47 protein-coding genes (1 of these 47 running past the window's edge) are annotated in these 57,671 nt (G+C 42.3%); 18 read left to right on the top strand and 29 right to left on the bottom strand.

The genetic code is table 11. The features are described 5' to 3' along the window. The 12 genes from DI53_RS16345 to DI53_RS16290 form a co-directional block, all read right to left on the bottom strand. Positions 1 to 612 carry the start of a peptide MFS transporter gene (locus DI53_RS16345; protein ID WP_052072496.1) on the bottom strand. 960 nt of this gene lie to the left of the window's left edge, so only the first 612 of its 1,572 coding nucleotides appear in the window; its start codon is at positions 610 to 612; its stop codon lies off the left edge, out of view. Between the two features lie 185 nt (positions 613 to 797). Beyond that, positions 798 to 1,682, bottom strand: a complete 885-nt coding sequence (locus tag DI53_RS16340) for a sugar phosphate isomerase/epimerase family protein (protein WP_037502217.1) — start codon at positions 1,680 to 1,682, stop codon at positions 798 to 800. A gap of 16 nt (positions 1,683 to 1,698) precedes the next feature. Next, a complete protein-coding gene (locus DI53_RS16335) occupies positions 1,699 to 2,427 on the bottom strand; it encodes a (Fe-S)-binding protein (RefSeq protein WP_037502213.1) in 729 nt (242 codons plus the stop codon). Next, positions 2,424 to 3,731, bottom strand: a complete 1,308-nt coding sequence (locus DI53_RS16330; protein ID WP_037502211.1) for an MFS transporter — start codon at positions 3,729 to 3,731, stop codon at positions 2,424 to 2,426. The genes DI53_RS16335 and DI53_RS16330 overlap by 4 nt, the downstream gene beginning before the upstream one ends. Positions 3,732 to 3,809: 78 nt before the next feature. Continuing rightward, a complete protein-coding gene (locus tag DI53_RS16325) occupies positions 3,810 to 5,117 on the bottom strand; it encodes a D-alanyl-D-alanine carboxypeptidase (protein ID WP_052072495.1) in 1,308 nt (435 codons plus the stop codon). A gap of 210 nt (positions 5,118 to 5,327) precedes the next feature. Then, complete coding sequence (locus tag DI53_RS16320) at positions 5,328 to 7,043, bottom strand: RagB/SusD family nutrient uptake outer membrane protein (protein ID WP_037502208.1); 1,716 nt, start codon at positions 7,041 to 7,043, stop codon at positions 5,328 to 5,330. 18 nt (positions 7,044 to 7,061) lie between these two features. Continuing rightward, the gene (locus DI53_RS16315) at positions 7,062 to 10,334 is read right to left on the bottom strand and encodes a SusC/RagA family TonB-linked outer membrane protein (RefSeq protein ID WP_037502205.1); all 3,273 of its coding nucleotides are present in this window, start codon (positions 10,332 to 10,334) and stop codon (positions 7,062 to 7,064) included. A 511-nt stretch (positions 10,335 to 10,845) separates the two neighbouring features. Then, positions 10,846 to 12,561, bottom strand: coding sequence for a RagB/SusD family nutrient uptake outer membrane protein (locus tag DI53_RS16310; protein ID WP_037502201.1), 1,716 nt, complete (start codon positions 12,559 to 12,561; stop codon positions 10,846 to 10,848). A 20-nt stretch (positions 12,562 to 12,581) separates the two neighbouring features. Beyond that, positions 12,582 to 15,857 carry a SusC/RagA family TonB-linked outer membrane protein gene (locus DI53_RS16305; RefSeq protein ID WP_052072494.1) on the bottom strand — a complete coding sequence of 1,092 codons (3,276 nt, stop codon included), beginning with the start codon at positions 15,855 to 15,857 and terminating at the stop codon, positions 12,582 to 12,584. Between the two features lie 342 nt (positions 15,858 to 16,199). Next, complete coding sequence (locus DI53_RS16300) at positions 16,200 to 16,916, bottom strand: ThuA domain-containing protein (RefSeq protein WP_037502198.1); 717 nt, start codon at positions 16,914 to 16,916, stop codon at positions 16,200 to 16,202. Beyond that, positions 16,913 to 17,983, bottom strand: a complete 1,071-nt coding sequence (gene aroB, locus DI53_RS16295; RefSeq protein ID WP_037502195.1) for a 3-dehydroquinate synthase — start codon at positions 17,981 to 17,983, stop codon at positions 16,913 to 16,915. Before aroB ends, DI53_RS16300 begins: the two co-directional genes overlap by 4 nt. Before the next feature lie 11 nt (positions 17,984 to 17,994). After that, positions 17,995 to 18,201, bottom strand: a complete 207-nt coding sequence (locus DI53_RS16290) for an RNA-binding S4 domain-containing protein (RefSeq protein WP_037502192.1) — start codon at positions 18,199 to 18,201, stop codon at positions 17,995 to 17,997. Between the two features lie 86 nt (positions 18,202 to 18,287). Here DI53_RS16290 and DI53_RS16285 point away from each other — a divergent pair, with 86 nt between their 5' ends. Next, positions 18,288 to 19,481, top strand: coding sequence for a proline dehydrogenase family protein (locus DI53_RS16285; RefSeq protein WP_037502189.1), 1,194 nt, complete (start codon positions 18,288 to 18,290; stop codon positions 19,479 to 19,481). 44 nt (positions 19,482 to 19,525) lie between these two features. After that, positions 19,526 to 20,137, top strand: a complete 612-nt coding sequence (locus DI53_RS16280) for an HAD family hydrolase (protein WP_037502186.1) — start codon at positions 19,526 to 19,528, stop codon at positions 20,135 to 20,137. Positions 20,138 to 20,200: 63 nt separating this feature from the next. Here the strand turns inward: DI53_RS16280 and DI53_RS16275 are convergent, their stop codons facing one another. Continuing rightward, positions 20,201 to 21,550, bottom strand: a complete 1,350-nt coding sequence (locus tag DI53_RS16275; protein ID WP_037502182.1) for an outer membrane beta-barrel protein — start codon at positions 21,548 to 21,550, stop codon at positions 20,201 to 20,203. 13 nt (positions 21,551 to 21,563) lie between these two features. Further along, positions 21,564 to 22,175 (bottom strand): RNA polymerase sigma factor, encoded by a 612-nt coding sequence (locus DI53_RS16270; protein WP_037502180.1) that lies wholly within the window; start codon positions 22,173 to 22,175, stop codon positions 21,564 to 21,566. Positions 22,176 to 22,393: 218 nt separating this feature from the next. On the opposite strand from DI53_RS16270, the gene DI53_RS16265 reads away from it, so the two are divergent. The 5 genes from DI53_RS16265 (at position 22,394) to DI53_RS16245 (ending at position 28,501) form a co-directional block, all read left to right on the top strand. After that, positions 22,394 to 23,251 carry a universal stress protein gene (locus tag DI53_RS16265; protein ID WP_037502177.1) on the top strand — a complete coding sequence of 286 codons (858 nt, stop codon included), beginning with the start codon at positions 22,394 to 22,396 and terminating at the stop codon, positions 23,249 to 23,251. A gap of 1 nt (position 23,252) precedes the next feature. Continuing rightward, entirely contained in the window at positions 23,253 to 23,489 is a 237-nt protein-coding gene (locus DI53_RS16260) for a hypothetical protein (RefSeq protein WP_037502174.1), read from the top strand. A 254-nt stretch (positions 23,490 to 23,743) separates the two neighbouring features. Further along, on the top strand, positions 23,744 to 24,115 hold the full coding sequence (locus DI53_RS16255) for a response regulator (protein ID WP_037502171.1): 372 nt from the start codon (positions 23,744 to 23,746) through the stop codon (positions 24,113 to 24,115). A gap of 218 nt (positions 24,116 to 24,333) precedes the next feature. After that, positions 24,334 to 26,781: an ATP-binding protein gene (locus DI53_RS16250; protein ID WP_037502168.1), complete on the top strand. Its 2,448-nt coding sequence runs from the start codon at positions 24,334 to 24,336 to the stop codon at positions 26,779 to 26,781. Between the two features lie 88 nt (positions 26,782 to 26,869). Continuing rightward, positions 26,870 to 28,501 carry an ABC-F family ATP-binding cassette domain-containing protein gene (locus tag DI53_RS16245; RefSeq protein ID WP_037502165.1) on the top strand — a complete coding sequence of 544 codons (1,632 nt, stop codon included), beginning with the start codon at positions 26,870 to 26,872 and terminating at the stop codon, positions 28,499 to 28,501. Between the two features lie 52 nt (positions 28,502 to 28,553). On the opposite strand, the gene DI53_RS16240 is transcribed toward DI53_RS16245, so the two are convergent. After that, complete coding sequence (locus DI53_RS16240) at positions 28,554 to 29,234, bottom strand: hypothetical protein (protein WP_131555331.1); 681 nt, start codon at positions 29,232 to 29,234, stop codon at positions 28,554 to 28,556. 713 nt (positions 29,235 to 29,947) lie between these two features. Between DI53_RS16240 and DI53_RS16230 the strand changes: the two genes are divergently transcribed. The 5 genes from DI53_RS16230 to DI53_RS16210 all read left to right on the top strand — a co-directional run bounded on the left by DI53_RS16230 (position 29,948) and on the right by DI53_RS16210 (position 35,735). Next, entirely contained in the window at positions 29,948 to 30,949 is a 1,002-nt protein-coding gene (locus DI53_RS16230) for an ABC transporter transmembrane domain-containing protein (RefSeq protein ID WP_037502157.1), read from the top strand. Further along, a complete protein-coding gene (locus DI53_RS16225) occupies positions 30,939 to 32,297 on the top strand; it encodes an HlyD family secretion protein (RefSeq protein ID WP_052072493.1) in 1,359 nt (452 codons plus the stop codon). The genes DI53_RS16230 and DI53_RS16225 overlap by 11 nt, the downstream gene beginning before the upstream one ends. Before the next feature lie 8 nt (positions 32,298 to 32,305). Then, entirely contained in the window at positions 32,306 to 33,739 is a 1,434-nt protein-coding gene (locus DI53_RS16220; protein WP_037502154.1) for a TolC family protein, read from the top strand. A 420-nt stretch (positions 33,740 to 34,159) separates the two neighbouring features. Beyond that, on the top strand, positions 34,160 to 34,810 hold the full coding sequence (locus DI53_RS16215; protein ID WP_037502151.1) for an NAD(P)-dependent oxidoreductase: 651 nt from the start codon (positions 34,160 to 34,162) through the stop codon (positions 34,808 to 34,810). A 22-nt stretch (positions 34,811 to 34,832) separates the two neighbouring features. Next, entirely contained in the window at positions 34,833 to 35,735 is a 903-nt protein-coding gene (locus DI53_RS16210; RefSeq protein ID WP_037502148.1) for a serine hydrolase, read from the top strand. 39 nt (positions 35,736 to 35,774) lie between these two features. On the opposite strand, the gene DI53_RS16205 is transcribed toward DI53_RS16210, so the two are convergent. From DI53_RS16205 to DI53_RS16190, 4 genes are all read right to left on the bottom strand, one after another. Next, positions 35,775 to 37,151: an MBL fold metallo-hydrolase gene (locus DI53_RS16205; RefSeq protein WP_037502143.1), complete on the bottom strand. Its 1,377-nt coding sequence runs from the start codon at positions 37,149 to 37,151 to the stop codon at positions 35,775 to 35,777. Positions 37,152 to 37,182: 31 nt separating this feature from the next. Beyond that, on the bottom strand, positions 37,183 to 38,016 hold the full coding sequence (locus tag DI53_RS16200; protein ID WP_052072492.1) for a sulfite exporter TauE/SafE family protein: 834 nt from the start codon (positions 38,014 to 38,016) through the stop codon (positions 37,183 to 37,185). A gap of 112 nt (positions 38,017 to 38,128) precedes the next feature. Beyond that, on the bottom strand, positions 38,129 to 38,803 hold the full coding sequence (locus tag DI53_RS16195) for a hypothetical protein (RefSeq protein ID WP_052072491.1): 675 nt from the start codon (positions 38,801 to 38,803) through the stop codon (positions 38,129 to 38,131). Between the two features lie 142 nt (positions 38,804 to 38,945). After that, positions 38,946 to 39,155 carry a hypothetical protein gene (locus DI53_RS16190; protein WP_037502138.1) on the bottom strand — a complete coding sequence of 70 codons (210 nt, stop codon included), beginning with the start codon at positions 39,153 to 39,155 and terminating at the stop codon, positions 38,946 to 38,948. Positions 39,156 to 39,308: 153 nt separating this feature from the next. Here DI53_RS16190 and DI53_RS16185 point away from each other — a divergent pair, with 153 nt between their 5' ends. The 3 genes from DI53_RS16185 (at position 39,309) to DI53_RS16175 (ending at position 41,884) form a co-directional block, all read left to right on the top strand. Beyond that, the gene (locus DI53_RS16185; protein WP_052072490.1) at positions 39,309 to 39,941 is read left to right on the top strand and encodes a hypothetical protein; all 633 of its coding nucleotides are present in this window, start codon (positions 39,309 to 39,311) and stop codon (positions 39,939 to 39,941) included. 53 nt (positions 39,942 to 39,994) lie between these two features. Continuing rightward, the gene (locus tag DI53_RS16180; RefSeq protein ID WP_037502132.1) at positions 39,995 to 41,176 is read left to right on the top strand and encodes a metallophosphoesterase; all 1,182 of its coding nucleotides are present in this window, start codon (positions 39,995 to 39,997) and stop codon (positions 41,174 to 41,176) included. Between the two features lie 237 nt (positions 41,177 to 41,413). Further along, positions 41,414 to 41,884, top strand: coding sequence for a response regulator (locus DI53_RS16175; protein WP_037502126.1), 471 nt, complete (start codon positions 41,414 to 41,416; stop codon positions 41,882 to 41,884). A gap of 57 nt (positions 41,885 to 41,941) precedes the next feature. Here DI53_RS16175 and DI53_RS16170 read toward each other — a convergent pair whose 3' ends face one another. The 8 genes from DI53_RS16170 to DI53_RS16135 all read right to left on the bottom strand — a co-directional run bounded on the left by DI53_RS16170 (position 41,942) and on the right by DI53_RS16135 (position 52,303). Beyond that, complete coding sequence (locus DI53_RS16170) at positions 41,942 to 43,027, bottom strand: sensor histidine kinase (protein ID WP_037502123.1); 1,086 nt, start codon at positions 43,025 to 43,027, stop codon at positions 41,942 to 41,944. A gap of 77 nt (positions 43,028 to 43,104) precedes the next feature. Beyond that, the gene (locus tag DI53_RS16165) at positions 43,105 to 45,258 is read right to left on the bottom strand and encodes a sensor histidine kinase (RefSeq protein WP_037502117.1); all 2,154 of its coding nucleotides are present in this window, start codon (positions 45,256 to 45,258) and stop codon (positions 43,105 to 43,107) included. 10 nt (positions 45,259 to 45,268) lie between these two features. Continuing rightward, positions 45,269 to 46,036, bottom strand: a complete 768-nt coding sequence (locus DI53_RS16160) for a methyltransferase domain-containing protein (protein WP_037502112.1) — start codon at positions 46,034 to 46,036, stop codon at positions 45,269 to 45,271. Beyond that, positions 46,033 to 46,842: a hypothetical protein gene (locus tag DI53_RS16155; protein WP_037502105.1), complete on the bottom strand. Its 810-nt coding sequence runs from the start codon at positions 46,840 to 46,842 to the stop codon at positions 46,033 to 46,035. The genes DI53_RS16160 and DI53_RS16155 overlap by 4 nt, the downstream gene beginning before the upstream one ends. A 250-nt stretch (positions 46,843 to 47,092) precedes the next feature. Then, positions 47,093 to 48,067 carry an FAD:protein FMN transferase gene (locus DI53_RS16150; protein WP_052072489.1) on the bottom strand — a complete coding sequence of 325 codons (975 nt, stop codon included), beginning with the start codon at positions 48,065 to 48,067 and terminating at the stop codon, positions 47,093 to 47,095. A gap of 24 nt (positions 48,068 to 48,091) precedes the next feature. Continuing rightward, positions 48,092 to 50,290, bottom strand: coding sequence for a PepSY domain-containing protein (locus tag DI53_RS16145; protein ID WP_037502102.1), 2,199 nt, complete (start codon positions 50,288 to 50,290; stop codon positions 48,092 to 48,094). A 20-nt stretch (positions 50,291 to 50,310) separates the two neighbouring features. Then, positions 50,311 to 50,796: a DUF2271 domain-containing protein gene (locus tag DI53_RS16140; protein ID WP_037502098.1), complete on the bottom strand. Its 486-nt coding sequence runs from the start codon at positions 50,794 to 50,796 to the stop codon at positions 50,311 to 50,313. A 4-nt stretch (positions 50,797 to 50,800) separates the two neighbouring features. Next, entirely contained in the window at positions 50,801 to 52,303 is a 1,503-nt protein-coding gene (locus DI53_RS16135; RefSeq protein ID WP_241462454.1) for an ankyrin repeat domain-containing protein, read from the bottom strand. Between the two features lie 614 nt (positions 52,304 to 52,917). Here DI53_RS16135 and DI53_RS16130 point away from each other — a divergent pair. Beyond that, positions 52,918 to 53,307, top strand: a complete 390-nt coding sequence (locus DI53_RS16130) for a response regulator (RefSeq protein ID WP_052072488.1) — start codon at positions 52,918 to 52,920, stop codon at positions 53,305 to 53,307. 63 nt (positions 53,308 to 53,370) lie between these two features. Further along, a complete protein-coding gene (locus tag DI53_RS16125) occupies positions 53,371 to 54,468 on the top strand; it encodes a sensor histidine kinase (protein WP_037502095.1) in 1,098 nt (365 codons plus the stop codon). Positions 54,469 to 54,476: 8 nt separating this feature from the next. Here the strand turns inward: DI53_RS16125 and DI53_RS16120 are convergent, their stop codons facing one another. Both DI53_RS16120 and DI53_RS16115 read right to left on the bottom strand, forming a co-directional pair. After that, positions 54,477 to 55,406 carry a sensor histidine kinase gene (locus DI53_RS16120; protein ID WP_037502092.1) on the bottom strand — a complete coding sequence of 310 codons (930 nt, stop codon included), beginning with the start codon at positions 55,404 to 55,406 and terminating at the stop codon, positions 54,477 to 54,479. A 184-nt stretch (positions 55,407 to 55,590) separates the two neighbouring features. Further along, on the bottom strand, positions 55,591 to 56,058 hold the full coding sequence (locus tag DI53_RS16115) for a hypothetical protein (protein ID WP_037502089.1): 468 nt from the start codon (positions 56,056 to 56,058) through the stop codon (positions 55,591 to 55,593). Between the two features lie 180 nt (positions 56,059 to 56,238). Here DI53_RS16115 and DI53_RS16110 point away from each other — a divergent pair, with 180 nt between their 5' ends. Next, positions 56,239 to 56,433 carry a cold-shock protein gene (locus DI53_RS16110; RefSeq protein ID WP_037502086.1) on the top strand — a complete coding sequence of 65 codons (195 nt, stop codon included), beginning with the start codon at positions 56,239 to 56,241 and terminating at the stop codon, positions 56,431 to 56,433. The last annotated feature ends 1,238 nt before the right edge of the window (positions 56,434 to 57,671 follow it).

Genomic DNA, 57,671 nt, shown 5'->3' with positions numbered 1-57,671 from the left:
GAAGAACATGAAAACACCGGCCAATCCAAAACCATAGTGCCAGCCAATTTTTTCACCGATATAGCCGCACAACAATGATCCTAAAAATGCGCCCGCATTAATGCCCATATAAAAGATTGTATAACCGGAATCTTTCTTTGCGCTGTTGTCAGGATATAGTTGCCCTACCATAGACGAGATATTTGGTTTAAATAAACCATTACCTAAAATCATTAGGCCTAAACCAATGTAGAAAAATGCTTTAGCTTCGCCCTCTAGCGCCATTGATGCATGACCTAGAGTCATAATCGCGGCACCTAAGATAATTGCTTTTTTGTACCCTGTAAGGCGGTCTGCTATCATGCCGCCAATAAGTGGTGTAGCATAGACGAGGCCGGTATACCAGCCATAAAGTTCCATAGCCTCTGCATTTGTCCAACCCCAGCCCTTGTCTGCAATTTCTGTTATCAAAAAAGTAACTAATAGGGCACGCATGCCGTAATAGCTAAATCGTTCCCACATTTCCGTGAAGAAAAGAACAAATAAACTGGCCGGGTGACCCAATACCATCTTATCATCCAATCCCTTCTTGGCCAAATGGTCAACTAGTATTTCATCTTGCTGTTGATTCATATATACATATTATTTTCTTTTTATTCGCTTCGTTTTAGGACAGTATATTCCACAACCACCTTCACGCTACAAACGCTGTATGGTATGTGCTGCACAAATGCTACCTTATGACGATATTAAAACATCACAGCCCTTATAACCACGCTATTACGATGAATAGAATAAAGAAAAACTTCAATAATTTTTTAGAGTGTTTTAAAACGTTCAAGTAATTTTTTCGTAGCCGCTATACCTTCCATTTCTGGAAGTTTTGAACCTTCATACTCTATACCAACGAACCCTTTAAAACCAGCTTTTTTAACGATTTTCATCATCCGTTCATAATCGATCTGTGTCTCGTTTCCGTTTGCATCAAAATCATGACTTTTAGCACTTACACCTTTTGCAAATGGCATGAGATCTTGCACGCCTTGGTACCGATCGTACTCGTAAAAGTTACCAAAATCAGGAAGACTTCCACAATTATTCTTGTTAACGGTTTTCAAGACGTCTGACAACCAATCGCCGTGTGATGATATGCCGCCATGATTTTCGACAATAACATTAATTTTGGCTTTTTTACCGTAGTCCGCCAACGCAGATAGGCTTTCTACCACATTTCTTTTCACTTCTTCAGGTGTACCTTTTCCGGCAGCATTCACCCGAATGGACTTACAACCTAAAAATGCGGCTGCGTCAATCCATTTGTGATGATTTTCGACAGCGGTTTTCCGCTTGTTTGCATCTTCATCGCCGAGGTTTCCTTCTCCATCGATCATAATCAATACATTCGTTACCCCGTTGTCTTTTGCACGGTTATTAAGATCCTTTAAATAGGTCATATCCGTTGCCTTATCTTTAAAGAATTGATTTACATATTCAACCCCATAAATTCCGAACTTCTTGGCTGCCAGTTCTGGAAAGTCAATATTTTTCAGGTCCCCTTTGAATAAGGTCTTATGCAATGACCATTCGGCGAGCGATATGTCAAACCACGCTTTCTTCGCTGCGAAAACATCCAACGAAGGTGCCAGCGCAAGACCAGCTGCTGCCAATCCTGCATTTTTTAGAAAAGTTCTTCTTGAGTTCATTATGTTAGCTTTTGTGTTATATGTTTGCCCAACCGGATGTCAAGACATCGGCGATGTGCTTTGTTTTAATAGGTAGCTGCTCCTTGTCAATATACGCTTGCAATTGCACGATACATGTGCTATCTGTAGCTATAATAAAATCTGCTTTCGCCTGCATTGCGCTAATTACCCGTTGTTCTGCCATAGCAGCAGAGATTCCTTCGAATTTAACGGCAAATGAGCCGCCGAAACCACAGCAGCCATCCGGCTCTTCCATTTCTATTAATTCCAGTCCGCCCACTTGTCTGAGCAACTGCATCGGCTCTTTGATAGCTTCAGACTGCGGATCGCCAGAACAGGAATGATGATAAACCGCCGTTCCGACCAACTCTGCTCCAAAATAATCTTTTTTAAGCACATTTACCAAAAAGTCGCTAATATCAAAAATATTAGACTGTATATTTCGGCAGCTATTATGCAGGGTCGAGTTAGTGAACAGGTCATCGTAACCGTTCTTCACCATACCAGTGCAGGAAATAGAGGGCGCAACAATATAGCAGTCTTCCGAGAAATCCGCTAGAAATTTAAGCCCTACGCGCTTTGCCTCGTCCCAAAAACCTGCATCGTACGCCAGTTGTCCACAGCAGGTTTGCTCCGGATTATACACGACCTCACAACCAGCTTTTTGAAGCAATTTAATGCTATTGAACGCCGTTTCGGGGTAAAGTTGATCCACTAAACAAGGGATAAAAAGTTGCACTTTCATACAGTCATTGCTTTATTAAATCTTAAAACCCGAAACAAGAGTAGTCCGCCTAGGATAAAAAATACAGATAATGCCAATGCCGAATAGCGAATGTTATGCGTCACTTGCTCAATAAACGCAAAAGACAGCAGCCCCATAACAATAGCAAGTTTTTCCGTAACGTCATAAAAGCTGAAAAAGGACGCTGTATCCTTGGTATCTTCAGGTAAAAACTTAGAATATGTAGATCTTGACAGTGACTGTATTCCGCCCATCACAAGCCCAACAACGCAAGCAAGTATATAAAATTGCATTTCTGTATGCACAAAAAATGCGGCTATGCAAATTCCAAGCCATACCACGACCACGGCTATAAGGACCTTAATATTACCAAATCTCTCGGAGAGCTTGGACATTAAAATAGCCCCCAAGATGGCTACTAGCTGTATAAGCAATATCGTAACAATTAGTTTTGAGCTTTCCATCTTTAACTCTTTTGCACCAAAAGCAGCAGCGACGATCATAACAGTCTGCACACCTGATGCATAGAAAAAGTAAGCGGGTAAAAATCGTTTAATACGAATCATGCGACCTATCTTACGAAGCACAATTCTAAATTCAATAATGACTGTGCGAAACAACTTCTTAGATGCGCGGATAGATGAGCGTTGGTTTCCAGGTAGTGCACGGAAAGGAATAGTTGCAAAACCAGCCCACCAAACTCCAACCAACAGGAACGACAAGCGCGGTCCAAAAGAAGCGTCGGTGATACCGAACCATTGCGGAAACAGGATAAATAGGAGACAAATGATCTGCAAGGTTACACAGCCCACATAGCCATAGGCAAATCCTTGTGCGCTGACACGATCTTGTTGATCTGCCGTGGCAATCTCCGGCAAATAAGAATTATTGAATAATACGCCTCCTATGTATCCCATAGCTGCCAGAGCAAATAGGATGATACTCATTTCGAGCGTCTCAATTTTGAAAAAGAAAAGTCCCATGCAACACAGTGCTCCGAAATAAGTAAAAAACATCATGATCTGCTTTTTCTTCCCGTGAACATCAGCATATGACGAGATAAATGGCAATGTTATCGCCATAATCAAATAGGCGAAGGCTAGACTGAAGTTTGATAAAGCGGTATTAATTATTTTAAAACCGAAAAATGAGACTACATCGCCATGTTCTTCGGTTTGTGTGATTGCGGTATAATATGCCGGAAAAATAGTCGATGTTATAACTAAGTTATAAGCAGAATTCGCCCAGTCGTACATAGACCAAGAGCGAATCAAGCGTTTGTCGTTTTTTTTGATGACGCGCATAAATTACAGCGAATATAACAATGTTCACTAAATATAGGAAAGTGAAACAGTAAAATACGAATTATTCATGCATTCGCTTTAGTAGTTTTGCCTGATAAAGGTCATCACGCGTGCTATTTCTCGACTTACCGAGCCAGCACTGCCGAGGAAGTTCGTATTCAAAAAGGAGAATACCAGGTTTCGCCCAGATCTGGTACGGATAAAGCCGCTTTGGTTGTGTACCGCACTGATCGTACCTGTCTTGGCCCAAACAAATGGTTCGTTATTATCTAAACCATAAGTCCGCTTTAGCGTACCGTCTACACCGCCAGTAGGGAATAACTTATGTAGCGAAGTAGTATCAGGAAGTGAGGACGATATCATTAGCAACACCTCTACCATGCTGCGAGGGGTTACTTTATTATAGCTGGACAATCCACTTGCATCATGAAGGTCTATCCTGTCAGTGAAAAGATTGTAAAAGTCTTTGTCCATATCCTTCCGCAACTGCCCAGTTTGAAAGATACCATATCGTTGCAATACCACCATCATGTGGATCTGTTCGGCCAAGAAGTTGTCGCTAGGCAACATCATTTCGCGCAAAATCGACGCGGTATGTGTAGAATAAATAGCACTTACCTCCCGAGGTCGCTGCGCTTTTATCGTGGTCACGCTGCGCTTCAATGTATCGCTCAGCAATTTAACAAATAATTCGGATGAGTACCTGAAAGGTTTCTCATTCACATATTTATGCGGCGGACGGGTCTGATTTTGTATAAAGATATTGTGATGAAAGTCTCTCCACAGCCTGTAATTCTTGTGTCCATCAGACTTATGCGATAACGCAGGTTGAAAATAGCTAGGGTAGCATTCGAGTCGGCCAGTTCGTTCTCTAAACGTCACCACATTTCCATAAATCGGGAAGCTGCTAATCTCTGGCTGATAGTATTCTTCGTAATCTTCGATAGCCCAACCCCTGCGATAGAAAGACTCCTCAGCTAAATCATCTGTTGCATAAAAAAGTCGTTTCGTGCTATTCTTTAAGAAGTTAAAGACTTTTCCAGAATCATGCTTATTATGTAAGAAAGTGGGATCGCCTGTTCCCCAGAAAATAAGCGAATCACCTCTTTCTATGTAGTGTAGGCCAGCGATAGAATCGCCTAAATATTTTAAAGCGGCAAATAGCGTAAATACTTTTGTATTTGATGCAGGGGTAAAATGCTTGCTCTCGTTGACACCTAGTAAAAACCGATTGCTATCTAAATCATACAGACATACTCCGTAAAAGTGTCCCTTCAAGATTGGCGATTGCTCCAACTCACGCTTGATAGGAGTTACATCGATGGTTTGCGCAATCAGCGGAAAAGTTGCCCAGAGCATGGCCATACTCAGCAAAATGTTTTTCATATCGTAAACATACGAAAAGACGGGAAATAAAGGGCTAGATTCGGTGATATTGTATGCTCATCGTTTCGCTTACCTATTCAACGGATATTAAACAGGATTGGCATAACGATCAAACAGGGCAACAGACGAGTATAGGTAATTAAAGCAGTCCGATTCTTTGCTGGAATAATCCGCACAAAGAATCGGACTTACTATGCAAAAGCATTACCACTAGTTGTAGCCTGCATTTTGTTTCAACGCGCCCCCACTTCGATCGATCTCAATCTGTGGAATTGGGAAATAGGCATTTTGACTATTAAACGTGACGCCAGCAAACGCGGGAAGGTGTCCGCCTTCAAAGGTCGAGTAGCTTTCTAATGTTTGTTTTGCAATGCCCCACCTTACGAGATCGTAAAACCGGTGACCTTCTAAAGCAAGTTCCAATCTACGCTCCATACGAACCGCATTTCGTGCATATTCCGCATTTGGAAATGAGGTATAGGGTTGTACAACATAATTAGCCATATTAGCACCATTGAGCTGCTTCGGAGGTAGTTTTGCTGCTCGCAACCGTATGGCATTCACGTATGCTAAAGCGCCACTCAGGTTTCCAAGTTCAACTTCGCATTCCGCCGCCATCAAAATAACATCTGCCAAACGCATGATATTTACATCCAATGCGGTAATATAGGGTTCTCCAGGCACGGCATGCGAAGCGAATTGGCTTCTGTTGATCATTGTTTTAACGCCAACAAATGGACCAGCATAACTGGCTAACCGAATCCAGGCATCCCCCGGCATCACGCCATAATCAAGGTAAGGAATGCCCCGCCGTCCAACGGTGTAATCCAAGCGCGGATCTACACGCAATGCTCGATTTACCACATATTGCGCTTTCAAGGTATCCGATAACCCGAGGTCAGACAAATAGGGATCCACACGGTATTGTCCATTTAAATACGGAAGTCCATTCGCATCAACCCGATATGCGTTGACCAGATCAATCGATGGTTGATAGAAACCGCAACACCCCACAGGTGACGTACCATATAAACCTGATAACATATCGCCCGTATTCGCATTATCTCCCGTTCCATTCGGATTAATCGCATGTTTGGAAACCATTAAAACTTCGGGGCCGTCTTCTGTCTCTACATTAAAGTTGTTCTGGAAAGGCATTGCCGTAATATCCTTGCTTCCGATAGCTTCTTTAAACAACGGCAAGGCAAGAGCGTGATTTCCCTGATAAAGGTGTAGCTTACCAAGGTAGGCCTTGGCGATCATCTTGTCCATTCTTCCTTTCTCGCCACTTATCTTGCTTTCAGGAAGATTTTCGACGGCAAACTGTACGTCGGCAATAATCTTAGGATAGATGTCTTGGTCATTGGACATAACTTTCGCTGCATCCAGCGATGTGTTTTCATCTACCCAAGGAATATTTTTAAATACTCGCCAAAGGTAAAAATAGTAGTGAGCGCGTAGCATTTTAGCTTCAGCTTCAATTTCTACTGCGCGCGAGGCGGAGACCGTACCACCGCTTTGTTGATCTTTCTTTAGCAGAACGATTGTCCTATTACAGCGCGCAATGCCTTCGTAATACACCTGCCACATTTGCGACAGGTTATCATTTGCGGGATTTGGTCGTAACAACTCAATAAGGTTCATATTTGGTTGATCCGTTTCTTCCGACCCCTTATGTGCGTTATCAGCTGCTACTTCCCCAAAGAGCCACTGACTAGGTGCGGCAGCGTAATTACCCCATGTGCCACTTACGTTACCGTTCAATATACCGTAGGCGCCTAACAAATTGGCCTCGACGCCGTCGCTATTTAGCACCTGATCTTCACTGAGCGCCCCCTGCGGATTCTTATTTAGGAAGTCCTTTCCACAGCTGGACAGTAGTAGTCCGGCACAAAGGATCGAGATATATAATGCGTACTTTTTCATGATAAAACTCTTTAAATATTAAAAACCTAAACTCACACCAAACGTATATTGCCTCGCTTGCGGATAGCTTCCGAAATCGACACCCAAAGCCGGATAATCACTTGGCGTAGCTGTAACTTCTGGATCCAGCCCCTCATATTTGGTAATGGTGAAGACGTTGTTCACCCCCAAGTAGACCCGTAATTTGCTCACCGACGTGTTCTCACCAAATAAATTTTTGACAGGAAGATTGTACCCAAGCTGCATCGTCCTTAGTTTCAAAAAGCTGGCATCCTGCACGTAATAAGATGACGAGGCGTATTCAAAAGTTGAAGCATTTAGGATGGGTGATGGCACTTGGCTGCCCGGATTTTGCGGGCTCCAGGAATCCAAAAGCCGTGCGCTCTTCTGTCCCGAGAAGACACTAAAATCGGTGTAGTAACGCGTCGCGTCAAACACTTCATTGCCCTGCGATCCATAAAAGAACATCGAGAAATCGAAATTTTTGTACGCCGTATTTACCGCCAAGGAGTAGATAAAATCAGGGTGTGGGGATCCGATAACCGTCCTATCAGCATCATTAATTACACCATCATCATTGATATCAGCAAATTTAAGTCCGCCGGCGCGTGCACCAGCGTAGGATGGTGAGCTCGCTACGTCGCTATCGCTTTGATAGATTCCCGCAACCTGATATCCATAGAAAGCGCCAAATTGCTCACCGGCGCGAAGAATGGTGGTTTCCATACTCCGAAAGTTTCCGTAAATCTGCGATGTTATTGATGGCGCCAACGATTCCACTCTATTTACGTTTCTGGAAATCGTTCCCGCTAAGTCTAGTTTAAAGTCGCTTTCCTGACGGTAGCCATAGTGATAGCCCAACGCAAATTCTACCCCTTTGTTACTCATATTACCAACGTTAACATAAGGCGCTCTAGCTCTCCCGACCGCAGCAGCTGGAAGCGGCACGCGGAAAAGCATATCTTTTGTACGCTTGTCGTAGTAGTCAAATGCACCATCAAAATCGCCATCGAAAAGTGTAAAGTCAATACCTAAGTTTAGGGCATTCACTTGTTCCCATTTCACATCCGGATTAGCATAGTCACTTTGCCAGATACCTGTTGCTACAGTGCCGTTGATCGGGTAAGAAGACTCATTAATAATGGATGTGTAGCGGTTCATAAACTGGAGCGGAGGAATGCGTTGGTTACCCGTGATACCATAACCGGCCCGTAGCTTTAAATCCCGGATCCAGGTAACTGGCTTCAAAAACTCTTCACTAGACAATCGCCAAGCTCCACTGATACCGGGAAAAACGCCATACTGATTTGCTTCACCAAAATTCGATGAGCCATCGCGACGTACCGTAGCGCTTAAAATATAACGATCATCAAAACTGTAGTCTACCTTTCCAAATATGGAAAATAATGCGCCCAATGACCCCGTGCCTGTATTCCCGAAGTTCGACGTACCAGCGTTGAGGTAAAAGTAATCTAGGCTATTTAATAAAAAGAAACCATTTCTATTCGCAGATAGATCCCTAGCGCGATTGTCAATCGCTTCTGTACCAGCGAGAACGTTGATATTGTGCTTATCAATAACTTTCCGCCAGTTTAATGTATTTGTCCATGTCCATTCTGTATTGTAGCCCGCGTATTCACTGAGACCATTATTGAACGATCCCTCCGAAAACTCTGGATTTGGATAGGTAATATCCATGCCCGTATAGTTTTCATATTTCACGCCAAAGCTCGAACGAAACATCAAGCCGTCCAGGATATCGTATTCTGCAAAGGCGTTCCCGAAGAACATGTTTGTTTTATTTACATCGTCCTTTCCTCGAAAAGCCATAGCAACTGGGTTTTGTCCATTTCCCCAGCCACCTTTCGAGCCTGCAAAATTACCACCTTCATCATATACGGGGATAATATTCTGGATGCGAAAGGCAAAGCCTAAGATGCTTCCCTCCTCCATATAACCACCAGCGACGTTTGGATTCACCCCAACGCCAAAACCTCGGGTATGGCTGTATTGCATATTTTCACCGAGACGTAGTTTGCCATTAAACGCTTTAAAAATAGTGTTCGACCGAACATTAAACCGCTCAAATCCACTATGAATAATAGCACCTTTTTGCTTCAAATGCCCCAAAGACACAGCGTATGTGGCATTTTCTCCACCACCCGTGGAGCTAAGCTGGTAACTTTGTGTGGGTGCATTTTGCGAAAGCTCGCGAAACCAATTCGTACCTTCCTTGTTAGCCTTCGTAATTTGGTAGAATGTACTTGGATTGCGAGAGTAATTGTATCGAGACATATCGTAATCCGCCGGTGTCATGGCATCGACGTTCTCTCTTCCTAGTTCCCCTACTAATAAATAATCAGGCAGGCTGAGATTTGTACCGCCCAATCTATTATTTAGGTCGTACACCTGCTGCGGGCTCATCATTTTTGGAAAGGTACTGTAGCGCGGGGTCTGTAAACCGACATACGAGTCAAAGGCTATCTGAGGCTTTCCCTCCTTACCCGTTTTCGTGGTGATAATTACCACCCCGTTGTTAGCTCGAGAACCGTAGATTGAGGCTGCAGAAGCATCTTTCAAGACCTGCATAGTCTCGATATCATTTTGATTAAGCCAGCTTAACTTACCTTCAAAAGGTACACCATCTATAATATACAGTGGCTCATTGTTATTGATGGTACTGTACCCCCGGATTTTAATTTGCGGTGTCGAGCCGGGCGCACCATCGTTCACAATTTGTACGCCCGTTGCCCGCCCTTGCAACGCTTCGACTGCCGTAGCGGCCGGCTGGGTTTTGAGCTGTTCAACATTTACAACGGCAACAGCGCCTGTCAAATCCTTCTTCCGCTGGGTGCCATAGCCAGTCACTAATACCTCTTCCAGGTTACTATTGTCTGCCTGCAGTTCGATGGTAAGATTTGTTGTCGTTGAAAGCACAGTTATCCGAGCTACTTGATAACCGATGTAATTGACTTCAACAAGATCATCTACAGCAGCGGCCAGCTCAAAGACGCCGTTTTGGTCAGTTGAGGTCGCTGCCGCTTTTCCAACTACCTTCAGCGTTACGCCGGCCAAAGGGGTTTTCGTAGCGGCATCCACGACGCTTCCTCGAACAGTTGTTTGTTGAACGCGTTCAGCGCGCATTTCTACAGCAACGGGATGTTTCGAGTATACGGTAGCTTGCGTATAATTTCCAATTAACATCAACGCACCTGATATCCATAGTGCTCGTGTTATCGGTTTTTTGGGGTAAAAGGGTTCCCCCCAAGAAAAAGTAGTCATTTTTTTCATGGTGTTAACAAAAAAGGTTTACAAATAAAGTTTATTGATTAGCCGGCGCTCATAGCGCGAATATTCGTATATATTTCTACATAGGCTCCGTTATTTATGCGTCAAAATCGGGAACAAAAAGTTGAATTACCGAATCTTAAAGAGACGACAAAAAGGCTTTTCTTTAGCGACGATGACTAGGTGACAAATGAGTTTTAAGTTTTATTGTGTTAGCAACGATGTTGTCACAACTAACTTACGCAAACGTTTCCGATAAAACAAAATAATTAATTCCCTTTTTTTGAAATAAATAAGCTAAATCGTTTGGATTCGGTTGCGTAGTAGATTATTTTTTCAACGTCTTAGTGTACATGTAACACCCTACACATGACGCGTGGGCAGCGTGGATCTTTTTCAAAATTGCCTAGCTATCCTTACTAACGCGATCTAGGGATAAAAAAAAGTGTGGTTTCAAGCAGCAAGAGCTGCTCGAAACCACACTTTTTAGCATAGAAGCAAGACTGGCTATTCCCTATCTGTAACCATCGTTTTGTATTAGGGTTCCTGCGCTTCTATCAATCTCTATTTGTGGAATAGGGAAATAGGCACTATGTGGCAGAAAAACAACGCCTCCGTAAACAGGCAGATATTGGCTCTCGAATGCGGAGTAGCTCTCTATCGTTTCTTTGACAATGCCCCATCGTACGAGATCGTAAAAACGGTGCCCTTCCATGGCAAGCTCTAAGCGACGCTCCATACGTACTGCATTTCTCGCATAAGTAGCATCTGGAAAAGAAGCATATGGCTGCACTACATAAGTTGCCATTGTAACGCCATTTACTTGTTTTGGGGGCAGAGTAGCTGCCCGCAGGCGTATCGCATTCACATAAGCCATAGCGCCGTTTAAGTTTCCAAGTTCTACCTCACATTCGGCGGCCATTAAGATCACATCTGCCAACCGGATAATGTTGACATCAAGCCCCGTGACGTAAGGCAAGCCCGGCACAGCATTGGAAGCAAACTGACTTTGATTAATCATGGCTTTTATACCGATAAAAGGACCACCCCAGTTCACCATCCTAATCCAAGCATCTCCTGGCATAACGCCATAATCCAAATAGGGAATGCCTCGTCTACCCACAGTGTAATCTAGGCGTGGATCGAACCGTATGGCCGTATCAACTACGTAGGCTGCTTTTTCATCATCTGTCTGACCAAAATCTGATAGATAAGGATCTACGCGATACTCGCGATTTAAATATGGCAGTCCACTTGCATCAACTTTGTAGGCATTCACCAGATCAAAAGATGGTTGATGGAAACCGCAACAACCCACCGGCGATGTGCCATGTACACCCGCTAGCATATCACCCACATTGGCATTATCGCCGCTCCCATCGGGATTGATCGCATGCTTCGATGCCATGACCACCTCCGGGCCGTCCTCGGTATCCACGTTGAAATTATTTTGAAAAGGCATGCCTGTGATATCTTTCCCCCCAATAACTTCCTTAAATAAAGGCAAAGCAAGACCATAATTAGCTTGATACAGGTAAAGTTTGCCTAAATAGGCTTTAGCAGTCGTTCTATCCATCCTTCCCATCTCACCATTTATTTTAGCATCTGGAAGATTTTCTACTGCGAATTGTGCATCAGCGATGATATTCGGATACACGTCAGCATCGTTAGGAATGATCCGTGCCTCGTCGGGCGAAGTATTTTCATCCACCCAAGGTATGTTTCTAAATACACGCCAAAGGTAAAAATAGTAATGTGCCCGCAGCATTCGGGATTCAGCTTCAATTTCCACGGCACGGGCTGCTGAAATGGTATTCTCTTCCCCCTGATCTCTCCTTAACAGTGCGATAGTTCTGTTACAGCGTGCAATACCTTCGTAATAAGCTTGCCACATCTGAGAGAGATGAACGTTTGCCGGATTGGGAATGAGCATTTCTATACGATTCATACTTGGGTCATCAGCGAGTTCAGAACCTTTGTGCGCGTTATCTGAAGCAACTTCGCCAAATAACCACTGACTGGGTGCTGATGACGAGTTTCCCCAGGTACCGCTAACATTGCCGTTCAACAAACCATAGGCGCCCAGCAAATTTGCTTCCACGCCTTCACTATTAATGACCTGCTCTTCGCTTAGCGCACCTTGCGGATTTTTATTTAAAAAATCCTTCCCACATCCGCTGAGCGAGAGTCCAAAGCAAAGCGTAGCTATGTATAATGCATATTTTTTCATAATCAAATTCTATATAAAATTTACAAACCTAAACTTATACCAAAGGTGTACTGCCTCGCTTGCGGGTAGCTTCCGAAATCTACCCCCAAAGCCGGATAATCACTCGCTGTAGCCGTAACTTCAGGATCTAACCCCTCATATTTGGTGATCGTAAAAACGTTATTGACGCCCAAGTATACGCGTAACCTGCTAACCGCTGTATTTTCACCAAATAGGTTTTTGACAGGCAGATTATAGCCCAACTGCATATTCCGTAACTTTAAAAAGCTAGCATCTTGCACATAGTACGAGGATGATGAGAATTCAAATGCCGATGCATTTAACACCGGCGATGGGATACTACTGCCAGGATTTTCCGGACTCCAAGCGTCTAACAGTCGTGTGCTTTTCGGCCCATCATACACACTGAAATCGGTGTAATAGCGTGTGGCATCGTAAACTTGATTTCCCTGTGATCCGTAAAAGAACATCGATAAATCGAAATTTTTATAGGAAGTATTAATAGCAAGAGAGTAAATAAAATCTGGATGTGGTGAGCCTATAATAGTTCGGTCGGCATCATTGATAACCCCATCCCCGTTCATATCAGCAAACTTTAGTCCTCCAGTACGCGCATCAGCATAAGACGGCGAATTCGCTACATCAGCATCATTTTGGTATATGCCAGCAACCTGATATCCGTAGAATGCACCGAATTCTTCCCCTGGCTGCAAGATGGTCGTCTGTAGCTCTCTAAAATTTCCATAGATCTGGGAAGTTATCGATGGCGCCAATGACTCTACTTTGTTTACATTTCTGGAAATCGTGCCCGATAAATCCAACTTAAGTTCACTATCTTGCCGATAGCCATAATGGTAACCCAGCGCTAGCTCAAATCCCTTATTGCTCATGCTTCCTACATTCACATAGGGCGCTCTCGCTTCGCCTACGGCGGTTGCCGGCAATGGTACGCGAAACAGCATATCTTTCGTACGCTTATCATAATAATCCACAGCGCCATCAATGTCTCCATTGAAAAGCGTGAAGTCAACACCCAAGTTCAGGGCATTTACCTGTTCCCATTTCACATCTGGATTGGCATAATCACTTTGCCAGATACCCGTCGCCACTGTACCATTTATCGGATAAGAAGACTCATTAATAACTGAGCTATAGCGATTCATAAACTGCAAGACAGGAATGCGTTGATTTCCCGTGACACCGTAACCAGCACGAAGTTTTAAATCACGGATCCATGTGACGGATTCTAAAAATTCTTCGTTCGATAAACGCCAAGCACCGCTCACGCCAGGGAATACCCCAAATTGATTTTCCTCACCGAAGTTGGAAGATCCATCACGACGAACGGTCGCACTGAAGATATAGCGATCATCAAAACTATAATCGACCTTTCCGAAAATAGAAAAAAGGGCGCCCAAAGATCCAATGCCTGTGTTGCCAAAATTAGTCGTACCCGCATTGAGGTAAAAATAGTCCAGACTGTTTAATAGGAAAAAGCCGTTTCGACTAGCTGAAAGGTCCCTTGCTTGGTTATCAATAGCTTCTGTCCCCGCCAAAACATTGATATTATGCTTATCGATGATCTTACGCCAATTCAATGTATTGGTCCATGTCCATTCCATATTATAGCCGGCATACTCATTTAGGCCGTTATTAAACGATCCTTCAGAAAATTCCGGATTCGGATAGGTAATATTCATCCCGTTGTAGTTCTCGTACTTGACACCAAAATTTGAACGAAACATCAGTCCATCCAGCATATCATATTCTACAAAAGCGTTACCGAAGAACATATTCGCTTTATTAACATTGTCTTTGCCTCTATACGCCATCGCTACGGGGTTTTCCGCATTTCCCCATCCCCCGCTTGAGCCTGCAAAGTTCCCACCTTCGTCATATACAGGAATAATATTCTGTATGCGGAATGCGAAGCCCAAAATGCTTCCATCCCCCATATAGCTTCCTGGAATGTTGGGATTGACCCCTATACCAAACCCTCGGGTATGGCTGTATTGCATATTTTCGCCCAAACGAAGTTTGCCATTCAATGCTTTAAATATGGTGTTTGATCGTACGTTAAAGCGTTCAAAACCGCTATGGATAAGGGCTCCGTCTTGTTTTAAATGCCCCAAAGAAACAGCATAGGTAGCATTTTCTCCGCCACCGGTAGCACTCAGCTGATAACTTTGTGTGGGAGCGTTTTGTGAAAGCTCCCGAAACCAATTCGTACCCTCTTGATTCGCCTTCGTAATTTGATAGAAGGTGCTCGGATCTCTAGAATAGTTGTATCGAGACATATCGTAATCTGCCGGGGTCATGGAAGCCACACCCGCCCTCCCTAACCCGCCGGCAAGCAGATATTCAGGTAAAGCCAAATTAGTGCCCGCTAATCTATTACTTAAATCATATGCCTGCTGGGGGCTCATCATTTCGGGAAAGGTATTTGTGCGGGGGGTTTGTAGCCCGACGTAAGCGTCGAATGAAATTTCTGGCTTACCTTCCTTACCCATTTTTGTTGTGATAATGACAACGCCATTGTTAGCGCGAGAACCGTAAATCGAGGCTGCGGATGCATCTTTCAAAACTTGCATGGTCTCGATATCGTTTTGATTTAGCCAGCTTAATTTCCCTTCAAACGGAACACCATCTATGATATAAAGAGGCTCATTGTTATTGATGGTACTGTAGCCACGGATTTTAATTTGCGGTGTTGATCCTGGCGCTCCATCGTTGACTATCTGAACCCCCGTGGCCCGCCCTTGTAAGGCTTCAACAGCGGTGGCAGCGGGCTGGGTTTTTAACTGCGCCACATTAACAACTGCAACGGCACCGGTCAGGTCCTTTTTTCGTTGTGATCCGTAGCCGGTCACTAGTACCTCTTCCAAATTGCTATTATCGGGTTGCATTTCAATAGTCAGTTTAGTCGTTAACGAGCTAACCGTTATCTGCGTTAACTGGTAGCCAATGTAGTTGACTTCAATAACATCCCCAACCGCGGCCGATATGTCAAAGAGACCATTTTCGTCGCTCGAAGTGGAAGCAGATTTACTAACTACTTTTAAAGTTACACCCGCTAAGGGTAATTTTGTTGACGCGTCAACAACGGAACCCCGAACAGTTTCCTGCTCAACCACTTCCGTCAAGACGAGCGCCTTCTGTGTTACCGGTTGCAAAATGCTGCGCGCTGGAACGTCATTCCATATACATAGCATGGTACCAGAGATCCAAAAAGCTTGCTTAAATGGATTTTTGAGGCAAAAAGATCCCCCTCCAAAAAAATTGGCTGTTTTTTTCATTATTAAAATAAGTGATGGTTTATAATTAAACTTTGCGGATTAAAATAATGCACAATAAGCACATCGTTCAAATAGGTTTTTCTACATAGGCATGCTAGTTTAGTATGTTACAGATGGTCGTTTAAACACATTGTATATTAAATCAATAAACAAATCTTATTTCATCAGGAATAATTTTAATAATTTAAATATTTATGAATTATATTCTAAATATAATATATTTCAATAAACTAATCTATAAAAATACCTATATTAAAACAAGTCATGATATATGATTTTTTGAAAATAAAAAAGCTAAACCGTTTGGGTTTAGCTTAATTTGATGAATATATGAGTTAATCCTTAGTGTAATTGTAACACATATTTAACCCCTCCCAATAAGTGTTTACGAAATTCTTTACTATCAAAAGATTCATTGGTGTGCCCTAAAGCAGTGTAAAAAGTCCGCCCCCCGTCAAACTCGCGAAACCAGGCAACAGGGTGAAATTGCCCCATTTTACCACCTTTATAGCTGCTTTCATCAACAGTCATCAAAATATTCAGACCAGGCTGCACCTCTTTAAAATCATACCACTCATCTTTATGCCACCACACACTTTGTAACCCCTCTGTAGAAGGATGATCCTTTTTTAACACATCAATTTTAGCCTTTTGCACTGCAGGATGACTGGCAAAATATCCGCCAACAAGTTGTCCATACCACGGCCAATGATGCTCCGTATCTGAGGCAGCGTGAATCCCAACAAAACCTTTTCCAGAATTAATAAACTGTTGAATCGCTTTTTTTTGTTCTGTGTCAAAAAGATCGCCCGTCGTGCTTAGAAAGATTAAAGCGTCGAAATTGGCCAAGCTGTCCTTGCAAAAATACAACACATCTTCTGTGTGTTGAACACCTATCCCTTCTGCTTTTAAGATTTCTGACACGGTAGCCACTCCCTTAGGGATACTCTCATGTCGAAATTCTGTTGTTTTAGAGAAAATCAACACATTTTGCTGTGCACGGCTAAGTAGCGTACCGCAAAATATAAAAAGCAAGATAGATAGGTTTGTTCTCATCATATCGGTAAATTTTTATAAAAATTTAGACTTTCCAGTATATCGGCCTCCTCGACAAATAGGTTGTAGTCGCATTTTCCAATATCAGCCAACAATGCAAAGCCGAGTTGTTTCGCTTCGTTCTTCTTATCGTTCTGCATTAGCATCAAAAGCTCGTCATACATTTCAGTCTTCAGCGTGTAGCGGTCAAAGACGGCATCAAAGCGTTGCACGACGCGCTGCAAATCCTCTTCTTTCAATCCATTGAGCTTATGCGACAAATAAGATTCGCAGATCATGCCCAAGGCAATGGCCTCGCCGTGTAATAGTGGATTCTCGTCATGGAGTAGCGAATACCCTTCCACTGCATGACCTATCGTATGACCAAAATTGAGTATTTTGCGAAGACCTTTCTCTGTCGGATCTTGGGTAATTACTTCATTCTTGATAGCTACGGACCTATAAATTATATCATCCAAATCATCGGATTCTAAATTGACATATTGCGTTTGCTCAAATAGCGCTCTGTCAAAAATCAACCCGTGCTTGATGACCTCCGCGAAACCCGATCGCGTCTGCCTTTCATCCAGGGATTTCAAAAATAGCGAACTAATGAAGACTGCCTGTGGCTGCGTAAATGTGCCGATGATATTCTTTACATTGTCTAAATCTATACCTGTTTTGCCACCGACGGAAGCGTCTACTTGTGACAGTAATGTTGTAGGCACTTGGATGAAATCGATCCCCCTTTTATAGGTCGCTGCCGCAAATCCACCTAAATCGGTAACTACACCGCCACCTAAATTGATCATCAACGCTTTCCTGTCAGCTCCGAAATCAAGCATTGTCTTCCAAACGCCTATACAAAAGTCAATGTTTTTATTTTCCTCTCCCGGGTCCACCTCGATGATATCATAGTCTGAAATCTGCGGTATCACTTGCTGCAACAACGGAAGGCAATGGTCATTCGTATTACGATCTACAAGTATTAAAATCTGTGAATATTCTCGAGTGGAAATAAATGAGGCAAGAGAATCAAGGTTTTTCTCAAAATATACGGTATAGCCTAAGCTAGCTATTTCTTTAGTCATGTACTAAGATATTAAATAATTTTGACTTGCTGTCCATCGAACTCCACGACGTCATCTTTCTTAACCTTCAACCGTTTCCGGTAATCTACTTCGCCATTGTATTTGACAAGCCCTTCCTCCACAACAAACTGTGCCATAGCACCATGTTCCACCCAATTCATCACCTTTAAAAGCTGAATCATTTGGATGTATTCTCCTTTCAATGAAAATGTTTGCATAAATTAAAATAAATCCGTTTTTAGCATCCCGTAAATATAAGGCTATTCAAAATAAATATTTAATTTTGGCCATTAATTTTACACATATGATAGCTGCCCATAGCGAGATAAAAATCGATTTCGATAATACGGAAATTGCTTTTCGTAACAAGAGTGATAAGGAATTGGATAGAGCGTATTGGCTTTTCAAGATGGTTGCGAGTAACGGATTGATCAAAGTGGGGACACCGATTACGACTTTTGCGCTGAATATAGGGCTGCCTATCCAGGGAATCATCCGAAACACCATTTACAAACAGTTTTGCGGGGGTGAATCCATCGAAGGCTGTGCACCCGCTATAGCAGAACTTGGCAGAGGCAATGTCACAACCATCTTAGATTATTCGGTAGAGGGTGAAGAATCAGAACAAAGCTTCGACAACACCTGCGCTGAAATATTACGCACCGTAGACTATGCAAAAACTAACCAGCATATTTCTTTTTGCGTATTCAAGCCTACAGGCTTGGGTCGCTTCGACCTGTTTGCGAAATTGGATGCGAAACAAAAATTAAATGATAAGGAGCGCGCGGAATTCGACAAAGTATATGCCCGGATTGACAAAATTTGTAAAGCATGCTACGAAGCGGATATCAACGTATTGATAGACGCTGAGCATTCATGGATACAGGATACGATTGATGACTTCGCGCGTGAGATGATGGAGAAGTACAACAAGGAAAAAGCCATCGTGTACAATACCTATCAATTATATAGACACGATAAACTTGCGTCATTAAAAGCAGATTTCGCGTATGCCCAAACCCAAAATTTCTATCTAGGTGCGAAGATTGTACGCGGCGCCTATATGGAGATTGAGCGCGCACGCGCAGCGGAAAAAAGGTATGAATCACCCATTCAACCAAATAAGACTGCAAGCGATGTAGACTATAACGAGGCTATCGTTTTTTGTCTTGACCATATCAACAGAATTGGAATGATGGCGGGAACGCATAACGAGGAAAGTTCCAGAATATTAGCGGAAGAAGTTTTGAAAAGGGGAATATCACCTAAAAACGACCATGTGTACTTTGCGCAGCTGTTAGGCATGTCTGATAACCTATCCTTCAATCTAGCGGCTGCTGGTTTCAATATTGCAAAGTATATGCCGTATGGCCCTGTTAAAGCGGTGATGCCTTACTTATTTCGTCGGGCGCAGGAAAATACGTCAGTAGGCGGACAAACTGGGCGGGAGTTAAATCTAATTATCAAAGAAAAGGCAAGGCGAAAGCAACAAAAATAGCCTGTCTGCCGGTACTATCGGTCAAGATTTTTTATGTTTGCGCTATGAATGCAGAATCTCAACGAAAATTTGAACTTTTACAGCAGATAGCAGCGCCGTATAGCGCGCTACTTTATGATGTGGATGGCACGTTGGCCGATAACATGCCGGCCCACAAGGCTTCATATGTTGCCACGGCCGCCGAATACCTTATTGATCTGGATGGAGACATCGTTGAAGAACTTGCTGGGTGGCCTACAGTAGCTGTGGCCGAAGAAATAGGTCTACGTTACGGAAAGGAAATAAACATTTTGGAGTTTGCAAAGCGTAAATCTACCGTCTTTATAGAACAATTCATTCAACATACACTTCCTGTAGACTACGTCTTGCAACATCTTTTAGCAAATGTAGGTCATAAAAAGATCGGACTCGTCTCCGGTGGCTCGCGGTCAACGTTGAACATTACGCTAAATGTCATCGGTTTAATCGGGAAATACGAGACGTTGGTTTGCGCCGGCGATACGCCTGAAGGCAAACCATCTCCTCAACCCTTTTTACTGGCAGCTGAACAGCTAAACGTAGCTCCACACGAATGCTTGGTCTTTGAAGATGGCAATCCCGGCGTTCAAGGCGCGATTGCAGCAGGAATGGGTTGGGTAAGAATAGACGAACTTTAGTTAGTCAGTTTCATACCCAACGAATGGTCGACAAGTATCTGCGCTTTTGCGAATGTATTTGTTTTAAAAAGTGGTAATTACACGAAGCCCACCGTTGGTGTAATCCATATCAGCGCTTTTAAACTGTCCTATAGGAATCTTCACAAAGGGTTCTATAGATAGTTTAAAAGATTTGCTCAATTTGGTTTTTCTACCGATGGAGAAATTCACAAACCCACCAAATCCATTCGTGTTGACATTATTTGCTTCGGCCTGCAAGGTACGCTCGACCGCCATCGGTTGATTGGTAGGCTCGCCAGAGTCTGAGGCGCTGGAATATGTCGGAACGCCGCTATACTCCGTAATATGGTTAAACCGCTCTTGGGAAAGCACGACGGCGTACGAGACACCGCCAGTGGCATAGAATTGCCGACCAACGTTATATTTCACTTCGAGCGGGATGTCCAGCGTTTGCACTTTGCCTGAGACGGAATTTAAATCAGGTAATAGAAGGTTGCTTGTGCGGTAAGGTACATCGTTTGACACCAGAGATGCGCCGCCGCCTGTTGACGAGGGCGAATCGAAACGCGTATCACCACCGTTAACCGATCCGAGGTCTGCCCCCAGTATACCTACTTCATATTGATTAAATGAAGCACCAGTGCGTAGTGCCAACTTATCCGATAACTGGTAAGCAAGCACAAGCCCCCCTCCCACATCAAAAGTTTGATTTGTTGTAGACGGACTGACAAATGCGCCTAATTCAAATTTATTATTAAAACTAAACCGCTTCGGTTTTAGATCCAAGGAAGTTTTTTCACGAGTAGACTGTTGCGTATTCTCTTGCTGTGCTAAAACAAACGCATCACTCAGGTTTGATTCATATCGCGCCTGTTGGCCGTCATCATCCTTGAAATGCGAAAATTTAGGCAGCAGATTTAATTCAAAATTTATGGTTGACCGCTCCCCTGCCCAAGGCCGCATAGCCAGTGTTAGTGAACTAGCGTCCAATGCCAACAAATTTGCAGAAGATCGTGCGTCGTTCTGCAATATACTTTCTACATCTTCTTTATAGATCCCGCTTGGGGTTATAGCCGATGGCGGGAATGCGGCCTCTCCCAACATCTGCTTCTGCTCTCCGGATGGTGTTAACGAATCAGCGTTCTTCGTAGATACTTCTTTTGTTTTTGAGGAAGACTCCTGCTGTACAACAACATGACTTGCTTCGTCTTTGTTAAAAAGCAAAAATGTGAAACTACCTACAACTAATGCAGCTGCGGCAGCCCAATACACCGGCAATAACCGAGCAGTCTTCTTAGGCTGATATTTAGCCTTATAATCCTCCCATGCTCCCGTGCGATAAGGAATCTCATCAGCAGTCTTAAGCCGCTCTTTGATAACCTCAATCAGTTCTTTGTTGTTGCTTTCTTCCATCTTTCCCCCGCAATTACATATGTATATTTTGCGAAACAGTAAATTCTTCTATGTATAACTTTCTCAACCGTTGCTTAGCTCTCGTCAAATACGTCCTTGACGTGCTCTCCGGAATACTCAGCATTTCACCAATCTCTTCGTGTGAATACCCCTCTATCTCAAATAAATTAAAGATAGACCGTTGTATATCGGGTATTTTATCCAGCAATTTCAGAATATCTTCTACACCCAACTTATCACTTATAACGGTACTGTGCATTTTTATATCTTCAGCGGAAGTATCGTCAAAATATTCCATCGGCTTCTTGCTTCGAAGCATATCGATCGATGTATTAACAGCTATACGTGCCAACCAAGAGCGAAACGTTTTTTCTAATACTTCATCATCGGCATGTTTTTCAAAACTTTCGCTTTTTCGAAATACCTTTACAAACGACTCATTGACTACTTCCTCCGCATCCATCTCGGCGTTAACATAACGAAGAACGACAGCCATTACATATCCGTAGTATTTCTTGTAAATGAAAGATTTTCCTCGTTCGGATTTTTCCAAAACACAGTCGTCCAATGCCTCCCGAAGGGACAAAAGAGTTTCTCTTTTCCAGTATTGCCGAATGCTCTTCATTTAATCGTCTGCTCCGATAAGCCAATTTAGCGAAATAATCTTTTACTAGCCGAACAGCGAACTAAAATTTCATCATACCCTCGATCTTATAAATTGCTTAGATAACGCAATCTTTGATACCGATGCTACAGCTGAAAAAAAAATAAATCCCCGACGCTGATTGTTTTAGAACGTTAAATAGTGTAAATTGCTTTCAACAGAAATAATACGTTGAGCTCATGAGAATTTTGTTTCCTACTGATTTTTCCGATGCGGCCAATAATGCCTTTGTATATGCCTTGCACTTAGCGAAGGATCTTAAAGCCACAATCTATGTTTTGCATACGTATATGCAACCTGTTTTGACGGCTACGCATGGTGGTCAGCCCGAAATTGTTCCGGAAGTTTACGAAAACTACGAATTTCATCAATTTGAGAGCTACAAAAGGCATACGGAATTGCTGCGAAGCATAGCTTTGGAGAAAGACCTAGCGCAGATCCCACTTACATTTTTATTCGAAGAAGGTACAGTGGTCGCCAATGCAGAAGAAATAATAGAACGGGAAAAAATAAACTTTGTGCTGATGGGCACCAACCGCGCGCAGGGTTTGATAGACAAGATATTTGGTTCAAATACATTGGGCGTAATACGTGGCGTAAGAGTACCTGTACTGTCGGTTCCTAAGGAATCAAATTATAAACGCATCGAGGAAGTCATCTTTACGACCTTATTCCGTGATAATGACGAGGCGGCGCTTCAAGAAATATTCGACATTATCCGCCCTTTTGGTGTCCGAGTGAAATGCGTATACGTGCATAAAGAATACAACGCAGAGGTGATCGGTATTTCGGAGCGTTGGCGAAAGAAATTTCAAGAAGAAAAGCTTGAATTTGTCTTTCTGGAATACAAGGAGTCTATAGAACACACGGTGAATGTGTACATCAATCAGTATGGCGCCGATCTCCTATGTGTTGTAAAGCGAAATAGAAATTTTTTAGAACGGATTTTCACATCGAGCATTAGCAATCGTCTTCGCGTACATGCAAATATGGCGACACTTGTTCTGCAAGAAGGTGATGACCCCGGAAACTTTTAAGATGGAACAACTACTTACACTTTTTAGCAAACATCAGCTTCTGAAGCAGCCAGCTGAAAAATATACCTTATTGGTCGATGAAGGCCAAATCACTAACGGCGCATTGTTTTTTCTTTCCGTAAACGGTAAAACGTATAAGGTAATTATTAAAGCACCCTATCATGAAACGTTATTAGCGAAAGGTACGCCAACGATAAAAGAGGTGTTGGAGCACCGCGAAGCCATGTATTTGAAATAAGCAACAAAGCAGTTGAAAACCAATAGATAGTCTTTGAAACGACGCTGTGTTTGACACATTCCCTGCCATAACCTACTAAAAATTTCGTTCCAACCGGTTTAATAGGCCAAGCTTGCCCTATCAATAAATTCAAAAAACATTTTCACATTTCATTAGTACCTATTATTTTTGCTCTTCAACCTTTTAAAATGTATTACTGCACAATGCAATTCAGTAATACGCGCAAGTTCGACTGTATACGCTATCTAAACTAAATGACGAAGAAAAAAATCTTGATTTGCGATGACGATTTCGGCATCGTCAATATGCTTGAATTAATGTTGGAAGATGTGGATGCAGAAGTCATATGCGAGACGAATAGCAGTGCGATTTTTGATCGGCTTAGCCAAGAACGTCCCGACATATTTATTGTAGACCTTTGGATGCCTGTTGTAACAGGTGATGAAAGTATCAAGTTTGTTCGGGGGGAAGAAATGCTGAAAGAAACGTTTATAATCTGCATTTCTGCCAGCCGAAACGGCTATGAGGTGGCTTTAGAAGCTGGCGCTAATGTGTTTCTCGCTAAACCCTTCGATATGGATGAATTGTTAGACACCGTGAATGAAGCATTAAAGGCCGCTCAGTAAATCCTGTTCGAGGGACAAAGACAATATGAGGTCGGAAAACAGTAAGGATGCTTTTGCCTCATTGTTGAAGGTTCAGCAGCGCAATATGAATCATCTTTTATTAAATAATATTAGATTAAAAAAAAGGCCTCTCACCCCTATTGAGACTGATTTTATATCCACTTTTTTTTTCGTTAAGAAGATTTATTTTATCTATATTTAGCTAAAATTCTTAATCTATGCTTACTTCGGATCAGGTATTATATGATGTGCTCCGTTATGCCCCGGATGCAATAGCTGTTTTCGATAGTAGAGAATTAAGAATTGCGTTTGCCAACGAGTCCATGCTCCAGATTTGGAATAAAAAAGATGACATCATTGGAAAATCTTTTGTAGATGCCTTTTCTGATTCGAAAACACAATCTTTCATAGAAATTCTTCAAAAAGTATGGGACAGCTCTGAAAGTAGCGCGTTGGAACTCGTCGCCTTCCCGATTGTAGATGCTGGACAGCTACAAACCCGCCATTTTAACTTTGAATTTAAGGCATTGCCAGATAAGAATGGCCAAACATATTCCATTATACAATCCGTTAAAGCAGCGTTTCCTGAAAAAAATGTATCCAAAGCCCCGCTTTTCAGCGGTGAGATAGATGAGCTAATTGTCCAGGCGGAATTAGCGAAAAGATCGCAAATTGGTCTATTCGATCTAGATATCAAACAGAACGTACTCCTATGGGATCAACGCTGCAGGGATTTGTTTTTTGTCTCAGCTGCTAAAAAAGGTGGATCTCCTTTAGATTTTCTTAATGGTGTTTATCAAGCTGACAAGTTACGCGTCATAAAAGCCATGTCCGAAGCGTATGAAGAGCAAACTAAGCAGGGAGAGTTCAATGTCACCTTTCGTACCGGAACGGATAGTCAGGGCCTACTCAAACGCGTCCATGCGCTAGGCATGGTGTACTTCGACGAGAAACATAACCCCGTCCGTCTGGTAGGCTCTGTACGGGATATCAGCGACACAACAAGCGCTATGGACGCACTTCGAAAACGAGATGTAGAATTCCAGCAGGTAAATAAAGAACTCGGCAGTCTCAATGAGGAGTTGATGGCTCTAAACAAGGAATTGGAAGCCTCTAACCTGAACCTGATACAAGCAGAGGAAGTATCACGCTCGCTGAACAATGAGTTGCAATTCGCATTCGACAAGCTTAAATTGAACGAAGATCGTATGAATTTAGCAATACAATCGGCAGAGCTTGGTACATGGACATTGGATATCGCCGAGGGAAATGTTTTTTTTGATGATCGAACGAAAGAGATGTTTGGCTACCTACCTGGAAACTCGATTGCCTATGACAAAGTGCTTCGCTATATACACGACGATGATCGCACGTTTGTTGACCAGGCGGTGCAAATGGCCATCAACCCTAAATCTGACGGGCTTTATGAAGTTCAATTTCGCACTGTTGGGGCGACAGACGGCCGATTGAGGTGGCTGCACTGCAAAGGTAGGGCTTATTTTGACGAGCTGAATCAACCGATGCTTTTTTCGGGCACGGCCCGAGATATAACCGACGTTACTCTCGCTCAGGAAAAGATTGACCACTTCAACAACCTTATTGCTGAAAAAGAGAAGATTCAACAACTTATTGTCGATTCGGCACAAATCGGAACCTTCACCTTCAATTTAAACACAAAGGAAATACAACTCAACGCACACGCCCGCGCCATGTTTGCTTTTGATGCTGAAGAGGAAATTATTACAAATGAAATATTGGAAGCCTATATGTTGGTAGCTGAAAGCGCCATGCACGATGCTTACTTACATAAAAAGCCTTGTGATTACAGCTACCAGCTCATAGACAAAAGATCTGGTAAAACAAAATGGCTGCGATCTTTCGGTAGTGGAACAGCAGATAATGACGGCCTAGGCCATACGTTTTACGGAGTCATTATTGATATTACGGCACAAAAAGAAGAAGAGCAAAGGAAAATTGACTTTCTAAGCATCGCAAGTCACGAACTTCGTTCCCCACTGACCTCACTTTCGGGGTATCTCCAAATTTTGATGCTCAAAAGAAACCAAATGGACGATGAGCGGGTTCATTCCATGGTCGTCAGTGCGACTAGACAGGCTGAGCGTATGCGCTTGCTGATTGATAGCTTTCTCGATATTGCACGCGTAAACGAAGGTAAACTACAGCTTCGAAGAAATACTTTTGACGCCAATGGACTTTTTAGCGATATTAAAAAGACCCTTTCGGAAACGGTTTCTTCTCATATCTTCATTTTTGAGGATTACACGGATAAACTTTCCCTCTATGCTGATCGCGACAAATTGGAACAGGTGATCATTAACTTTGTCAATAACGCCATCAAGTATGCACCTTCAAAGACATCCATTCATATACATGCGGAGCAAATGGGTGCTAATTTGATCACGCGGGTTATAGATCATGGAAGTGGCATATCAATAACCGAACAGGCCAAAATATTTGATAGATTTTATCGGGTAGAAAACACCCAGAACATACATGTTAATGGTTTCGGGATAGGGTTATTCATCTCCAAAGAAATTATACGTCTTCATGACGGCGAAATAGGCTTGATTAGCGAAGAGGGTAATGGCACTACATTTTGGTTTTCCATTCCTATTATAAACGCAGAAAACCTACAGCCCGAATAAAATAGCATCCCACCTTCAAAAAATTAGTTTTTCGCTAAGAAACACGGTTATTAGCTTATCTTTGGCCAAGATTTAATATAAGCACATCGTGATCAACGTAAATAATATTTCAGTATCGTTCGGAGGAACTACGCTATTCAGTGATGTATCATTCTCTATTAATGAAAATGATAAAATAGCATTAATGGGAAAAAATGGTGCCGGTAAGTCTACCTTATTGAAGATCATTGCAGGCGTTGGTAAACCGACTACCGGCAATATTTCCGGCCCCAAGGAAGCTATAATTGCTTACTTACCCCAACACTTGTTAACGCGGGATAATGTTACTGTTTTTGAAGAGACATCCAAAGCCTTCGAAGAGGTTTACCTCATGCGGGATGAGCTCGAGTCTTTGAACGAACAGCTCAATACACGCACAGACTATGAAACGGATGAGTACATGCAACTGATCGAACGTGTATCCGAATTAAGCGAAAAGTTTTATTCTATCGAGGAAACCAATTACGATGCCGAAGTGGAAAAGGTGTTGAAAGGGCTCGGCTTTGAACGATCTGATTTTGGCAGGCAAACGTCTGAATTTTCAGGAGGCTGGCGAATGCGCATTGAGCTGGCCAAAATATTGCTAAAAAAACCCGACCTGATTTTACTCGATGAGCCAACAAACCACATGGATATCGAAAGTATTCAGTGGCTGGAAGATTTTTTAGTGCACTCGGCGAAAGCTGTTATTGTGATCTCGCATGATCGGGCCTTTGTAGACAACATCACGAATCGTACAATTGAAGTCACAATGGGCCGCATTTATGATTACAAAGCAAAATACAGCCACTATTTGGAACTACGTAAAGAAAGACGCCAACACCAGCTAAAAGCATACGAGGAACAACAGCGATTTATCGCCGATAATCAGGAGTTTATAGATCGTTTTCGAGGAACGTATTCTAAAACCTTACAGGTGCAGTCGCGGGTTAAAATGTTGGAAAAGCTGGAAATCATTGAAATTGACGAGGTTGACACCTCTGCCCTACGCTTAAAGTTTCCGCCATCGCCCCGCTCGGGGCAATACCCGGTTATTGTCGAAGAATTATCAAAGGCCTATGGAGATCACGTCGTTTTTAAAGATGCTTCCATGGTTATTGAACGTGGAGAGAAGGTTGCTTTCGTTGGCAAAAATGGAGAAGGAAAATCTACGATGATTAAGGCCATCATGGGCGAGATAGCGTATGATGGATCGCTAAAGGTCGGCCATAATGCAAAGATTGGTTATTTCGCGCAAAATCAAGCGGCGCTGTTGGACGAGGAACTTACTGTATTTGAAACGATAGATCAAATTGCCGTAGGTGACGTTCGGGTGCGTATCAAAGACCTTTTGGGTGCATTCATGTTCAGTGGTGACGACACAACAAAGAAAGTGAAGGTGTTGTCTGGCGGTGAAAAGACGCGGTTGGCCATGATCAAATTACTGCTGGAACCGGTGAATGTCTTGATATTGGATGAGCCGACGAACCATTTGGACATGAAAACCAAAGACATTATAAAAGATGCACTGCAAGATTTTGATGGCACGCTAATTTTGGTTTCACATGATCGTGATTTTTTGGATGGCTTAGCAAAGAAAGTATTTGAGTTTGGCAACAAGCGCGTTCGCGAACATTTTGAAGACATCAAAGGCTTCTTAGAATATAAAAAGATGAGTAGTTTAAAAGATATTGAGCGTTAAGAATGGAGCAACTACGCATCGCTCAGGCTATAAAGAAGTCGTTTGTCATCAGCTAATAAACGACTTCTTTGTCGCTATCCCAAGCCTCAAGCATTGTTTGTAGAAAATGGTACTCCTGAGAAAATGCACCATCGAGTATCCCAAATCGCTCTCGAAATTGCATAAAATATTTCCTGGCCTTCTCATTTCCAGAAATTGTAGCGATAAGTAACCGCCCTGCAAGCGTCATGTTGTATTCATTAGGAATAGAATCTGCCTTTTCATATTGCACCAGCACATCGTTGATTTCGCTTGGTTCGTATTTTCGCACTTCTCTGTTTAATTGTAGCGTTCGGTGTAGTTCACCTTCATTCATCGTTATTTTCTCTATTAACCAAGCCACATCCTGCTGTGCAAAATCTACACCGATCGGTAAACTTGCTATCTGCTCAATAAATAGGGTATCCTCAACGCTACGAACCTCACACAATAAACTAGCATCCCAAAAATCTATTAGCGTGCCCGACCCGCAAACGGTAAGTACAAATTCTGAGAAAAGCTTGCGATTATCATCGTCTACTTTATAGCCACATAACGCAATAGATTCCCCCGATGAAAATTGAAAGACCGCTTGCGGCTCAGTCGGCGCGAATTTGTTCGCTGGACATTCGCAATTTTTGCTATTATTTTGTGCAAAAAGAAACGCTCCCGTACATAGCAGCATAGACAATATTAGAAGAGGTTTAGTTATCATACTTAATTAGATAGACATTCGTCGTTTCAACAATTTGAAATGAAGATTGTTTTTCAAATGTTATTAGCATGCGCCAAGATTAAGTTTTAGTCCAGATCTATTTGGACATAAACGTTAATATGGTTCGTGTGCTATCAGACAATCCGTTCTTTGTTAACTTGCTCGGTAAAAATCTACAAATTATTGTACGTGCGGGCATTTTTATAAGAAATTCGTCACAAAACTGTGAGCACCATACTTTCCTTATTTTCGATGTAATTTTTTTTTGAATATTTTGTATAATTGCATCGACAAATACCAAAGAATGCTCCAGTATTTACGTAATACATTTTTTGTACAGCTGTTAAGCACTTTCCTTCTTGCGCTATTGGCATTGAAGACTAGTGGCTTATTATTTAGCGTATTTCCCGACAAAAATTGTATTATTTCGAGCATGCCAATCGATGCAGATGCATCCGAGACGGATGAAAGTCACGAGATTAAAAAAACGTCAGGCAAATTGGTTTGTTTGCTGTCAGATTATTTTCAAAATGTTCCTGTTAAGGAACGAAGCATATCATCTCTCAGAAAAAAGCCTAATATTCTATTTACGACAGATCATTTCGATAGTATTCCCTCCCCGCCTCCCGACAACTATGCCGTGTAATCATTTTTTACTTAAGTAACTGTAAGAGATGAAATTGACAAGATTTCTAAAAATTTAAATTTTATTTATGGCGAGTAAACACGGTAGTCATACGCCTTTGCAACGATTGCTTAGACTTCTTCATCCTGAACGCAAAACGATCAATTACATATTTCTATATGCCATTGTAATCGGTGCTTTTAGTTTAACTATTCCGGTAGGTATAACGGCTATTTTCAATTTATTAAATAACGGGGCAATGTATAGCTCTACCTATATCCTTATTGCCTTTGTAATCGTCGGAGTAGCCATTGCAGGGATACTACTTATCGGGCAAATGAGTTTGGTTGAATACTTGGAACAAAAGATTTTCTTAAAATCTGCGATCGAATTTGCTTATCGGTTACCGCGAATCAAGGCCTCAGAGTTGGTAGATGAAAATCTCGTTGAGTTGGTTAATCGCTTTTTTGACGTTATAATTATCCAAAAAGGTATCATAAAGCTTCTGATAGATATTATGGCTGCCATAGTGACGATATCTTTCAGCGTAATTTTATTATCCTTTTATCACCCCGTATTCTTAACCTTTGGATTGGTCGTAATCATTGCTATTGCAGTTGTGCTCATCGTTTACTACCGACACGGTTTGACCACCAGTATTCAGGAATCCGAGTATAAATATGAAACCGTAGCTTACCTTGAAAATGTGGCCGCCAATATTGAGAATTACCGCGGCAACCCCGCAAAAATGCAAGAGGTGGTTTCGCAGACAGATTTTATTAGTAGCAAATACTTACATTCCCGCAATGACCACTTTAAAGTGCTGAAACGCTTCTTTGCAAGTTCGGCAATTATACGAACCCTCCTCTTTGGCGCTATGCTTCTGTTGGGTTCTTACTTTGTGGTTGAACGCCAGATGACCTTCGGTCAATTTGTGGCTGCTGAAGTCGTTATCGTGCAAATTGGCTACGCTATCGAAAAACTGTTCATGAATTTGAACACTATTTTTGATATGTTAACCGGTAGCGTCAAGCTTGGCGCGGTTACCGATTTAGCGTTGGAGGAGGACGCAGATCCATATGGCAGATAGAAAATACAGTATCGATAAGTTTGTTGAATGGCAAGAACTTTCCCAGCACGGTAAAGATCAACTGCTAAAAGAGAAAGGTTCTATATTTCTGGGACGCTTGATGCTCATTGCTTCTATTATCTTTGTTATCGTTTTGTTTTTGCCTTGGCGACAAACGATTCCCGGCAAGGGCTCCGTTACGGCTTTAAGGCCTGAAGATCGGCCTCAAACTGTTCAAAATCAGATTGGCGGTAGAATAGAACATTGGGCTGTGCGAGAAGGGCAAGAAGTAAAAAAGGGTGATACGATTTTAGTAATTTCAGAAACAAGCCAATCGTACTTCGACCCGGAGCTTCCGGAACGTCTGCAAGAGCAACTACTGGCGAAGCGAAGCGGCGAAGATGCCGCGGCGCAGAAGATGAGAGCAACAGAGGCGCAGATTGATGCCTTGGGGGCAGGATTGCGTTATCAACTTGAGGCCGCGCAAAACAAGGTGATCCAAGCACGTAATGTTGTTAAAATTGACAGCGCAGATCTCGTGGCGACGGAAACTATGTATGCGACGAGTGTGTCCCGTCTAGAGCGCTACGAACGCGGTTACCAAGACGGCCTATTCTCGCTTACCGATATCGAAACACGACGCCTTAATCTGCAAAATGACCGAGCCAAAGTTGTTAGCGCTGAAAACAAACTGACCAACTCCAGGCAATCATTAACGAATGCCAGCATTGAGCTTGATAATATACGGGCTAAATACAATGAATCTTTGGCCAAAGCACAATCCGACCTTAGCTCCGCCCTCTCGTCGAGAGCAAGCGTGCAGGGAGACATTGCAAAATTGCGGAATGAAATCACGAATATCGATATTCGACGAGGACTATATATTGTAAGAGCACCGCAAAACGGTTTTATTGTAAAAACGTTGAAAGCTGGTATTGGCGAGAATATAAAAGAAGGTGAATCCGTCGCCACACTACAGCCGCGAGAGCCACAACTAGCCGCTGAGATTTATGTTAACGCGATGGATGTTCCTCTGATCTTGAAGGAGAGTAACACGCGGTTGCAATTCGAAGGATGGCCTTCGGTGCAATTTTCAGGATGGCCATCCGTAGCGGTAGGAACCTTTGCCGGCAAGGTGACTGTCATCGATAAAGTCAGCAGTTCAAATGGGCAATACAGGCTACTAATCCGACCGGCAAATCCCGTTCCGGAAGGTGACGAAGAGTGGCCACAGCAGCTGCGCTTAGGGTCAGGTGTATATGGCCGGGTAATCCTTAACGCTGTCCCGCTCTGGTATGAGATATGGCGCCAATTAAATGGCTTCCCGCCAAGTTTGGAGCGTGAACCGAAAGAAGAGGTATTAAAATAATAATCCGCATGATCAAGTTTTGGAGATTACTCCTGCTATGCTTATCGCTATTTGGATCACAGGCAATTGCCCAGGAGTCTGAAACGACTAATACAAATCCGGTGTTCACGTTAGTGGATCTGGAAGAGCTCTTGATGGCGCATCACCCGGTAGTCAAGCAAACGCGTTTGCTCAGTGAGACGGCCCGCGCGCAGGTTTTTCAAGCCCTCGGAAAGTTTGATCCGGCCCTATATACCTCATTCAATAACAAACATTTCGGTAATACAGCTTACTACAACCACTGGTCCAGTGAACTAAAGGTGCCGTTATGGCTGGCCGGCGCAGATTTAAAGGTCGGTTATGACCGAAATGTAGGCGCGTATACCAATCCGCAAACGCGAACCAATAATGCAGGACTATCTGCAGTTGGTATTAGCATCCCACTTGGGCAAGGCCTCTTTATAGATGGCAGACGGAATACGCTTTGGCAGGCTGAGGCGATGGTTGACTATGCGGAAGCTCAAAAAATTAAAGAGATCAATAGCATTTGGTTCGAAGCCGTTTCAGATTATTGGGATTGGTACTACGCATATCGGCAATACACGCTTATTGCTGAAGGCGTCCGCCTCGCGGAGACCCGCTTTCGTGCGATCAGTGAGCAAACTATATTAGGGGATAAACCGCCTATAGATTCCATTGAGGCAGCGATTACAGTACAAGAGCGTCAAATGGAACTTGCAAAATATGAAATTGAACTAAAAAACACACGTCTGATATTGTCCAACCACCTATGGAACCCAGAGCAGAGACCCGTGGAATTACCTGAAAGTGCAATGCCAGACACGATCGCCCATAATAGCCTTACCCCTAATGCAACAATACTCGTGGACTTACTAGCGCAGGCTGAAACCCTTCACCCGGAAATTCTGCAGCTGGAAAGCAAAGAGCTTCAATTATCTATTGAGGAACGCTATCGTCGGGAAATGTTGAAGCCGACACTAAACGTATCCGGAACATTCCTATCAAGCCGGAGGAGCTTCAATGAAACGCTGCCCCCACACTATGATTTTAACTGGGGTAATTACAAACTGGGGGTAGACTTTGCGTTTCCCATCTTTTTGCGCGCAGAACGCGGTAAGCTGCGGGAGGTACGGATTAAGCAAAACGAGCTCCGTTATGACCAAGTTATTCTAGGTCGTAATATAAAAAACGATGTAACCCTAAAGTATAATGATCTGACGGCCTATAGTCAGCAAATTCGACTCCAAATTGAGAATATAGCCAATCAGCAAATTTTATTGCAGGGAGAACTCCAAAAGTTCGATTTAGGTGAAACAACCCTATTCATCATCAATAGCAGGGAAAGCAAACTAATTGATATGCAAATCAAACAGGAGAGTCTGATTATGAGTTATCAAAAAACGTTGGCGGAACTCTACTACAAAGCCGGGACGAGGCTTTAAATTTCATCAAGCAAAACATTCAACTCAAGAAAGACTTTGTTGCAAGGAAGCTTCCTGACCGGGCGGTCAGGAAGCTTTAATGGTGTTAACAACCATCAAGTGTAGTTAATAGTGTGTGTGATTACATAAAATTAAAACAAATAAAATTCAAAAAAAATTTTAATAGTATTTTTTTTATAGAAATATTGAAAAGAATGTTAAATAGTTCGTTTTGAAAATATATTAACCCCAAAACAGCTATTAGCGGCAATCTTTCCCTTAATACTATAGTGGTATATAGTTGGCCGACAAATGTAGAAAAACGCCATCCAATACTTTCCCAAGATAGCCTCGCCCCCTATGAAGATTAAAATAATGAAAACATTATGTAGCTAAAGCCATTCTTATGGTAGAAATGGTATAACATATTAAAAACAGGATATGAAAAAGGTAGCATTAATTGGCGCGACAGGCTTTGTCGGATCAGCAATTTTACGGGAACTTACTACACGCAACTATACGGTAACGGCAATTGCGAGAGATGTACAAAAAATCAAATCAGCTTCCAACGTTATCGCTGTTCAAGCTGATGTTATTGAAGATACAGCCCTTACTGCAGCCTTAAAAGGGAATGATATTGTTGTGTCTGCATTTAATTCAGGTTGGTCGAATCCATCAATCTATGATGATTATCTAGCCGGTGGGCGCGCTATTATTCACGCTATTAAGGAAGCCGGAATAGCGCGAGCTTTATTTATTGGTGGCGCCGGTAGTTTGGAGATTGATGGCAACAAGTTAATCGATGCCGACGATTTCCCTGAAGATATAAAACAGGGTGCAAAAGCGGCTTCGGATTACCTTGAAATTGTAAAGCGGGAATATGACCTGGACTGGACCTTCTTTAGCCCAGCCATTGAAATGAATGCTAAAAGCTCCGGGACGCGAACCGGCAAATATAGAACAAATTTGGACAGTCCCGTCTTCGATAAAGATGGGCATTCTCGATTGTCTGTTGAAGACCTTGCAGTAGCTATTGCAGATGAACTGGAAGACGCAAAATTCATTAAAAAGAGATTTACGGCCGGATACTAAGGATTTTTGTCTATTTTACATCATGGTAAATTATATCCTTGCACTCTTTCTCTGCGTCTGTATGTACTTCACTGGTTACGCACAAAAAACCGATAGAAAATTAACACATAACCTCAAAGACTTAGTGGCAGGTTTTGAAGGAGAGATTGGCATTTATGTGCACCATTTAAAATCCAACAGGACCGTTGAAATTTCCGCTGACAGTATTTTCCCCACCGCCAGCATTGTGAAAGTTCCGCTTCTTGTCGGTGTTTTTAATAAGATAGATTCCGGCGCTTTAAAATTAAATGCGAACTACCGCTACACGCTAGAGCGCGAATATGGTGGGTCTGGCCTTATGCAATTATTTAAAGATAGCGCGGAGATTGATCTTAGCACGATGATATCGCTAATGCTAACCTATAGCGATAACGTAGCCTCGATATGGTGTCAAGAACTCGCCGGCGGCGGTCAGGCTATCAATCCGCTTATGGAGAAACTTGGACTTAACGAAACGAAGGTTAACTCTAGAACCACGGGTAGGGAAAAGTTATGGAAACAATACGGTTGGGGACAAACAACGCCGCGGGAAATTGTAAAATTGATGACTATGATCAGGCAGGGAGAAATTTTCTCACCCCGCCTTTCCAACAAAATGTATCGGTATTTAAAAAATCAGTTCTACAACGAGCGTTCGTTATCACAGTTTCCTGCCTATGTCGCTACAGCCTCTAAAACTGGCTCTGTAGACGCTGCGCGCGGCGAGGTGGTATTCGTACATGGCCCGTCAGGTGATTTTGTGTTTGCCGTATTGACTAAAGACAACAAGGATCAACGCTGGACCCGAGATAATACCGCCGAAGAGTTGACGCGTAAAATTGCGAACACCATTTGGAATCATTTTGAACCCAAGCATGAATTCGCACCCTTTGACCTTATTGACTAAAGTCAGCTCTAATACATAAGATTGGAGTTCCGCAGCGGGTTAGGCGGTAACCAACTTTCCCAGTTGCTGCCACTCCTGGAAGCTTCCTGGATATACAGAAAGTGGCTGAACGCCTCGACTAGCCAAATACGAGTATGCCACAGAAGCGCGATCTCCAGCTTGGCAATATAGGATGATGTGCCTACCAGCAAATTTTTGCAAATCTTCTTTATATAAGTGGCCAACAAAGCTATGTATTGCGCCCGGAATGTGGGCTCTATCATATTCTTGCCTGCTTCGAACGTCCACTAGCAGATAATCGTCGCTAGTCATCATTTCCTCCACTTCTCCTGATGTTAAAAGCTGTACCGATTCCTGAGCATCGGCATCGCTAACAGTTGATATAAAGCCTACTATACGATCGAAACCAATGCGCATGAGCTTACGTGTAATTGCTTCGTGCTCCTCTTCTTCCGCAATAATTGCCAAGGAATTTGTAGCGTCAAGCAGAGATCCTATCCAAGTGGCCATAGAATTGTTATGCTGAATATTCAGTGATCCCTTGATATGTGCGGCTGCAAATTTAGTTTTGTGGCGGGCGTCGATAATAAGGTCTTCTTCAGATAGATCCGCACGATTCAAAAGCGGATGAACAGGCACCTTCGTAAGCAAAGGACGTGGCATACGATTTAACTTTTTCATCGTAGCAAAGTAGCGTGGTACTTCTGGTTGATCCTGCAATAGATAGGCTTCAAACTTGCGATAATCATGCGCATATTGCAAAGCCCAATTTCTGATTTTTTCGTATCCGACGGTGCTACAGGGAACTGCACCAAGCGCTTTGCCGCAGGCAGATCCCGCTCCGTGCCCTGGCCATACCTGAACATAATCCGGCAAGTCGATAAATTTTTGTAGCGAGTTAAATAGGGCTCTTGCTCCTTGTTCTCTTGAGCCCACGACGCCAGCGACCTCCTCCAATAAATCCGGACGCCCGACGTCACCTACGAAAACGAAGTCGCCGGTAAAAATCATAACTGGCTCGTCTGATGCAGAATGATCACGAAGTAATAAACTGATACTTTCCGGCGTATGGCCGGGCGTGTGCATAATTTCCAACGATAAATTTCCGACCTTGATAATACTCCCGTCAGATAATCCTACGTGCGGAAACTGATATTGCCATTCTGCATCTCCCTCATCTGATAGATAGATAGAAGCAGCTGTTAGCGTGGCCAGCTCGCGTGTGCCCGATAGAAAATCAGCATGAATATGCGTTTCAACAACATGGGTAATTTGCATATGCTGTTGCTTAGCGATTTCCAAATAGGTGTCAACATCTCTTTTAGCATCGATAACAATAGCCTCTTTTGTCGCCTGACAACCTACAAAATAGCTTGCTTGGGATAAAGTCTTATCATAAATTTGTTGAAAAAACATACCTTTCTATTTTTTATCTATTTTTTATTAATTAAAGCTGGGGCATCACCCCGTCCCCAACGGGGACTAAGAAGATTAAATACAATTCGCTTAAAAGAATATAGACGGATAAGCATAGGATCAAATAACCAAATACACTTTTTAAAACCGATCCATCAATCTTGTTTGAAAGCAAAAATCCACCAAATATTCCCATTATTGCAAAAAAAGTGTATCCGCAAAGAACGAACCAATCGAAATCTTTCGCCTTCTCTACATCGCCAAGCATTCCGAATAGTGAATTAACACTAATGATCAATAAGGATGTCGAGACGGCTTTCCGCAACGGAAGTTTTAGTAAACTCAATAAAGCCGGCACAATTAAAAATCCTCCACCTGCACCCACTACGCCGGTAACAAGTCCTACCACCACGCCTAATACCGTGGTTTTTGTGCTATTGGTTTCTTTCTCCGTCATGGTGTATTGCGCTAGTGACTTGTCGCTCACAATCATAGAAATGGCGGCAGTGAGCATAATCAAAGCAAAGATAATCATCAGAAGTACGGACTGATGAATCTCAAATGCACCGAAATGAATTGTCTCTGGTACGAGGGGCAACAAATAACTTCGCGTAAGAAACACGGTAAGTAAGGAAGGAATCCCAAAGCGACAAGCTTGCTTTATGTCTATCTCGCTATTCATAAACCCACGGACGGCACCAACTACTGACGTGGCTCCCACCGCGAAGAGCGCGTAGGTCGTCGCCATTACAGGGTCAACGCCCATCACATACACGAAAACAGGAACAGTCAATATCGTACCACCGCTGCCTATTAAGCCTAATGTCAATCCTATAAAAATCGCGAGCAAAAATCCGGCTATCATACTTGCGCCATGTTTGAGCGAAGCTCACCTGCAAGTAATTGCTTCCAAAAATCCATAGTCTCTAATTATGAAACAAAGTTCTCATAATTATGGAAATTTTTGAAAGTTTTTATCAAAAAAATTTATCCTTGTAATACTTATGGTGATCGTCGAGCACTTTTTTGCTCCGATTCTTTACATCTTGGGGCATTTCTTTCCAATGGACGTCAAACACCGTCCTATAAACATCTTCTTCATTACCAGCTGGGTAGTGAGCTGTTGCTTTAGCCTTGATTAATATACCGTTCTGAACTGCTCGCGGAAAGTAATAGACTATTTGTTTATATGGTTTTGCATCAAGTCCATCACTTTCTCCCATGTAACTCAAATAAAACTCGGGAAGTCCATCTTTATCAGCATCCTCGACGAAACAATTTTGGTAGTCGAATTCCGGCCAATATAGCGGATTCCCGAAATCTTGAAAACGTACTTTTTCCAAAAGCCCCCCGTGGTCTTCCGCAAACACAAAAGCACGTAAATCACGGTTAGCAGGATCGTCATTGTCTTTCGTTTTCTTTTTGAAAACAAAGTAAAACATCCCGAAGCTGCTTTTAGTAGCAACTATCATCGTCGTATTACCAAATTTCTCGTGCATGTATCCACCAACATCCTCATAGCGATAAGACGTTTTGCTTTCAAAATCCTTAGCATCTTTGGGATAGTAATACGTTGTCTCTAAAGCTTTGTGCTGGCAAAAAAGAAGCACGCTTGGAAACGATAATAATAACAATAAATAAAACCTTGTCATGATATGCTGTTAATGGTAGCATTTAGCGAATGTTTGCGAGTCATGCATTATGTGTTTGCACGGTTGGGTATACGAAATGAACCGAATAACCGTTTTGGAGCGGATCAGTTCATTTCGCATTTTAACTCATCACGTCAACGACTTAATCTGCATTGCCTGCCGCATTTCCGGCTAGGTCGCCTCCTGAGCTTTCTGCATCTTTCTTCTTATCCGTTTCTTTAATATCCGTTTTATCTTCCGAAGGCTGTTTTTCGTCCTTATCAGGCGAAACAGATGTGTAATTTTCTTTTTCATTTTCCGCAATTCCACGTTCCTGTGGAGTTTGTGGCTTATTATTTCCGTTGTTTTCCATATCGATATTTTTTTAGAGAACGCCCGTTTAGTAACAATGGTTTGGTGTAGTTGCATCAAAACATATCTAAGGGGGCCGAAATCACCGATTCACAAATAATATCAACTATTTAATCGTGGGCATTGTTCTATGACCGGACTTAAGGGAAGATGAATGGGAAATAATACGAAAACTATACATGGCTTATCCGACAACAAGCAGATACCAAAGGTGATGGAACCGCAAATATTGGCGGCACTATCCCATTATCCAGAATTGAAAGACACTTGCGTGCGCTTTATTTTCACGCAAAAATTGAAAGGATCTATTATGGCGGCAAGACCCGTCGTTGGTTCACTGCTAGGGCCAAAGAGCAAAAGACAATATGATGTTTTGATAAGCCCCGTTTTTAAACTGCAACACAGCATTGAGCCTATACACCAAATTGAAGACGATGTGTTGATCGGTTGGATAGGACATGAGCTGGGACATGTGATGGACTACGAACGACGAAGTACGCTTAGCATTGCCAAGTTCGGATTGTTGTACTGGCTCTCAAGACGCTTTATACGAAAAGCGGAGCGAGTTGCAGACACTTTTGCCGTTAACCGCGGCATGGGGTCATACATTATTAAGACCAAGGCATTTATTCTTGGACACAGCGGTCTTTCAACTCGTTACAAAAACAAAATAGCGCAACTGTACCTTTCACCGGATGATATTGTGGCACTTATCAATGACCTTGAAACTGAAACATCTGTACGAAAAGAAGAAATTTTGGAGGATGAGATAAAGAGCGAACAATAAGCTTATTTAAGGTAATTTAAGCCGACGTACGTCTACCGCTATAAAACTACTATATGGCAAAGCGAATTGCACTTATTTTCATCCTTCTCCTCATCGGGGATATTTATTTCTATCAAGCTTTCTCTACGTTAATTTCGAATACTGCGTTTCACTATATTTATTGGGGATTAGACGCAGCCATAATCTTATGTTTGTCATTACTGCTATCCTTTCCAAAACTACGGAAGAACAGCACGAAGTATATCCCTACGATCATGTCAGCGATGCTGATACTTTTCATTCCAAAATTGGTATCCATTCCTTTCTTGGTATTAGAAGACATTGGGCGGGCTTTAAACGGGTTTCCTTCACGAAATGCATACGTAAGCGAGGTGGTGGTAGCTTTGGCAGCAATCCTTTTTGCCTTGATTTTATTTGGTTTAACACGTGGAAAACATCACTATAAAGTGCGCAAAACCACGATCTATTTCCCGGATTTACCAAAATCATTCGACGGATTTAGCATCACCCAATTATCCGACATACACGCCGGCAGTTTAAAAAGCCAGCGTGGCGTCCAAAGAGGCGTTAACCTTGCCAACGCTCAGGGTAGTGATCTGCTTCTCTTTACCGGCGATCTTGTCAATAATGCTGCTGAAGAAATAAGGGGTTGGAAAAATACCTTCTCCCAGCTTGATGCTCCATACGGGAAATTCGCCATCCTCGGAAACCACGATTATGGCGACTATATGGCCTGGGAAAACAGCACAGCCAAACGCCAAAACCTGGATCAACTTAAACAGAATCACAGCGATATGGGCTTTCGTTTATTACTAAACGAATCAATAACATTGACAAAAGATCAGGACAGCATACAGTTGATCGGTGTGGAAAATTGGGGTAAAGGTGGATTTCAACGTTATGGCGACTTATCGAAAGCTACCGCAAATTTGCCGAAAAACTCCTTTAATATTCTAATGTCACATGATCCCTCCCATTGGGACGAAGTCGTGTTACAGCACCAAGATCCCATACAGCTCACATTATCTGGACATACCCACGGCATGCAATTTGGTTTCGAAATCAACAGATTCAAATGGAGCCCTATTCAATATTTCTACAAACAATGGGCGGGTCTTTATCAAAAAGGTCAGCAATATCTCTACGTTAACAGAGGATTTGGTTTCCACGGGCTAAAAGGGCGAATTGGAATGTGGCCGGAAATAACCGTCTTGGTATTAAGACGATCCGCATAAATTTACTCATACGGCTTTTTGCTTCATTGATATTTAAGCGTTATTGATAAAAACATCGATGAAGACTTAAAATAGATAAAATAAAATTGATTAATCTATCTAAGTAGCCATATCTGATCTACCCCTACTTAATGAGGATTTGATAAGCTATTTTTGTTAAAACACTTTGTTACTTTTTTCCGTTTATGTTGATAGATTAGGTTACTTTTGCCTAACTTTAATAAAAGAAGAAATCCTATGGAAGACAAAAGCAAGAAAGTCACGGTTCTTTACGTTGACGATGAGGAGAATAACCTGATTTCTTTTAAGGCGACCTTCCGTCTTAAGTACGATGTTTTCACTGCTATCAGTGGTGCGAAGGCTATAGAAATTGTTCGGGACAATACAATCGATGTCATCATTACAGACCAGCGAATGCCGGAAATGACGGGTGTCGAGTTTTTAGAGGAAATTATAAAGATTGATCCCGATCCGATGCGTATTTTACTAACGGGCTATACGGATATGGCTGCTGTTGTCGATGCTGTCAATAAGGGAAAAATCTTCCATTATCTAAATAAGCCTTGGAGTGAAGAAGAACTGGATCAAACTATCCAACGTGCTTATGAATTGTATGCAGAGCGGAAGCAGATTTTAGAGACGTATTCGAAGCTGGAAGTTTCAAATGAACAACTGGAATTTTTGCTCCGTCAAAAATTACTTTCGTAAATTTAGGCAAGGACGCATCAACACATCAAAATCGGTTTATTTGACTACTCCTTAGCTTTATTTTGATGGAATAACGACTTTGAATGTGGTGCCCGATCCCAGCTTAGATTCAACTTCAATGCTCCCTTTCAATTTCAGTAGCGCACTTTGAACATTGTACAATCCAAACCCCATTCCCTGGGCCTGATCACTAGCTCTAAAAAATAGCGTAAATATATCATCTAGATGCTCCTCAGGAATCCCTATCCCCGTATCACGAACAGTAATTACCGCTTCGCTGTGTGCTACTTTCACGGCAAGTTCAATTGCCTTGCCATCAAAATTCTGCCGTTGGTATTTGAAAGCATTAGAAAGTAAATTATGCAGAATTAGCTCCAGAACGACCTTATCACTTCGAAAAACACTATTTTGATCTACATGCGTTGTCAAGATGACCTCGTTACTCCTTGTTGATACTTTATAGAATTCCCCTATATCCTCAAAGAGTTGCGTAAAGTTTATGTCAGAGAGCGTAAGCCCTCCTCTACGCAGCAGATAATAATCGCGCAGGCTATCGATATACGCGTCCAGCTTGGTCAGTGAATCGACCATTAATCCTAATAATTCATGGATGTGCTCCACTTGATCAAACTGTAGCGCCAGCTTTACGGCCGAAAGCACGCCTGATAGCGGATCGCGAAGATCGTGGCTCACGCTATAAGCAAATTTATCCAGCTCATCGTAGGCTTTTCGCAATTGCTCATTTTGAATATCCAAAAGAGAATTTGCTACGTAAAACCTGTCTGCTTCTTCGATCGAAGAGATAATTTCTTCTTCGACCCAAGGCTTCCGAACAAATCGAAATATATGCCCTTTGTTAACAGCATCAACAACGGTCTCCATATCTGCATAAGCAGTTAGCAAGATGCGTATGGGTCTGGGGTATTCACGTTTAATGCGCTGTAAGAAGTTTACGCCAAGTTCGTCTGGCATGCGTTGGTCGCAAAAGATAATTCTAATATCTGGGTTTTCGGCCAAAATGTCCTCCGCTTCGCGCGTGCTGGATGCAATGTAAATATCATATTGATATCTAAAGTTGGCTTTAAAACCTACCAAATTATTTATTTCATCATCAATATATAATACCTGTATTTTCTTTTGCATAGTCCAACAACTCTAAAATGCTAACTTGTGAGCGTGTAAACGAAGTTAATCATATTTGCGCGGTTTTGGCAGTCCTTTTACAAATTATTCTGTTCAATAGGAATCAGTAAAGTAAAGGTTGTTCCCCGCCCCACCACTGAATCGACAAGAATCTTGCCATGGTGCTTAGCTACGGTGTTGTAGGCGATTGACATACCCAAACCAGTACCTTCTCCCACGTCCTTGGTGGTAAAAAATGGTTCAAAAATTTTCTCACGGACGTCGTCGGGTATTCCAATACCGTTGTCGGTAATACGTATATAAATATAGTTGCTATCTGCATGAATACCAGTCTCTATTTGCAGCTTGCCCCCAGGTTTGCTGTCAAATTTTTTGTTGATCGCGTATACGGCATTTGTCAAAATATTTAAAAAGACTTGATTTAGCTTGCCCGCGTGGCATTCTACCTTTGGCAGGTCACCATATTTTTTATCGACTTCGATCCCCTCACGCATCAGGCTACTTAAAATAACCATGGTCGATTCTAAACCTTCATTCAGATCTGCAAACTTGACGGTGTCCTCATCTACCCGGGAAAAGATTCGTAAACTCTTCACAATTTCTGCCGTTCGATATGCCCCATCATGCATTCCTTTTAACAGAAACTCTACCTCAGTCTTCAAATAGTCTATATCCAATTCATCTTTGAAAGATTTGATGCGCGCGCGCTTTTCTGCTAAAGACAGTGTTTCTTCAACGGCTATCTCTTCCACATAATCCAGAGTTTCCCAAACCATTTTGATATCACGCTTCAAAGGAGCAACATTGGATGTGACAAAATTTATCGGATTGTTTATTTCATGTGCGACCCCCGCCGTGAGCTGACCCAACGACGCCATCTTCTCCGCCTCCACTAGCTGAGATTGCGTTTCCTTTAGATGCTGCAAAGTGCTTTGCAACGATTCATTGGAGCTTCTCAATTCTGACGTACGCTCTTCGACTTTGGATTCTAAAAGTGCATTTTGCTCACGAATCAATCGCTCGTTTTCCAAGGAGATCGCCAGCTCCCGTGCCTGCGACATCTCCTTTTCCTGTTTTAACATATTGATGCTATAAGCCAAACCGAAAGATAGTAAAGCCATTTCTATCACGGAAGCAATTTGTACCGCATTGCTTGTGAAATCATTGTAATTTAAAATTCCGTAGTCCTTCAACAGGAATATTACGGATCCTATCAATAGGATCGTCCAACCAAAAACAAAGTATTTTGCAGGCCGGTAACCGCGTATCATTACTCTGTAAGATACGTATAACACAAAAATCGAAGCAAGACCTGTCGTCAGTTGCATAGCTAAAAACGCCTTCTGCTTTAGCCCGATGACAGCCAGTAGTGCGCTCAGAATGAATAGGACGATAAATACGCTAAACACACGACGTGCGGAATTGGCATTTCGCTTTAACTGTAAAAAAGCGTCGGCAAATAGCAGTGCGCTCAATCCGGATAAGCAGCCGAACAGCACAGGCCCTACCGAAGCGAAGCCCGGCCAATGCGGCCACAAATACTGAAAGCTATAACCTTTAATAGCCATTTGCGTAATCCCCGCGCAAACGACATAAATAACGTAATAAAGATATCCCCTATCGCGGACGGAGAAGAACAGAAAGAGGTTGTAGATGGCCATGATAAACACGATCCCTATATAGATCCCGCTAACTAAATTATCTTTATTTGTATGGAAGACTTGGGAAAGCCTCCCCCGGACGTACATGGGGAGGATAATTTGTTCAGTACTTCTAACTTTTAAATAAAATACTCGAGTGTCATTCTTGCGAATAAACACGTCGAATATGTAGCTTGGCATTTTGTACTTTCGATGGGCAAAAACTTCGTGTTCGCCAAGTTTGACATGCTCAAAATTCCCGTTTTCCAGCGGTGAATAGAGTTCCACCTCGTCCAATAACGGATAGGCTATTTCGAGAAGAAGTCTTTCAAGCTCACCGCCGTTTTTGACAGTCAAACGTAGCCACTTAGCGGTGTTAGAAATTCCCAAATTCGGAACCTCCGTGTCCACCCGTCTAAACGTATTCTCATGGAGAACTTCCGAAAGCGTTTCTCCGCTACCTGTATATAGACTTATTTCCTTTGTTACGTAGGGATCGTCATGCACACCATCAAACTGCAGTGATGAGTGTGTAGCACACGACGTTGCAAGGCATACTAGCAAAAAAAGTATCCAGTGTAAGAATTTCATGCTCCTGCGCTTATCTCGTTGCTTTTGCGATGACGATGTTCATAGAAGTTATAAAGAAACCCTCCTTGTCGGCAGCTAATAAGCCGGCAGAAAACTCCGCAACTTCCTGTTCTGTCAGAACATCCTGTTCGACCATCTCCGACAGGATCCTTTCCAAAAATAGATAGCGATTAGCTTCGTCCAGTGAACGAACCACCATACAATAGGTATCTATACGAATGTTTTTGAATGCATGCCGGGCAAGATCCGCTGTAAGTTTATTTCCTGCAAAGCCGTTGTTTACTTTGGTATCAACCAAATAATTGCGTATTTTTTGCTCCGTTTCTACCATGCCTGTATAAAGATTCAAGCTATTCCAAATCGTTTCAACAACCACAAATGGTGCTTCCGCATGCAAAACTCGATACACTTCCGCGAATGTGAGGTCTGGCTCTTGCAGATGTTGAACAACACGCTCCATCCGAATACCTGCGGCAGATTGATCCTCTAGCGGCAACTGATGCGTTTCGCCTTTTTCGAAACGAATATTATCGCGATCGGCAGCGTCGGCTTTCGCTTTATCAATAAGAACGGAGTCATGATCCACACCGATCACAGAGCACTTACCTTTCAACATGTCCGCTAGATTGATCGCATCCATACCGGTACCACAACCTAGATCAAGAATAACGCCCCCTTGTACATGCGCAAAAGGTTCATAAGATTGCATTTTAATATTCTTTAAAAAATCTCCGGTATCGCTGAGGTAGGCGGCACCATAGTGTTTTGCATCCGTCATAATATATTTAAGTTGGTATCGTCTGATTCGAGATCTTTTGGTGTGGACTTCAGGTTTTCAATAATCTGGTTTAAATCCCACTGACTCAGATTAGGTATATCGATTTGATAATGGATTTCAATCTCCTTGTTCCGTAAGGTTTCAATCCGCACAACATTTGAGTTGTTTCGTAAAGATGAGATAGCGTCTTTATTTTCTTGATCGGCCTCGCTTAGTGTATCCAGATTATGCATAATCATGACTGTTGCGATAAGATCCAATTTCGGATAGTAGAACGTGCCATTATTACCCACACTTGTATCGATTCGATATCCCACGCTTTCCGCCAATTTAACAGTATAAGGGGCACAAAGAGCAAACAGCGAGGTGATCCCGATTTGCGTGGCAATGGCTGCCCCCGCGCGCGTCAGGAAGATACTACCTATGCCGTACCCGGCTATCTCACGGGAGTTCCACAAACCACACCCCTCACCCGTGCCCTGTAAAGCATGGCGATACACTAACTCGTAAATATCCGAATCCATATTGCCCGTTGCCTGCTCAATCGGCAGCGGCTCACTTCCTCCGGATACATGTATCCGGACACCGCCAAATACGTTTTCCCCGTCCAATGATTCAACAATAAGTACGAAGGCCGCTGGATTATACATCCAGTCGTTCTTCGATGAGGTAACTTTTTGCACGCCTATAGCAGTTAAAACCCGCGCATGCCCCTCGATAAAGCGTTCACAGGTTTCTGGATCATCGATTGCGCGAAATGCGCGCAACCTCACTACCGGACGGCCATCTTTAAATATTAGTGCCACAAAGAAGGGTATTTAGTGTTCCAATGAAAAGCAAAGCTAATCATTAAAAACTAAACTCACTTCATCCTATACCGCAGAAAATGCTCCATGAACATTTTTTTAATAGTGTGTGAAAAAGCCTGTCATAGCTTGCTGTTGTGAGAAATTGAACAGCGCGTTGACATGGAAGACCCATAGATTATGTAAAAGATGATGGGAGGCTCTTGGCTGGAAATTAATCATGTTATTGTGACTTAGGACTTCAAGAGACTTATCGCCGTACAACTTTTCCTCGATCTGTAACAAAGATGCCTTTATAAGCTGGATATTTATGCAGAAGTTTAATGCCTGCTTTTAATCCCATCACCATAATGGAGGTGCTTAATCCATTTGCAAACTCGGCCGACGGCCCATAGATCGTAACACTGACCAGCCCGGTGCTCGGATATCCCGTTTTTGGATTGATGATATGCGCATACCTCTTCCCTTCAAATTCCACATACTTCTCATAGCTCCCTGACGTCGCTACAGCACTTTCCCGCAGTTTTAATAGCCTGATCATTTTATGCTGATTAAATGGGTTTCTCAAGCCAATCAACCAAGGATCCCCACCAAGTTGGTTTCCCCAGGTAGCGATATCGCCTGATGCATTTATCAAGCCACTGGTCACGCCACTTTTTATCAGGATACTGCGGCATCTGTCGGCAGCATAGCCTTTCCCGATGGAGCCAAATCCGATCTTCATACCTTCACGCGCCAAAAAAATTGTGCACGCATTGCTGTCTAAAATAATATCCTGAAAGCCTACCTTTTCAACCGACTTCTGAATTGCTTCTTGTGTCGGCAATCTTTCCATACTATCATCAAATCGCCATATCTTATCTAGTGCAGCAATACTAATATCGAAGGCGCCATCGGTTATTCTCGAAAAATAGAGGGCACGGACTGTTAAGTCAAAAACTTCTCGATCCACCTTTACAGGCTGCACGCCAGCATACCGGTTTACTTCCGAAATCTGCGTATGTGGTTGCCATTCAGAGATCAAATTTTCAATACGCTGCACCTCGTTGATAACTTCATCCAATCGTTTATTTGCAAGCGTGCTATCTTTTTCTACCAGCGCAAATTCAAACTTCGACCCCATAAGCGTCGCCTTCCGCGTTAACGTTACCTGCGCAAATGCATCTACCGATAGACAGAAATGTACAATAAAAACAGCGAGAATAACGTTAATCGGTTTGCTCATGATATTTCGTAAAACATTACAGCCTTAATAGCAATCTGCCAACAACTGGCCGCGCTGTTTATAGGTAGATAAGGACTGGCATTGATTTGCAATAAGAAGCTGCTCCAGCAGCGTTTCCACATCCTTTTGCATTGCTAACGAACCGCAGATCATTATAACACCGCCGCTTGCTAACAGATCCATAACGAAATGTGCATCCCGATGGATGAGATCCATTACATATTGCGACTCTTTTTCTCTGGAAAATGCCACCGCATAGCTACTCAGCTTTCTTTGCTTGATGGATTCATTGGCAAATACATTGTAATTTTCAGCCATCGCATTATTATGCCTGAAGCCCACATACAGATGCGCCGCAACGAACCGTGTATTGCTCATGATCATGCCAAGAAAAGGTGCTACCCCAGTTCCGTTAGCGATCATCAGTACATGATGTGCGTGTGCTGGAAAATGAAAATGTGCATTCATCAGAATTCGGGCGTTAATAGTCTTGCCCGGTTGCAGTCCATATAGAAAATTAGATCCCAACCCCTGGGGATGGAGTTTGACCAGCAAGTGCACAAGCCCCTCATGTGCACCAATAGAATAAAATCGCTCGTCGTTAGTGGCTGTTGGATAAACTCCTAAAAGATCGCCGGATAAAAAGCGTGTCTTTGAAACTGGCTTTAAAACTACTTTGAATGTTTGATTATCGTCTGTGACATTTGTCTTTTCGATAACCTTCATTTTTCTTAATCCCACTGTCTGCGATTGGTAAACGGCGGGGGTAGTATGCAGGACTATACCCGTTTTCTCAGACCAATTCGTCGCCCAAACGACGAATTCTTCCGCCGCTCTATTATTGACCGTGTTAACCGGCAACAAACGCTTAGCCCAGGATTGCTTCTCCAGCATAGCGTCTACCGCAATGGCGTATCCGCAGTAGTCCTCATACGATCGCGAACCAAACCCCACAACGGAAAAGTAAATTGCTCGCTGCTGGTCGCAAGAGCTCAGAAGCGATAGAAATTGGTTCGCATTCGTAGGTGCGTCTCCTAAACCAAAGGTTGAGGTCAAAAAAATAAAATGCTCGGCTTTAGGTAAAACCCGGTAATTATTCATCTCTAAGATGACAGATCGTTTACCCGCTTGGAGCAATTGATCGTGTATCTGATTTGCGAAAAAGACAGTGCTTCCGTTTTCAGATCCGACGAAGATCACAATTGAGCACTCTTCTGCCTTGTAGCGATTTTTGATTTTATTCCGTGTTCGTCTATAGGTAATGACAAAACCCGAATAGATAAACAATATAATATTTAAAGAGGCCACACCGAGCACTATTGCCAATAACATATGTGTTCTTCCGGTGTGCAGGTCCAAACTCCATTTTTCCAAAAGCACAGCGAAAGAAAATTTGGTCTCTTCCACCACATCGCCAGTAACCTGATTCACGGTGAAGTTTCCTTCTTTCGTCGACAATAAGAAAAATTCTTCCGGATCGTCTTCTATAAATGGAAACTCGACTTTCACCGTTTCGGCTAGTTTCGTCGTTTTAAATATTGTAAAATCTGCTAAAGCTTGCTGATCAGTGCTCCCTGCCTTCAGTTCTTTTTTTATCGTTAGCGGAGGCTGCTTAAACAAATCCATCCTAGCAAGAAATAAATAGGTGCCTGTCAGTGCGATCAGCAAGATGGGAAGCAGGCTCCAGCGCCCTGCGACAACGTGCAGGTATTGCGCCAAAAAATCACGATTTATCTTTGCAAAAAAATACCGCAGCCCCTTTTGTCGCTTCACAATCAATACAAACCCACTTACCGTAATCAGTAGCAGAAGAAAGGAGGCCGTGCCGACAATAATCCGCCCGGTTTCATGCAAGAATAGTGATCGATGCAGCGCTGTTACACCCTGGATAAAATTATTTTTCAACGTAACATCACCCAACTGCTTCCCTGTGTTAGGATCTACATAGGCCTTCACGGCATTTCCCTCCACGTCGAATGCATCGATCTGCACGAATCCATTATGATCGACTGACAAATCGATTATTTCCGTATAATGCTGGCGCATTACCGGTATAACATCTGCAAGGGCCAATTCTTCAAAATTCTGAACCTTATGGCCAGCTGTTTTTTCCAGAACAGCATCAAGCGCCAAAATGGCGCCTGTGATAGCAAGAATAAATAGAAATAGTGAAGATAGCACGGCGAGCGCCAAATGAGCATACCTCCATATAGATAAGGTCATTATTTATTAGGCTGATCGCGTTAAGGTGTCTTATTCAGCTTCACGAAACGAATATATCCCTTCCCTGTCGCGCGCGCTGTAATGGCCTCTGTCGTTAACGGGATTTCAACGTCCTGTACATGGTACTTTTGTTCTTCTACTGCCGACTCGAAACGCAGTTTATATCCCTTATTCAACTTCGCATCATCAATAACCAACGTACGCACCGCTCGATCACCTCCGCCAACGGAAGCACCTGTTACGGCACTCAACTTCTCTTTTGATTTTGTTTGAAATTTATACCATTCTTTCAACGTGTTGTACCATTGCTTATCTGTCCCCAACACAGAAAGAGTTTTTTCATAAGCACCACTGGGACTTATGAGAGATATGATAACATAGGCCGCTTCGCCCTCATAACTATTCATTTGCACCATGCACTTGTATCGGCTTGATTGCGCTATCGAATAATTGCCATACAATAAGGAGATCATCAACAATATTCCAATTTTCACTAACTTCATCATATCATTATTTTAGAAAATCCAATGAAACATTATTACTACTTAAAAATTCGTTTTCTTTGGCCAGGTCAAACGCAGTTTCCTCAAATTCCGTTTTGAGCTCTTTCTTCGCACCCAAGGCGATAAGCGATTTTAATACGGTGTCATCTTTCGCAACAAGCGCAGCCTTATGCAACGGCGTTGTGCCTTCACTGTCTTGCGCGTTTACATCCGCACCGAGTTCAGCAGCTTTCTTTACTAAAGAAGGGCTTTCTTTTGCCACTGCAATATGGAACAATGAACTTCCGTCTTTTTGGTTTTGAACAACAGAGAAGTTTCTTCCTTTAAAAAGCATAAGCTTTTCTTCAAAATCGTTGCCTGCTACGCCTCTACCGGCATTTGAAGGGTTTTGACTCATCTCTCTAAACGAATTAAACCAGTGATAAGCCAAATTTTTTCCATCTTTATCTAACACGTTGATATCTGCACCATTTTCAAGTAAAATGGAGGCAATCTCTGCCGAGCCGTTCGCAATAGAGCGAGTCAGGGCAGATTCCCCTTTGTCATTTTGTGCATTAACATGTTGCGCTTTTGAAAGAAGAAGTTTAACAAGCTCGGCGTCTCTTCCTGCTGCCGCGTTCATTAATACGGTGTTGCCCTCGTTATCAGCTTTCTCAAGGTCGACGCCTTTGTCGATCAAATAGTTTATAAGTTCCATATCTGGTCGTCTCACAAGCATATGGAGAATGGTAGCGCCATCCTTATTTATTGCTTTAGGATCTAACTTTAGCTCTTCAATCAAGTGCTTATAAACGGGTAACCCGTTGCTGGCTTGTCTAGAGCCTTGCGCAGCAAAGAACAGTGCGTTACCGGTCGGGCGCACACCTTTACTAATAAGTTTTTGTACCAGCTCCATATTGCCCAGCTTTGCAGCGTAGTCTGCAGCATTACGGCCATATTCGTCGGTAGCTTCAATGGAAAGTCCTTTCCCTATAAAATATTCTGTTATTGATAAGTCATTGTCGGAAGCAATAGCTAACAGTAACAAATTTGCTCCTCCATCATAGCGATGTTTTGGATCAACTCCGGCCGCAAATAACGCATCAAACACGGCGGTGTTTTTATTTCCGGTTGAAGCTGCGTAGGCCGCTATTGCATCACCATGACTATCTTGGTACTGCACATCGGAACCTTTGCTGATAAGGTATTCTACTAATTCTAGATTTCCACTGGACGCTGCCCAGTGTAAATAACTGCGGCTGTGGTGCGTTTTCTTGTTAACGCCATTACCTTCTTGCTCGATCAAAAACTGTATCACGTCGTTAGATGCTCTGTTCATGATAGCCAGTGACACCGGATCCCATGACGCCGCGTTCGGCTGAGAAGGGCTACTCCCGTTTTCAATCTCGGCTTTCACTTGAACCAAGGACGGTTTGGATTTCCAAAAGTCTGCAGTTAATAATGTAGTTTGCTGTGCTTTACCACACAGAGCGCTAAGCAATAGCGCCGACAAAATATATCTCCTTATCATACGAGCAAGTTAACTATTTAAACTAAATCTAAATTAAGGGCAAATATAGTAAAATCTCCTGCTTAAGATTATTTTTGGGGCTTTTATTCCCTATTGTTGACAAATATTTCTGAATATATCAGCACATGTTAGCGCAGATTTTCTCGAACCAACTGTTGTTGGCTTGAATCGTCAGCAAGGGAATAACAAAATTAAGGTCTTACTAGATTAAGTTTACGGTTTTGAACGTCTAGATCTGGGCGTGCGAGGAATATAGGCGTTTCAAAATAGATTAAAAAGAAATGGAATCGCTATTGGAACGACTGTATAAATGTCAAGCAAGTTTAAATAAAACGTAGATAAATGTTCACATCAACGTTCGTGTAAACTTTTCTTTACATATTTTTAAAAAATTCAATTTAGTAAAGCCTCATTAGCCTATGCTAAAAACAATCATCATCGAAGTTCGTTATAAAATTTAACGCGAATCTATTTTGACCGTAATTGGTGGCGCTGGGGTTCTTATTATTATTGTTACTTGGACGCATTTTAAACATCTTTTTCGTAATATTGGTGCACTAATTTGATTACGAGCTGGTTTTACGATTTTAACTAAACAAATATATTATTTACATATGTTAATAAGTATTGTGGATGATGATCCTGTCTTTCAGTTTTTATGCAGAACATACTTCAGCAATTGTTCGAGTGATGTGGAAATGCTATTTTTTAATAATGGTATGGAAGCTATGGAATATTTTTTGGACTCGAACAATGGCAGCCATCGTCTTCCTAAATTGATTTTAGTTGACATCAATATGCCAATTATGGACGGATGGGCGCTGCTAGAAAGCATGGAGGCCATGCCTATTTTTAGCGAGAGCCATGTGTATATGGTGAGTTCATCGATTGCGGCAGGTGATCGAGAACGAAGTCTTTCTAAATCATTGATAAAAGATTATCTGAAAAAACCGATCGATCCGACCGTTTTCGATAGCATATATAAAGCTGCATTGGAAATTTAGTACCGTGTCGATCATTCAAGACATAACTGCCAATATGCATGTTAGTAAAAAGACGGAAGCATTATGCCATTAAGAGAGATAAGACGGTTAAGAGCGTTAGATCGTTTCTTGACCATCCAGTTTGAAAATGAAAAAGAAGTTCGCGACTTAGTGCGGCTAGCTGCTGAAATATGTGAAGCTAAAATAGCATCTATCACCATCCTGGATACGGTATCACATCATTTTCGCTACAACTGGGGGCTCGAAATAGACGATGCAAAATGGAACGATTCGTTTTGTAACCTAACTATTGGTGGATATCAGCCTGTAATTGTACCCGATGTTCGTGTACGTCCCGATCTTGCGGAACACCCCTATGTGAAAGGCCATCCATACATTCGTTTTTATGCCGGCGTTCCTTTGTTAACACATGATGGACATCACGTAGGGAGTTTGTGTGTTTTAAATGATGATTGCCTTACCCTTTCAGAAACGCAACTGTCTATGCTGGGCATATTAGCAAAACAGATCGTTCAGCTTTTTGAACTGGAAGCGAGTATCATGTTGTTAAAAGAACAGCTGAAAGATGTACGCCTCTCGCAGATACAACTGAAGTCATTTTTCAATAGTAGATTGGTTTTACATTTATTATTAGACACGGAGTTTCGCATATTGAGCTTTAACAAAATTTTTAACGATCTGATTGTTAAAAATGTAGGTGTGGTACCCAAAGAGGGGGATGATATTCGTTTATATGTCCAGGAACATGTGGAGCCAGATTTTGTTGAACATTATAGTCGCGCAATCAGAGGTGAACGTTGTGTGCTTCAGATGGACTCTATGGATGAAGACGTGCCTCTTAACTGGTTAGTTCATTTTGAACCTGCTTTTGACCCTGATGATCGGGTAATGGGCGTGTCGTGCAATGCGCTCGATGTTACCCAAAAAATCGAACAGGAAGCACAATTGACGCTACAGAATGAGCACTTAAAGAAAGTGGCATTCTATCAATCACATGACCTCCGACGCCCAGTGTCTTCCATCTTAGGAATCGTCGAATACCTTAATGAAAAGCTTGGAGACCAAGTGCCTGAAGAACTGGAGATGCTTAAATTATGTACCCGCGAATTAGACGAAAAGATTAAAAAAATTGTAAATATCACCGATTTAACGAAAGACTAATACACAGCCTAACTTGCTTTGGATCGCAGTTGATCTTGGTTAGGCATCTTATAATCCGATGCCTCTGCGCGAAATCGTAAAGTAAAACAACTGCCGTGATTCAATTCACTCTCTACATTCAAAGACCAACCTACCTTCGCCAACAGGTCTCTACACAATGAAAGTCCTAGTCCAGCACCCACTTCATCTTTCGTACCAGTCTGACTGTTGACCGCTTCGCCGTTGCGCAAGTTCGTCAATCGATCTTTATCTATCCCCTTACCAAAATCTTGGACATAAAATCCAGCTACCTCATTATCTTCGGTTGAAATACCAATCTTGATTGATCCGCCCACTTGGCTATACTTTATCGCATTACTCAACAAATTGCGCAACACAAAATTGAATATTTCCACATTTCCGACCAGCATCATAGATGGTTCGACTTTACAATCTAACACCAGCTCTTTCGTCTTCAATTGTATTCCGAAAAGATCTCTAGCCACGCCTACTTGCTCTAACAAGGAAAAGGGTGTTACGGAATAATCTTTTTTTCGCAACTGCCCGGCCGTCCAAACCAAAACGTTATCCAACATTCCTTTGGATACACTTGCCTTGTATTTGATATCCGCGATCAGCTCTTTAAATTCCTTATCGCTCAAACCTAATGTTTCGACATGTTCAAAAAGGATTAGTAACTCTTGAAATGGAGTTCTTAAATCATGCGAGGCTAAAGACAGAATTTTCAGCTTAAAATTTTCAGCAGATAAAAGCTCTTTTTGCTGTTGTTCGATAACCGCGATATGGTCTTGCAATTCTCTATTCGTGTTGTAAAGATTAGTTCTTTCTACTAGCAATTCACGCTTACGTTTCAGTAAGTAGTATATTAAAAAACCTATAATAACTTTGCTGACAACGACTGCGGCGACCAGGACGTAAATAATTTCCTCACTTTTCATAGCTAATTTGGTAATAATAAGTCACAAAATTACGACACAAAAATAGTAATTATAACACTTCTACCAAACAATTTTAAGTGTAAAACAAGGATATAAGCAATAAAATATTGTCTCCACGCATGCGGTTAATTCAAAAAGAATAGTTATTGCAATGCAACAGGCAACACGATAAATGTTTGTAATACTAAACAGCGAAGTTTGACAGTGCTGATCCGTCAATCCACAAAAATGTTCTATTTACCAACTGTTCCGGAAGAACATAATTTTCGACAAGATTTTTGTCGACATTTCGCATGAAGGATTTGAGTTCACCTTCTTCTACAGACAATGCCGTGTAAATGGCCGACTCTTCCCGATAGTCTAGATCAGAACAAACAACATTTACCTCATTAGATTCGAAAAAACGGGCAGCATCGGCGGCTGTAAGCTTCAGTAGATTATTCGCCACGCGATCAAATTTTTTGAGCTCTGCCCGCAAGTGAAAGGGGTAATTATCGTATAAAAAGTCTTTATACAACTGCCTATTAGCTGTACGAAGTGCCAAATTTCGCACGATCAATCGCTCTGGATTAAACTCAAAATTGAATATTTGCGGATTTTCATAAAAACCGTAGATAGCATTAAAGCCCCATAATCTTTCTTTCCATTCCATACACTTAGAAAACAGTTAGCCAAGCAGATTGTTTTCTATAAATCACTGGACAATATAAAAGCTCCCCCTTACTGCCAAGAATTTTAAGGAAGTTTCACTCTTTGGAATAAATATTGTATATTCAATATTTTAACGTAATTTACGTTATTAAAAAAAGCTTTATTTACTAATTTTAAGGACATGCAACAAGGCAAAGTTAAATTTTTCAACGAAACAAAGGGATTCGGTTTTATTACACCTTCTAACGGAGGTAAAGACATTTTTGTACACTCTACAGGATTACTGGGCAATATTCGCGAAAATGATACAGTTGAATATGAGACTGAAGAAGGGAAAAAAGGAATCAATGCAAAAAATGTACGTGTAGTAAGATAATTTTTACGACCACAACGCTTAGTCTTGCTTAGCAAGGCTGTTAAAAAAAGCTCCCCAATACTGAAAGTACTGGTGAGCTTTTTTTATGGTTTGTCGCATAGGTCTGTGATTTCAGGTCGAATCAGTTGTAGAGTCCTCTATATTACTTAGCCAAGGCAAATATCAAATTATTCCATACACTCACCTTCCTGTATATTTCAGACGCGTCGCGGCAAGGCAAATACTTTTGTAAGGGTAATGTAGTTTCTAAACGGATTGTCCCTCGCTCAAACCCTTCCGCCGCATGCCGCGGCAAGGCAAATACTTTGTAGGGCAAAAGCATTCAAAACCCCGTCGCTTGAAACCTTTGCAGGGGAGGTTTGTGCTATGGCAAATGAATACATATTGCAAAGCTTTCGAGGCGACATTTCGTTTAACAATGGAAAGAAGCAATAAAGTATGGGAAACTTAAACTTTTCGCACTACGGATACACATTACGCAATACCCCTTCAAATGCGACATTTCGTTTAAAATTGGCAAATGCATTATAATAGCTCTTAAAAAATTTCTCACTACGCTATACGCATTACGCAGTACTATATACTACAACCTATTTTCATTACCCACTACTAATAAATCGAAAGACCAGCCGCATCAGCTCAAAAACCAGGTAACGGAATTTTACGTTTCATCAAGCGATGGTATCAGCGGAGTGCTGCCGTGGCCTTGTGGGTATGGGCAGGCATGAGATTATTTCCCGAAATCCAATCTAAAAGGATTTTGGGATGTCATCTAGCCTGATAGGCAGCCTTTCGCTGCGGGTTGGGTTGTGTGCAAGATCGCCTCGATGAAACAAAGATTTTTTGTATACTTTTTCATCTGAAAAAGTATGGCCCAGTCCCGGCTAGGGACAAGCGATCTGCCGCATGCCGCGGCAAGGCAAATACTTTGTAGGGTAATGTAGTTTCTAAACGGATTGTCCCTCGCTCAAACCCTTCCGCCGCATGCCGCGGCAAGGCAAATACTTTTGAAGGGCAAAAGTATTCAAAACCCCGTCGCTTACTTTTGTTGCATCCTTATTAGATAGTGCGAAGGCAAATGACTACAGACGCAACAAAACTGATGCGACATTTCGTTTGAAAATGGGAAGAAGCGATAAAATAAAGGAGATATAAACTTCTCGCACTACTGCATTTTGAACAGTTTGCCCATCGCACAACCTTTCCGCCGCATGCCGCGGCAAGGCAAATACTTTTGT

The sequence above is a fragment of the Sphingobacterium deserti genome, assembly GCF_000757725.1.
GTDB lineage: Bacteria > Bacteroidota > Bacteroidia > Sphingobacteriales > Sphingobacteriaceae > Sphingobacterium > Sphingobacterium deserti.
The sequence above is the reverse complement of the archived record's forward strand: the minus strand, read 5'-3'. Positions and strand labels throughout refer to the sequence as shown.

Coding starts and splice junctions, on each gene's coding strand:
- DI53_RS16250 (WP_037502168.1), top strand. CDS start 24,334: ATGCTTACTTCGGATCAGGTATTATATGATGTGCTCCGTTATGCCCCG.
- DI53_RS16260 (WP_037502174.1), top strand. CDS start 23,253: ATGGAACAACTACTTACACTTTTTAGCAAACATCAGCTTCTGAAGCAG.
- DI53_RS16340 (WP_037502217.1), bottom strand. CDS start 1,682: ATGAACTCAAGAAGAACTTTTCTAAAAAATGCAGGATTGGCAGCAGCT.
- DI53_RS16165 (WP_037502117.1), bottom strand. CDS start 45,258: ATGAAATTCTTACACTGGATACTTTTTTTGCTAGTATGCCTTGCAACG.
- DI53_RS16275 (WP_037502182.1), bottom strand. CDS start 21,550: ATGGAAGAAAGCAACAACAAAGAACTGATTGAGGTTATCAAAGAGCGG.
- DI53_RS16225 (WP_052072493.1), top strand. CDS start 30,939: ATGGCAGATAGAAAATACAGTATCGATAAGTTTGTTGAATGGCAAGAA.
- DI53_RS16305 (WP_052072494.1), bottom strand. CDS start 15,857: ATGAAAAAAACAGCCAATTTTTTTGGAGGGGGATCTTTTTGCCTCAAA.
- DI53_RS16220 (WP_037502154.1), top strand. CDS start 32,306: ATGATCAAGTTTTGGAGATTACTCCTGCTATGCTTATCGCTATTTGGA.
- DI53_RS16240 (WP_131555331.1), bottom strand. CDS start 29,234: ATGATAACTAAACCTCTTCTAATATTGTCTATGCTGCTATGTACGGGA.
- DI53_RS16265 (WP_037502177.1), top strand. CDS start 22,394: ATGAGAATTTTGTTTCCTACTGATTTTTCCGATGCGGCCAATAATGCC.
- DI53_RS16170 (WP_037502123.1), bottom strand. CDS start 43,027: ATGCAAAAGAAAATACAGGTATTATATATTGATGATGAAATAAATAAT.
- DI53_RS16110 (WP_037502086.1), top strand. CDS start 56,239: ATGCAACAAGGCAAAGTTAAATTTTTCAACGAAACAAAGGGATTCGGT.
- DI53_RS16315 (WP_037502205.1), bottom strand. CDS start 10,334: ATGAAAAAAATGACTACTTTTTCTTGGGGGGAACCCTTTTACCCCAAA.
- DI53_RS16190 (WP_037502138.1), bottom strand. CDS start 39,155: ATGGAAAACAACGGAAATAATAAGCCACAAACTCCACAGGAACGTGGA.
- DI53_RS16125 (WP_037502095.1), top strand. CDS start 53,371: ATGCCATTAAGAGAGATAAGACGGTTAAGAGCGTTAGATCGTTTCTTG.
- DI53_RS16150 (WP_052072489.1), bottom strand. CDS start 48,067: ATGAGCAAACCGATTAACGTTATTCTCGCTGTTTTTATTGTACATTTC.
- DI53_RS16140 (WP_037502098.1), bottom strand. CDS start 50,796: ATGATGAAGTTAGTGAAAATTGGAATATTGTTGATGATCTCCTTATTG.
- DI53_RS16120 (WP_037502092.1), bottom strand. CDS start 55,406: ATGAAAAGTGAGGAAATTATTTACGTCCTGGTCGCCGCAGTCGTTGTC.
- DI53_RS16195 (WP_052072491.1), bottom strand. CDS start 38,803: ATGACAAGGTTTTATTTATTGTTATTATTATCGTTTCCAAGCGTGCTT.
- DI53_RS16285 (WP_037502189.1), top strand. CDS start 18,288: ATGATAGCTGCCCATAGCGAGATAAAAATCGATTTCGATAATACGGAA.
- DI53_RS16200 (WP_052072492.1), bottom strand. CDS start 38,016: ATGATAGCCGGATTTTTGCTCGCGATTTTTATAGGATTGACATTAGGC.
- DI53_RS16185 (WP_052072490.1), top strand. CDS start 39,309: ATGGGAAATAATACGAAAACTATACATGGCTTATCCGACAACAAGCAG.
- DI53_RS16310 (WP_037502201.1), bottom strand. CDS start 12,561: ATGAAAAAATATGCATTATACATAGCTACGCTTTGCTTTGGACTCTCG.
- DI53_RS16160 (WP_037502112.1), bottom strand. CDS start 46,036: ATGACGGATGCAAAACACTATGGTGCCGCCTACCTCAGCGATACCGGA.
- DI53_RS16230 (WP_037502157.1), top strand. CDS start 29,948: ATGGCGAGTAAACACGGTAGTCATACGCCTTTGCAACGATTGCTTAGA.
- DI53_RS16290 (WP_037502192.1), bottom strand. CDS start 18,201: ATGCAAACATTTTCATTGAAAGGAGAATACATCCAAATGATTCAGCTT.
- DI53_RS16300 (WP_037502198.1), bottom strand. CDS start 16,916: ATGATGAGAACAAACCTATCTATCTTGCTTTTTATATTTTGCGGTACG.
- aroB (WP_037502195.1), bottom strand. CDS start 17,983: ATGACTAAAGAAATAGCTAGCTTAGGCTATACCGTATATTTTGAGAAA.
- DI53_RS16320 (WP_037502208.1), bottom strand. CDS start 7,043: ATGAAAAAGTACGCATTATATATCTCGATCCTTTGTGCCGGACTACTA.
- DI53_RS16270 (WP_037502180.1), bottom strand. CDS start 22,175: ATGAAGAGCATTCGGCAATACTGGAAAAGAGAAACTCTTTTGTCCCTT.
- DI53_RS16330 (WP_037502211.1), bottom strand. CDS start 3,731: ATGCGCGTCATCAAAAAAAACGACAAACGCTTGATTCGCTCTTGGTCT.
- DI53_RS16280 (WP_037502186.1), top strand. CDS start 19,526: ATGAATGCAGAATCTCAACGAAAATTTGAACTTTTACAGCAGATAGCA.
- DI53_RS16335 (WP_037502213.1), bottom strand. CDS start 2,427: ATGAAAGTGCAACTTTTTATCCCTTGTTTAGTGGATCAACTTTACCCC.
- DI53_RS16215 (WP_037502151.1), top strand. CDS start 34,160: ATGAAAAAGGTAGCATTAATTGGCGCGACAGGCTTTGTCGGATCAGCA.
- DI53_RS16175 (WP_037502126.1), top strand. CDS start 41,414: ATGGAAGACAAAAGCAAGAAAGTCACGGTTCTTTACGTTGACGATGAG.
- DI53_RS16130 (WP_052072488.1), top strand. CDS start 52,918: ATGTTAATAAGTATTGTGGATGATGATCCTGTCTTTCAGTTTTTATGC.
- DI53_RS16145 (WP_037502102.1), bottom strand. CDS start 50,290: ATGACCTTATCTATATGGAGGTATGCTCATTTGGCGCTCGCCGTGCTA.
- DI53_RS16210 (WP_037502148.1), top strand. CDS start 34,833: ATGGTAAATTATATCCTTGCACTCTTTCTCTGCGTCTGTATGTACTTC.
- DI53_RS16180 (WP_037502132.1), top strand. CDS start 39,995: ATGGCAAAGCGAATTGCACTTATTTTCATCCTTCTCCTCATCGGGGAT.
- DI53_RS16135 (WP_241462454.1), bottom strand. CDS start 52,303: ATGATAAGGAGATATATTTTGTCGGCGCTATTGCTTAGCGCTCTGTGT.
- DI53_RS16115 (WP_037502089.1), bottom strand. CDS start 56,058: ATGGAATGGAAAGAAAGATTATGGGGCTTTAATGCTATCTACGGTTTT.
- DI53_RS16255 (WP_037502171.1), top strand. CDS start 23,744: ATGACGAAGAAAAAAATCTTGATTTGCGATGACGATTTCGGCATCGTC.
- DI53_RS16205 (WP_037502143.1), bottom strand. CDS start 37,151: ATGTTTTTTCAACAAATTTATGATAAGACTTTATCCCAAGCAAGCTAT.
- DI53_RS16325 (WP_052072495.1), bottom strand. CDS start 5,117: ATGAAAAACATTTTGCTGAGTATGGCCATGCTCTGGGCAACTTTTCCG.